41 protein-coding genes and 1 riboswitch are annotated in these 46,824 nt (G+C 43.2%); of the genes, 29 read left to right on the top strand and 12 right to left on the bottom strand.

Features of this window, described 5'->3' with window-relative positions; all coding sequences use genetic code 11:
- The 8 genes from infB to pnp all read left to right on the top strand — a co-directional run.
- Positions 1–2,508 (top strand): translation initiation factor IF-2 (infB, locus tag B2575_RS05735; protein WP_296240518.1); only part of this gene is annotated, 2,508 nt, incomplete at its 5' end.
- 203 nt (positions 2,509–2,711) lie between these two features.
- Positions 2,712–3,116 (top strand): ribosome-binding factor A, encoded by a 405-nt coding sequence (locus B2575_RS05730; RefSeq protein WP_045443024.1) that lies wholly within the window; start codon positions 2,712–2,714, stop codon positions 3,114–3,116.
- 16 nt (positions 3,117–3,132) lie between these two features.
- The gene (truB, locus tag B2575_RS05725; RefSeq protein WP_296240517.1) at positions 3,133–4,212 is read left to right on the top strand and encodes a tRNA pseudouridine(55) synthase TruB; all 1,080 of its coding nucleotides are present in this window, start codon (positions 3,133–3,135) and stop codon (positions 4,210–4,212) included.
- A gap of 376 nt (positions 4,213–4,588) precedes the next feature.
- Entirely contained in the window at positions 4,589–5,113 is a 525-nt protein-coding gene (locus B2575_RS05720; RefSeq protein WP_045454877.1) for a type 1 glutamine amidotransferase domain-containing protein, read from the top strand.
- A gap of 75 nt (positions 5,114–5,188) precedes the next feature.
- Positions 5,189–5,350 (top strand): hypothetical protein, encoded by a 162-nt coding sequence (locus B2575_RS05715; RefSeq protein ID WP_296240515.1) that lies wholly within the window; start codon positions 5,189–5,191, stop codon positions 5,348–5,350.
- Between the two features lie 135 nt (positions 5,351–5,485).
- Positions 5,486–5,662 carry a hypothetical protein gene (locus B2575_RS05710; RefSeq protein WP_167541661.1) on the top strand — a complete coding sequence of 59 codons (177 nt, stop codon included), beginning with the start codon at positions 5,486–5,488 and terminating at the stop codon, positions 5,660–5,662.
- Between the two features lie 367 nt (positions 5,663–6,029).
- The gene (gene rpsO / locus B2575_RS05705; RefSeq protein ID WP_045443035.1) at positions 6,030–6,296 is read left to right on the top strand and encodes a 30S ribosomal protein S15; all 267 of its coding nucleotides are present in this window, start codon (positions 6,030–6,032) and stop codon (positions 6,294–6,296) included.
- 747 nt (positions 6,297–7,043) lie between these two features.
- Complete coding sequence (pnp, locus tag B2575_RS05700; protein WP_296240513.1) at positions 7,044–9,146, top strand: polyribonucleotide nucleotidyltransferase; 2,103 nt, start codon at positions 7,044–7,046, stop codon at positions 9,144–9,146.
- A gap of 128 nt (positions 9,147–9,274) precedes the next feature.
- Here pnp and B2575_RS05695 read toward each other — a convergent pair whose 3' ends face one another.
- From B2575_RS05695 to B2575_RS05680, 4 genes are all read right to left on the bottom strand, one after another.
- Positions 9,275–9,865 (bottom strand): hypothetical protein, encoded by a 591-nt coding sequence (locus tag B2575_RS05695; protein ID WP_296240512.1) that lies wholly within the window; start codon positions 9,863–9,865, stop codon positions 9,275–9,277.
- A gap of 33 nt (positions 9,866–9,898) precedes the next feature.
- The gene (locus B2575_RS05690) at positions 9,899–10,423 is read right to left on the bottom strand and encodes a hypothetical protein (protein WP_193008417.1); all 525 of its coding nucleotides are present in this window, start codon (positions 10,421–10,423) and stop codon (positions 9,899–9,901) included.
- 113 nt (positions 10,424–10,536) lie between these two features.
- Positions 10,537–10,794, bottom strand: a complete 258-nt coding sequence (locus B2575_RS05685) for a YheV family putative metal-binding protein (protein ID WP_055123691.1) — start codon at positions 10,792–10,794, stop codon at positions 10,537–10,539.
- A complete protein-coding gene (locus B2575_RS05680; RefSeq protein ID WP_296240511.1) occupies positions 10,795–13,005 on the bottom strand; it encodes a M3 family metallopeptidase in 2,211 nt (736 codons plus the stop codon).
- A 456-nt stretch (positions 13,006–13,461) separates the two neighbouring features.
- On the opposite strand from B2575_RS05680, the gene B2575_RS05675 reads away from it, so the two are divergent.
- The 4 genes from B2575_RS05675 to B2575_RS05660 all read left to right on the top strand — a co-directional run bounded on the left by B2575_RS05675 (position 13,462) and on the right by B2575_RS05660 (position 17,346).
- Positions 13,462–14,574: a hypothetical protein gene (locus B2575_RS05675; protein ID WP_296240510.1), complete on the top strand. Its 1,113-nt coding sequence runs from the start codon at positions 13,462–13,464 to the stop codon at positions 14,572–14,574.
- A 164-nt stretch (positions 14,575–14,738) separates the two neighbouring features.
- Entirely contained in the window at positions 14,739–15,491 is a 753-nt protein-coding gene (locus tag B2575_RS05670; protein ID WP_296240509.1) for a M949_RS01915 family surface polysaccharide biosynthesis protein, read from the top strand.
- A 4-nt stretch (positions 15,492–15,495) separates the two neighbouring features.
- The gene (locus tag B2575_RS05665) at positions 15,496–16,254 is read left to right on the top strand and encodes an endonuclease/exonuclease/phosphatase family protein (RefSeq protein ID WP_045443058.1); all 759 of its coding nucleotides are present in this window, start codon (positions 15,496–15,498) and stop codon (positions 16,252–16,254) included.
- An 87-nt stretch (positions 16,255–16,341) separates the two neighbouring features.
- Positions 16,342–17,346 carry an NADP-dependent oxidoreductase gene (locus tag B2575_RS05660; protein WP_193008420.1) on the top strand — a complete coding sequence of 335 codons (1,005 nt, stop codon included), beginning with the start codon at positions 16,342–16,344 and terminating at the stop codon, positions 17,344–17,346.
- Between the two features lie 193 nt (positions 17,347–17,539).
- Here the strand turns inward: B2575_RS05660 and B2575_RS05655 are convergent, their stop codons facing one another.
- The 3 genes from B2575_RS05655 to B2575_RS05645 are packed head-to-tail and all read right to left on the bottom strand — an operon-like array spanning position 17,540 to position 21,039.
- Positions 17,540–18,172: an alpha-ketoglutarate-dependent dioxygenase AlkB family protein gene (locus B2575_RS05655; RefSeq protein ID WP_201501765.1), complete on the bottom strand. Its 633-nt coding sequence runs from the start codon at positions 18,170–18,172 to the stop codon at positions 17,540–17,542.
- Positions 18,173–18,189: 17 nt separating this feature from the next.
- Complete coding sequence (locus B2575_RS05650; RefSeq protein WP_201501766.1) at positions 18,190–19,080, bottom strand: alpha/beta fold hydrolase; 891 nt, start codon at positions 19,078–19,080, stop codon at positions 18,190–18,192.
- A gap of 51 nt (positions 19,081–19,131) precedes the next feature.
- A complete protein-coding gene (locus B2575_RS05645; protein ID WP_201501767.1) occupies positions 19,132–21,039 on the bottom strand; it encodes an ABC transporter ATP-binding protein in 1,908 nt (635 codons plus the stop codon).
- A gap of 318 nt (positions 21,040–21,357) precedes the next feature.
- On the opposite strand from B2575_RS05645, the gene B2575_RS05640 reads away from it, so the two are divergent.
- The 4 genes from B2575_RS05640 to B2575_RS05625 all read left to right on the top strand — a co-directional run bounded on the left by B2575_RS05640 (position 21,358) and on the right by B2575_RS05625 (position 25,627).
- Entirely contained in the window at positions 21,358–22,206 is an 849-nt protein-coding gene (locus B2575_RS05640; RefSeq protein ID WP_045454888.1) for a hypothetical protein, read from the top strand.
- 181 nt (positions 22,207–22,387) lie between these two features.
- Entirely contained in the window at positions 22,388–23,290 is a 903-nt protein-coding gene (locus B2575_RS05635; RefSeq protein WP_296240506.1) for a fructose bisphosphate aldolase, read from the top strand.
- A gap of 126 nt (positions 23,291–23,416) precedes the next feature.
- The gene (locus B2575_RS05630) at positions 23,417–24,484 is read left to right on the top strand and encodes a hypothetical protein (protein ID WP_296240505.1); all 1,068 of its coding nucleotides are present in this window, start codon (positions 23,417–23,419) and stop codon (positions 24,482–24,484) included.
- A 6-nt stretch (positions 24,485–24,490) separates the two neighbouring features.
- Positions 24,491–25,627 (top strand): hypothetical protein, encoded by a 1,137-nt coding sequence (locus tag B2575_RS05625; RefSeq protein ID WP_296240504.1) that lies wholly within the window; start codon positions 24,491–24,493, stop codon positions 25,625–25,627.
- Positions 25,628–25,691: 64 nt separating this feature from the next.
- Here the strand turns inward: B2575_RS05625 and thiC are convergent, their stop codons facing one another.
- Positions 25,692–27,686, bottom strand: coding sequence for a phosphomethylpyrimidine synthase ThiC (gene thiC / locus B2575_RS05620; protein WP_296240503.1), 1,995 nt, complete (start codon positions 27,684–27,686; stop codon positions 25,692–25,694).
- Positions 27,687–27,932: 246 nt separating this feature from the next.
- A riboswitch (TPP riboswitch) is annotated at positions 27,933–28,057 on the bottom strand.
- Between the two features lie 292 nt (positions 28,058–28,349).
- Between thiC and pstS the strand changes: the two genes are divergently transcribed.
- The 5 genes from pstS to phoU all read left to right on the top strand — a co-directional run bounded on the left by pstS (position 28,350) and on the right by phoU (position 33,620).
- A complete protein-coding gene (gene pstS, locus B2575_RS05615; RefSeq protein ID WP_296240502.1) occupies positions 28,350–29,513 on the top strand; it encodes a phosphate ABC transporter substrate-binding protein PstS in 1,164 nt (387 codons plus the stop codon).
- Positions 29,514–29,709: 196 nt separating this feature from the next.
- Positions 29,710–30,663 (top strand): phosphate ABC transporter permease subunit PstC, encoded by a 954-nt coding sequence (pstC, locus tag B2575_RS05610; protein WP_201501773.1) that lies wholly within the window; start codon positions 29,710–29,712, stop codon positions 30,661–30,663.
- Positions 30,664–30,884: 221 nt separating this feature from the next.
- Positions 30,885–31,670: a phosphate ABC transporter permease PstA gene (gene pstA / locus B2575_RS05605; RefSeq protein ID WP_349681512.1), complete on the top strand. Its 786-nt coding sequence runs from the start codon at positions 30,885–30,887 to the stop codon at positions 31,668–31,670.
- Positions 31,671–31,767: 97 nt separating this feature from the next.
- Positions 31,768–32,694, top strand: coding sequence for a phosphate ABC transporter ATP-binding protein PstB (gene pstB / locus B2575_RS05600; RefSeq protein WP_414707418.1), 927 nt, complete (start codon positions 31,768–31,770; stop codon positions 32,692–32,694).
- A gap of 119 nt (positions 32,695–32,813) precedes the next feature.
- Entirely contained in the window at positions 32,814–33,620 is an 807-nt protein-coding gene (gene phoU, locus B2575_RS05595; RefSeq protein WP_296240500.1) for a phosphate signaling complex protein PhoU, read from the top strand.
- A gap of 88 nt (positions 33,621–33,708) precedes the next feature.
- Here the strand turns inward: phoU and B2575_RS05590 are convergent, their stop codons facing one another.
- Both B2575_RS05590 and argH read right to left on the bottom strand, forming a co-directional pair.
- Positions 33,709–33,999: an oxidative damage protection protein gene (locus B2575_RS05590; protein ID WP_045443086.1), complete on the bottom strand. Its 291-nt coding sequence runs from the start codon at positions 33,997–33,999 to the stop codon at positions 33,709–33,711.
- A gap of 305 nt (positions 34,000–34,304) precedes the next feature.
- Positions 34,305–35,678 (bottom strand): argininosuccinate lyase, encoded by a 1,374-nt coding sequence (argH, locus tag B2575_RS05585; RefSeq protein WP_296240520.1) that lies wholly within the window; start codon positions 35,676–35,678, stop codon positions 34,305–34,307.
- A gap of 125 nt (positions 35,679–35,803) precedes the next feature.
- Between argH and B2575_RS05580 the strand changes: the two genes are divergently transcribed.
- The 6 genes from B2575_RS05580 to B2575_RS05555 all read left to right on the top strand — a co-directional run bounded on the left by B2575_RS05580 (position 35,804) and on the right by B2575_RS05555 (position 41,957).
- Positions 35,804–36,955 carry a sensor histidine kinase gene (locus B2575_RS05580; RefSeq protein ID WP_296240499.1) on the top strand — a complete coding sequence of 384 codons (1,152 nt, stop codon included), beginning with the start codon at positions 35,804–35,806 and terminating at the stop codon, positions 36,953–36,955.
- A gap of 304 nt (positions 36,956–37,259) precedes the next feature.
- Complete coding sequence (locus B2575_RS05575; protein ID WP_045443089.1) at positions 37,260–37,997, top strand: LytR/AlgR family response regulator transcription factor; 738 nt, start codon at positions 37,260–37,262, stop codon at positions 37,995–37,997.
- Between the two features lie 217 nt (positions 37,998–38,214).
- On the top strand, positions 38,215–39,249 hold the full coding sequence (gene hemC, locus B2575_RS05570) for a hydroxymethylbilane synthase (protein WP_296240498.1): 1,035 nt from the start codon (positions 38,215–38,217) through the stop codon (positions 39,247–39,249).
- Positions 39,250–39,347: 98 nt separating this feature from the next.
- Positions 39,348–40,331: a uroporphyrinogen-III synthase gene (locus tag B2575_RS05565; RefSeq protein ID WP_296240497.1), complete on the top strand. Its 984-nt coding sequence runs from the start codon at positions 39,348–39,350 to the stop codon at positions 40,329–40,331.
- A 101-nt stretch (positions 40,332–40,432) separates the two neighbouring features.
- A complete protein-coding gene (locus B2575_RS05560; RefSeq protein WP_045454901.1) occupies positions 40,433–41,410 on the top strand; it encodes a hypothetical protein in 978 nt (325 codons plus the stop codon).
- Positions 41,411–41,468: 58 nt separating this feature from the next.
- Positions 41,469–41,957: an acyl-CoA thioesterase gene (locus tag B2575_RS05555; protein WP_201606013.1), complete on the top strand. Its 489-nt coding sequence runs from the start codon at positions 41,469–41,471 to the stop codon at positions 41,955–41,957.
- Positions 41,958–42,050: 93 nt separating this feature from the next.
- On the opposite strand, the gene ribBA is transcribed toward B2575_RS05555, so the two are convergent.
- Together ribBA and B2575_RS05545 are read right to left on the bottom strand one after the other, a co-directional pair.
- Positions 42,051–43,163, bottom strand: a complete 1,113-nt coding sequence (ribBA, locus tag B2575_RS05550; RefSeq protein WP_055123670.1) for a bifunctional 3,4-dihydroxy-2-butanone-4-phosphate synthase/GTP cyclohydrolase II — start codon at positions 43,161–43,163, stop codon at positions 42,051–42,053.
- 325 nt (positions 43,164–43,488) lie between these two features.
- Positions 43,489–44,778 (bottom strand): replication-associated recombination protein A, encoded by a 1,290-nt coding sequence (locus B2575_RS05545; RefSeq protein WP_296240495.1) that lies wholly within the window; start codon positions 44,776–44,778, stop codon positions 43,489–43,491.
- A 442-nt stretch (positions 44,779–45,220) separates the two neighbouring features.
- On the opposite strand from B2575_RS05545, the gene B2575_RS05540 reads away from it, so the two are divergent.
- Positions 45,221–45,727: a type IV secretion protein Rhs gene (locus B2575_RS05540; protein ID WP_296240519.1), complete on the top strand. Its 507-nt coding sequence runs from the start codon at positions 45,221–45,223 to the stop codon at positions 45,725–45,727.
- 72 nt (positions 45,728–45,799) lie between these two features.
- On the top strand, positions 45,800–46,750 hold the full coding sequence (locus B2575_RS05535) for a hypothetical protein (RefSeq protein WP_296240494.1): 951 nt from the start codon (positions 45,800–45,802) through the stop codon (positions 46,748–46,750).
- Positions 46,751–46,824: the final 74 nt, after the last annotated feature.

The following is a 46,824-nucleotide window of genomic DNA, read 5'->3' as shown; positions in this document are numbered from 1 at the left end:
GTGACCGGCTCTTCAGGTAAATCTAAGAGCGTCAATGTGGAAGTGCGTAAAAAGAAAGTATTTGAAAAGCCTGATCCAGAAAAAATGGCTGAAGAGTTGGCTGCGCGTGAGCAAGCGATGATTGAGTCGCAAGAACGTGCTGCTAAAGATGCTGAAGAGCGTGCTACTACTAAGAAGAAATCTGAAGAACGTCAAGCTGCAACTTTGGCTGCAATGCGTGCAAGCTTAGGCTCTAGCAAAAAGTCAGATGATAAAAACGACGATATCTCAACCTCAGTGGTTGTGAAAAAAGGTGGCAAAACCACTGTCGAAGTCAAACCTAAAGACCAACCGAAGAAAAAAGTTGCAGCGACGAAACCGAAAGTTGAAACGGCAGTTGAGCGTAAAGCGCGCGAAATGCGTGAGAAAGAAGAAGCTCGTTTACGTGAAATCGAAACAGAAACACGCCGCGCTCAAGCTGAAGAAGCACAGAAACGTACGCTTGAACAAATGCGTAAAATGGCTGGAAAATATACAGATCAGCCTGCTTCTGAAGTTCGTAAAGACGAGCCACTAGCAGAAGGTTTGGTTGGTGATGCCTTAGAAGAATCGTTTGAAAAAGAACGTCGTGAAATCAAGCGTGGCACCAGTAGTACTAGTGCTCGTGGCCGTGGTCGTCGTAAGAATCAAGATGAGCGTGAGATCAAAAACCGTAAAAACGGTTTGCGTTCAACGCAAGCATCACAGCATAAGTTCGAAAAGCCTGTTGAAAAAATTGTTTACGATGTTGAGATTAGTGAACAAATTACCGTTGCAGATCTTGCTCAACGTATGGCAGTTAAAGCGCGCGAAGTCACCAAATTGCTTATGAAAATGGGTGAGATGGCTCGTGAGTCAGATACGATTGATCAAGCGACAGCAAGTTTGCTCGTTGAAGAGATGGGTCACAATCCAGTACTGGTTAGTGATACTAAGGTTGAAGACGATCTACAAGACGCCGTTGATGAGCGTAGCAGTAACGTTCAAACTCGTCCGCCAGTCGTCACAATCATGGGTCACGTCGATCACGGTAAGACATCATTACTTGATAAAATTCGTGAAACAAAAGTGGCAACTGGTGAAGCAGGTGGTATTACTCAGCATATCGGTGCTTATCACGTTAAAACCGATCGTGGTGTGATTACCTTCCTTGATACTCCAGGTCACGCGGCCTTTAGTGCTATGCGTTCACGCGGTGCACAGGCGACTGATATTGTTGTGTTAGTTGTGGCCGCTGATGATGGTATGATGCCGCAAACAGCAGAAGCTATTGATCATGCCCGTGCTGCTGGTACACCAATTATCGTTGCAATTAATAAAATGGATAAGCCAAGCGCTGATCCAGATCGCGTCCTTAATGAATTAACTGCTAAAGAAGTTGTTTCAGAAGAGTGGGGCGGTGATACCCCAATGGCTCGCATCTCAGCCAAAACTGGTGATGGTATTGATGAGCTGTTAGAACTTATTAGCCTACAAGCTGAACTAATGGAGCTAGAAGCACCGTTAGATGGCGCTGCTCAAGGTGTGGTCATTGAATCAAGACTTGAAAAAGGGCGCGGTCCAGTTGTTAGCGTCTTAGTTAAAAAAGGTACATTGAAGCAAGGCGACTTGGTCTTGGCCGGCGAGCATTACGGTAAAGTTCGTGCGATGACTGATGAACATGGTAAGCGTATTCAATCAGCAGGTCCTTCTATCCCTGTAGAAATTTTAGGCCTACCTGAAACGCCAGCAGCTGGCAGCGAGTTCTTAGTCTTAACCGACGAGAAAAAAGCTCGCGAAGTGGCAGAGTTTAGAAGTAACCGTGAGCGTGAGCGTCAACTTGAACGTCAGAATGCCATGCGTTTAGAAAGCATGTTTGATCAGATGGAACAAGGCGATGTGTCATTCTTGAATATCGTATTGAAAACCGATGTTCGTGGTTCGCTTGAAGCATTGCTTTCTGCATTGAATGAGCTATCAACTGATGAAGTTAAAGTCAGAGTAATCAGCTCAGGCGTCGGTCCTATCTCTGAATCTGATGTGACACTTGCAGAATCTAGCGAAGCGGTATTGTTAGGTTTCAACGTTCGTGCTGATGCGACCGCACGTCGCAAAGCGGATGCCGCCAACATGGATATCCGTTATTACAGTGTTATCTATGGTTTGATTGATGATGTGAAAGCAGCTATGAGTGGTATGCTTGCGCCAGAACATCGTGAGAAAATCCTTGGTGTGGCAGACGTTCGTGAAGTATTCCGTTCTAGTAAGTTCGGTGCTGCTGCTGGTTGTATGGTGGTTGAAGGTACAATTTATCGCAACAAACCGATCCGCGTATTGCGTGATGACCAAGTTATCTTTACTGGTCAATTGCAATCATTGCGTCGCTATAAAGAAGACGTTAATGAAGTACGTACTGGCATGGAATGTGGTATGGCTGTTCGTGGCTATGATGTCGAAGCTGGCGATAAGATCGAAGTCTTTGAAATCCAAGAGTTTGCACGTACTATCTAACGTTACAGTTCGATAGCAGGATATCCAATCATGCAATATGCTTAATCAGCTGAGCAGATTAGTATCTTCTTAATATCTAGCTGTACTTAGGCCTAACAGGTACATCCTGCTAGGCCTTTTTTACCAACTATTAGTCCTAAAATTTGTTAATAAGCCAATATATCAATCAGCGAAAATAAGCCATATTAAAGTAAGGTAAAAATATGAACCAACGTCTACAACGCTTAGCCGACCAAATTCAGCGTGAGCTTGCTGTTCTCATCCGTGATGCAGTCAATGACCCTCGTTTAACTGGTTTTGTCACTATTTCTAGTGTCAAAGTTAGTCCTGACTTAGGATATGCTGATGTCTATGTCACCATCATGGAGCCTGAGCTTAATGATTCCATGAATAAGACCAATCATGAAGAGAGTATCAAAGTACTTAATAAAGCGGCGGGCTTTTTGCGTACTGAATTGAGCCATAGTCTCAAAACACGTACCACACCACGCTTGCGTTTTCATTATGACGAAGTGACTGCTCGTGGTAATTACATGATGGATTTAATCAGTAAAGCAGTTATTAAGACTGAAGAAAATGAGTCTGACGAGCAAGAAAACGAAGAGTAGAAGGGTAAAAGTCGTTATGTCTATCGCATCTACGCAAGCGGATAAAAAGTCTAGTAATCACTTTAACAAGATTAAAGTCTCGGGTGTTATTTTAGTCGACAAGCCTCAAGGTATGACCTCTCAGCAAGTCGTATCGAAGGTGAAGTATCTTTTTAAGTCGCCAAATCATGACAGTAAAAAAGCGGGGCACACAGGGACACTTGATCCAATGGCAACCGGTCTATTGCCGATTTGTATGGGTGAAGCGACGAAATTTAGTCATTATCAGCTAGATGCAGATAAATCTTATCAAGCAACTATTCTACTTGGTGGTCAAACTGATACTGGTGATGCCGATGGTCAAATCGTTGCACAAGCACCCATTCCAAAATTTGATGATGTACTTTTAGACAAAGTCGCCCAGCAGTTTTTAGGTGTTCAGCAGCAGATACCGCCAATGTATTCTGCACTAAAAAAAGATGGCAAAAAACTCTATGAGTATGCTCGTGCGGGAATTGAGGTAGAACGAGCGCCTAGAGATATTGTAATCGAGGCCATTGATCTAAAAGCGCTTAATCATGAGAAAATTCAATTGACAGTGACCTGTACTAAAGGTACTTATGTGCGTGTACTCGGTGAAGACATCGCCAAAGCGATGGGTACATTGGGGCATTTGACTGCATTACGCCGTACGCAGGTTGGTGATTTTAAAATCAATGATGCGATTACTTTGTCAGACTTGGAAGTATTAGCGTTTGATAACAGGCAAGAGCAATTGATGCCAGTAGATGCTTGCATTAATATAGAAGCTGAGATGGTATTGACGGATGAGCAGTGTGAGCGTATACACATGGGTCAACGTTTGAATGTATTTGAGCAACTGACAGACAGTCTGCGCGACTATATTTCAACTAGTATCAGCCATCAGTCGTCTGTGTCAGAAAACAACGATATACATCTAGATAGTGATATGGTTAGTAGTAACGATGACCAACAACCCTTGATCCATGAGATTCCAGTTGATATTCGTTTGATAAATCAGCAAGGTCAGTTTCTTGGATTGGGTGCCGTAAGTCTCAACGGTAGATTGCAGCCTAAAAAATTAATCCAGCGTTAATGTTACGGTTCTTGTATAACCCTCGTTTAAACACGATTTAGCTTACTAATAGTTTACACTAATCACATATCCTCACATTTTATTGCAGGTTTCACCTATGGTGGAACCTGTTTTTTTTGTACTTTAGATCTACCGGATAGGAAGTCTGGATAGAAAAATAAATCGAACTAAGACTCTAAGAATAAGAACATAAAAAAATAATAAGATAAAAAGTCATATATCAAAAATAAAAACTAGGTTCGAAAGAGAATATTTAATAGGAACAAGATGGGTCAGAGGAAGACTATACAGCCAATAATAACAACGACTCATAAAAATAAAGTACGAATAATAAAACAACTAAAAGAAAATCACTCATAACGAGAAAAGGAATATCATGAAAACCATCGCTTTTTTACTACACAATAACTTCGAGCAAGCAGAATACGAAGAGGTTAATAATCAACTCAAAGATAAAGGTTACAAGACACTTCTTATAACCACAAATAAAGAAAAAGAAGTGCAAGCCATGCAGCAAGATGTAGACAAAGGCGACACCTTTATTGCTGATATTTTTGCAAAAGACGCAAGCATTTCTGATTATGATGCGTTGGTACTACCAGGTGGTACTGTCAATGCGGATACGATTCGTGGCAATGAAGAGGCTCATAGTATTATCAATGCTATCAATGATGCAGGCAAGCCATTAGCTGTCATTTGCCATGCTCCTTGGGCACTTATCAATACAGGTATTGCCAAAGGTAAAACGCTCACTGCTTATCATACGCTGCAGATAGATTTAGAAAACGCTGGTGCAAAATTTGTAGATCAAACAGTACAGGTAGACGGTAATTTGATTACCTCACGTAATCCAGATGATATCAGCAATTTCGTTGATGCTATTGATAAGGCATTATCTTAATTTTTCTACCCATTTACTGAATAATTAATTATTTATATTTCTTAAACGTTCACAACCGTAACTGAGGAAAATATTATGTCAAATTCTAATCCAAACGATACCAATCTTGAGCAACAACGTTCTGAGTCAGCAACTGCAGCGCTTAAAAGCCAAACTGAGAACAATCATACTGAAGATAGTGAAGCCGCAGCAGATCGTATTGCGGACAACCTAGGAAATGCTAAAGAAGACAAGTAGAGTACGTAAAGTGTCATCCATAATAAGGTGACACTGATATATTTGCTTATCATCTCAATATCAATGATGACATTTGCATCTCAATGTAAAAAGTATAAAACAGCTACTTCAAAAAATAATAATTCAGGAGCTAATATGAGTAATTCATTGAATAACATGAATGAGCAAGAAAAAGAGATTGAAAGGCTTGCAGAAGACATCAATCCTAGCGAGCATGCTACTCCTGATAGTTTAGCAGAAGTTACCACAGCTGCACCGCTTGAAGATGATGAACTAGGCGGTAACGCGACGGAAGATGACGTCAAGAAATAAGCAAATTCTATTGCCTATTGACGGATGATTTAACTATAAAAAATAAATCTGACTTTACAAGTATTATGAAAAACTGCTGCTAGTTCAGCAGTTTTTTGTTATAATCACTGCCACATTTACATTAGGTTGAGATAAGACATCGTGCTTCATAGGCTGCCCAAAACGGATAGTTATATTAAGTGCTCTCTCATCGCAACTTATCCTAAATGGTCGTTATGACTAATTAGCTTGTCGTACACTAGGTCAACTCTAGTAATGCAGGGTTGTCCTGAATGACGTGCAGGTTATTTTATTTACTATTCTACTGCTTTAGATCTTACTCAAATTCGAGAATGTCTTAAAGCTTTTAGCATTGCCGGAGATATTCATGCTAACTAATACCGATCGCGAACAAATCATTGCTCAATACCAACGTGGCGAAAATGACACTGGTTCTCCAGAAGTTCAAGTAGCTCTATTGAGTGCTCGTATCAACGATTTGCAGAACCATTTTAAAGCACATAAAGCTGATCATCATAGCCGTCGCGGTCTTATCCGTATGGTTAACACGCGTCGTAAATTGCTTGATTACCTAAAAGGTAAAGATCTTGGCCGTTACACCACGCTTATCAGCCAGTTAGGTCTACGTCGTTAATCTAACGACAATAGTACGAGTAGATGCTAAAACAAAAGAATCCATCATATGGTGCTATTCTAGAAATTTTGCTGAATCGCTTGGAACTTGCTTGTTGCTATCGATAAAATAGATTTTTCTAAAAACGGTGTGGAATAGTTTCACGCCGTTTTTTTATGCTTATTCATTTTCAAGATTGATTTTGGATAGCATTGGTTATAAAGACCAGTTCAAAGTAGGTAATAGAAGTTTTCGTAAAAACAGTAATACTAGAGCCTAGGGCTAAGTGTTTTCTATCGATAATTGCTGTGTTCCGCAATTCATTGGTCAATGGCTATAAATCACTGTAAAATAATGCCTTGTGAGTTTGATAGTATATCTACTACATATATGGTGACTATTTATAAAATACCTGTTTCTTAGCTTATAGAATAGCTAGCCGCGCTAATATTCAACTCTCAAAAGCGCAGAAAAATAGCCTGTAGGGTTTTTAGCACCGAAGTCTTTTGACTTAAGGTCTTTTTGATAGTATTTATAGTAAAGCCAAAATTGAATGACCAAATATACACAATAGTACGATGTCTAGCACCGATAGGCATATGGAATAACTAGGTAATGTTATTGGCACTGGTTGAGATGATTTCTGAGAGAAAGACTGTCAATTATTAGTCATATACACTAGTAGTCACATACACAGAATTTTAATGAAAAATATCAGCTTTTTATAATGCTGATATTACTTTCGTCAGTCAACATTAGGAAGATTATATGACAATGTTTAACACCATTAAGCGTGAATTTCAGTATGGCAACCAACAGGTTGTGATCGAGACAGGTCGTATTGCTCGTCAAGCAAACTCTATCTTAGTACATATGGGCGGCGTTACGGTACTTGTCGCAGCAGTGGTAAAGTCAGAGGCTAAAGAAGGTCAAAACTTCTTTCCGCTAACGGTCAACTATCAAGAAAAAATGTATGCAGCGGGCAAAATTCCAGGTGCCTATGGCAAACGTGAAGGTCGTGCAAGCGAGTTCGAAACCCTAACCTCGCGCTTAATCGATCGTCCGATTCGTCCGCTATTCCCTGAAGGTTACGTTAACGAAATTCAGATCACTGCGACAGTTGTTTCATCAGATAAGACTCAGTCTGCAGATATCGCAGCCTTAATCGGTGCTTCAGCAGCATTGGCCATCTCTGATGCGCCATTCAATGGTCCAGTCGCAGCTGCTCGTGTTGGCTTTATCAACGGCGAGTACATCCTGAACCCAACGATTGAGCAGCTTAAAGAGAGCGATCTTGACTTGGTTGTGGCTGGTACGAAGTCTGCGGTACTAATGGTTGAATCTGAAGCAGCAGAGCTGTCAGAAGATCAGATGCTAGGCGCGGTACTATATGGTCATCAGCAACAGCAAATCGTTATTGATAACATTGCTTCAATGGCAGAAGAAATCGGTACTGCTAAGCAGCAGTATACTGCCCCTGAGCGTGATCAAGCGCTTACCAGCAGCATGAAAGAGCAGTTTGGTGAGCAAGTTGCTGACGCTTATACGATTACTGATAAGCAAGAGCGTTACACTAAGCTTGACGAAATCAAGCAGTCAATTATCGATGCACTTGCTGGTGATGCTGAGTCAGAAAGTTATACTGATACCGTAACTGAGCTTAAAGAAATCTATAACGATCTTAAATATCGTACGGTTCGTGACAATATCTTGTCAGGTAAGCCGCGTATTGATGGTCGTGATCTTGAGACTGTTCGTGCCCTTGACGTACAAGTTGGTGTATTGCCATACACGCATGGTTCAGCATTGTTCACACGCGGTGAAACGCAAGCATTGGTTACGACCACGCTTGGTAACAGCCGTGACGTCAACATGATTGACTCACTAGGTGGCACGATTCGTGACCATTTCATGCTGCATTACAACTTCCCGCATTTCTCAGTTGGCGAAACAGGTCGTGAAGGTATTCCAAAACGTCGTGAAATCGGTCATGGTCGTCTAGCTCGCCGCGGTGTACAAGCGATGCTACCGGATAGCGAACGCTTCCCGTATGTCATCCGTGTGGTATCAGAGATTACTGAGTCAAACGGTTCATCTTCTATGGCGTCTGTTTGTGGTGCAAGTTTGGCATTGATGGATGCTGGTGTTCCACTAAAAGCACCAGTTGCTGGTATCGCCATGGGTCTGGTTAAAGAAGGTGAGCGTTTCGCTGTACTGTCAGACATCTTAGGTGATGAAGATCATCTTGGCGATATGGATTTTAAAGTTGCTGGTTCTAAAGACGGTATTACTGCGCTGCAGATGGATATCAAAATCGAAGGTATTACGCCTGACATCATGGAGCAAGCGCTTAAGCAAGCCCATGCCGGTCGTATCCATATTTTGGACGCGATGAATAAAGTATTGCCTGAGAGTCGTACTGAAATCAACGCTCATGCACCAAACTATGCGGTTATCGAAATCAATCCGGATAAAATCCGTGACGTAATCGGTAAAGGCGGCGCGATGATTCGTCAGTTAACTGAAGAGACTGGTGCAGTTATCGATATCGATGATGGCGGCACGATTCGTATCTTTGGTGAAAACAAAGCGGCAACTAAAGCAGCTATCGGTAGAATCGAAGCGTTGACTGCAGAAGTTGAAGTGGGCAAAACGTATGAAGGTACGGTTGCTCGTATCGTTGATTTTGGCGCGTTTATTAACGTCTTGCCAAACACTGATGGCTTGGTACATATCTCACAAATCGCTGAAGAGCGCGTTGAGAATGTTTCTGACTACCTAAAAGAAGGTCAAATCGTTAAAGTCTTCGTCCAAGACGTCGATAACCGTGGTCGTATTAAATTGACTATGAAAGGTATCGAACAAAGCTAATCGATATCTAATGTAGTCAACATCTAAAAACCGCTTTAAGTCTCTCGTCATGAGTGCTTAAGGCGGTTTTTTTATGGGTGTAAAATCTTATTTGCAGTAGAATATCTTATTAAAGTAACTGGTCTATATCAAAGTGATTGGTCTATATTAAAGTCTTTAGGAAGATGAATATCGATTCGAACTTTAGGCAAATCTTGTAGGTGCTGTATGAGTAACGGCAAGATATCAGCGTGCCAGTCTAACGCAAGTGAGCCTGTGTTTGCTAAATTGGCTGCGTTGCACAAGTTATCTGTATCATTTCGTGAGTGGTTATGAGTAAGAGGACGTACCATTAGGGCAATTCTGCGAATACCTTGATAACGGATGAGCGGGATAAGCTGCTCAGATAAATCATTCAACGCGGCAATTAACCATTGTGACCGTGTGGGGTGGTAAGGATGATTTGATACCACAAGATTAGCGATATAACTGGGCTGATTACCATTACTGCTGATGCTTAAACCAGCTTGCTCAAGCGCGCGTTTATGCAGTAAGCAACTACCTACACGTAAACTGCCATCACGGCATGCACGATAGTAACGTTGATAATTATCAGCAAATAAAGTCTTAGTTTTTGTGAGAACAGGATCTAAAAGAATCCCTGCAGTATTGACTGGTAGAATAAGCAGCTGCGCGCTACTATTTAAGATAGGGGCGTGGGTAAGTTGCAAAGTCGCCATTGTCAGCCCCTTGATAAAAGTCTAAATAATTAGCTACTGTTTGTCGCCGTTTGTCTCGGCTTCTAATTGCGCTATTTGTTGTTCAAGTAGGGCGATTTGCTCTGCTTTCATATCAGTTAATTGCTTGTTCATCGTCAGTTGTTCAGCAGCCAATTTTTCTTGTTCAGCTAAGCGCTTACGCTCGTCTTCTAAGCGATCTATTTCCTCTTTGGCAAGACTATCTGTTTCTGGCAAAGCCGCATTTAAGATCGCATCAGCATTAGGTATTTGATTAACTGTGGTTGTCTCATTAGTATTTGACGTTAAGTCACTATTGTTTGAATTATTGTCATTACTGCCTAAGGGCGTAGCATCTAATTGAGTAGCGCTATCTGGTTCGGTAGTCGACGGTGTACTTTCGATAGGCGTAGTATTAGTGTCTATCGAATTGTTTTTCCAGACCAAGTAGCCAATCAGTAATGCCGCTAATATAATAATTGACCACCATTTCTGGCGTGACTTAGTGGGCTTTTTTTTCAGTGATTTGGTTGACAGAGGACGCATTTTTTGGCTTTTCATACTATAGTCGATTTATGTTAGAAATATAAGTAGCCATACTATAGCAAACTCAAAATAAAAAGCCTATCTATTGCTAGATAGGCTGGTAGCTATTAAGACTTAACGCTTAATATTTAAGGTTTGAATTTTACTGTGCCGCTGGTACCAGTAGCCATAGCATCACGTATAAGCTGATCTTCAGCATGGTTTTTGGCACTGATGGCATCAGGGTCAGGGCGATGTTCGCTATGTCCACATAATGTGCATTCAATATACTCATCAGGTTCTGGGGTGACGACGTTTATTTGTACCACCGCATCCATCGCTTGACACTTAGGGCAGCGAACACCGGATAAAAACTGTCGCTTTGGTCGCGTTGATTGATAGCGCATTTAAATCATCCCATGTGTTGTTGAGGCATTAGCAGCAGCACTGCCTTTTTTAGTATCAGAAAAACCGCTATGACGTAACAAAGCATCGATACTAGCACTGCGACCACGGAAGTTTTTAAAGTTGGTCTTGGCAGGGAAACTACCACCAACGGATAAAATTGTCTCACGGAAGGCTTTACCAGTGACTGGGTTAAAAATACCTTCTTCTTCAAACTTGCTAAAGGCATCTGCCGATAGCAACTCTGCCCATTTATACGAGTAATAACCTGCCGCATAGCCGCCTGCAAAGATATGACTAAAGCCGTTGGCAAAACGGTTGTAGTCAGGTGTCTGCATGATAGCAATGTCGTCTCGAACGGTATTTAGCGTGGCTAATATACCGTCATAATCTAGCGCTGGCGTATGCGCATGAATCAATAAGTCAAACAGTGCGAATTCGATTTGACGTAGGGTTTGCATGCCACTTTGGAAATTCTTCACCGCCAATAACGCTGCAAGTTTGTCTTTTGGTAATGGCGCACCCGTTTCGACGTGGCTACTAATCAGCGCAATACCTTCGGCATCCCACGCCCAGTTTTCCATAAATTGACTGGGCAGCTCGACCGCGTCCCACTCAACGCCATTGACACCAGCGACATCACCGACCGTCACTTGGGTTAATAAATGATGCAGGCCGTGACCAAACTCATGGAATAGAGTCAATACTTCATCATGCGTCAATAAGCTTGGTTTGCCATCGAGGGCAGGGGTAAAGTTACCCACCATAAAGCAAACGGGTAGCTGCTGATGGTCTTGCTCGTCATACGTATAACGCGACTGAAAACCACTCATCCAAGCGCCGCCGCGTTTACCACTACGAGCAAATAAGTCAAAGTAAAAGCCACCAAGCACGTTATCATCAGCATCAAACAACTGATAAAAGCTGACATCGTCGTGCCAGCGTGATACGGATGTGCTTTCACTATCTGTCTTATCATTATTTTGCTCTTGTACTTTGATACCGTATAAACGCTCAACGATGGCAAATAATCCGCTAATTACTTTTGGTAAGGGAAAGTACGGGCGAATTTCTTCTTGCGATAAGCTGAACTCGCTTTGTTTGACTTTTTCAGCGATATAAGTACTGTCCCACGCCTGTAACTCCTCAATACCGTAATCCTGCGCATACTTTTGCAACTGAGCTAAGTCTTGCTTAGCCGCTGGAGTTGCTTGCGTGGCCAAACTCCGTAAAAAGGCTTCTACTTCTGCCACGTTATCTGCCATTTTAGTCGATAGTGAGACTTCTGCATAATTGCCAAAACCTAATAGCTTGGCTTTTTGCTCACGTAATTGCAGGATTTGACTCATGATATCGGCGTTGTTTAGCGACTCACCTTTGGCATTGGTATGCGCATCAAACTCAGAAGCACGGGTAACATAAGCGCGGTATAGGATCTCGCGCAGTTCGCGGTCATCCGCATGGGTCATGATGGCAAGATAAACAGGAATGTTTAAGCTTGCCACGTAATAAGGACTTGGTAACGCATCGACTTCTACTTGCGTAAGCGTACCGTTGGCAAGCGCGCGCGCTTTATACTGTTCGCCAACATCTGCGAGTAGCGCCAGTCCACTTTCGGTTAGACCTGCCAATTGCTCTTGCTGCAGCGGTAAGGCATAAGCTTGGGTGGCATCCAATACGTTATCTGAAAAGGTCGCTGATAAGGTAGAAAGCTCACTTTGAATAGCCGCAAAATTTTCTTGTTCATTTTTTGGTAATGCGACACCTGACAGCTCAAAACTGCGTAGCGCAAGCTCAATAGCCCGCGCTCGTGCAGGCTCAAGCGCAGCAAAAAATGCTGTGTCATTGACGATAGTTTGATAACGATTAAATAGCGGCTGGTGCTGTCCCACTCGTGTGCCATAAGCAGATAATGTGGGTAGTAGCTCATGATGGACATGACGAATGTCATCATTGCTCATGACGCTATTCAGGTGCGATAAAATACCCCAACTGCGATCCAATGCCAGATTAATATGATCAAAAGTCATCACATCGGCCAGTGCTTGCTCAGCACTGATATTAGCAGCGCTGTTATGGCTGTCAGTATCTGCGCTCATCTCATCTAAAAATGTATTGGCTTCATCGATGGCAGTAATGACATGGCTTTGTAAGGTACTTGGCGAAACGTTGTCAAAATCGACAAGGCGTAAATCTGCAGGAAGGGTTTTCATAAAAATATCCGATATCTGATCGTAGTGAATGAATTATTATTGAGTAAACGTCGTTTTATATAAGAGATTGGTTTGCCGTGACATTTAGAACGTTATTAGCTTTGTGTTATTTTTCTTTTTTTGCTGTCTTATCGATAAGCTATATAAAAGATGGGTTCGTTTGACGAAAATGCAACCTAATCATTGACTATATAAAAAGTGAATCGAGAAGATAGTGAATATTAAACGGGTTTAAAGTCGATCCGTCAGGCTTTTAGAACAATACAGAGTGTTCTACTTACAAAGCGCTATCATTTGCTTGCAAATTAACCCTACAGCGAGTGAGGTTTGACTGCTAGCATCAAGGCAATGGAATAGAAAGATTAAGTACTACTGATAGCAGAAACTATGAATCAGTTGATTCATAGTAAAAATCACAATGTTAAAAGTAAATGATAATAAAACAAGGAGCAATAAATGAAAGCGACTCTCAAAAGTTTACGTGAAACCAAAGCCAATCCTGCGGTTAGTATCTTTGTTAAGACTCATCGCGAGCATCCTGCTAATGATCAAGATCCCATTGCCCTGAAGAACCAATTAAAAGTGGCTGAAGAACGCTTAACCAACGAATACGATAAGCGCACAGCGACTACCATACTTGATAAGATTCATGAAAAAACCAAAGAGCTCAATCACAACTTAAATCTTGATACTTTAGCTATTTTTGCTAGTACTGAGGATGTGCAAGTTATCCGTATGCCGATTGACACCACGGAGCGTGTGGTGATTTCACATCGTTTTGCGACTCGAGATTTGGTGCGTGATATGGCAAGCGCGGTGCATTATTACACCTTGGTGCTCACTCGTGACAATGCCCGCTTGATTGAAGCGTCTAATGATCGCGTGGTGAGAGAGTTCGATAAGGACGATGACTTACAAAAAAACATGGATAATATCCCATTTCCTATTGAAAATAATGGTCTATATACGACAGGCGATGGTGGATCGGATCGCTCGTCTAATAATGAAAGCAGCTATCTAAAAGAGTTTTTTAATCAGGTTGATAAAAGTGTCCAAGAGCTGTGGGGTGAGCATAAAATGCCTCTCGTCGTTGTTGGCGATGCTAAAAATATTGGCTACTATAAAGAAGTTTGTGATCGTCCAGACAACATCATTGCCACAGTGTCAAATGCGACCAATCTAGAAGATGGTAGTGCTCAGCATATTATCAATAGTGTGCAAGAGGCGGTGGAAGGCTATCGTACATCACTGCATCAAGCTGCCATGGATGAGATTGATAAAGCACGCGGTGCCAATATGTTGCAAACAGATCTACAAGAAGTCTACCGCAGTGCCTTCCAAGGTGCAGGCGAGACGCTTTATGTCCGTCGTGGTTATATACAATCGGCCAAAATTGATGAAAAGGCACAGACTTTGAGTCTTGCAGATGATGCGGCTTCAGAAGGCGTTACTGATGATGCCATTGGCGAAATCATTGAGCATGTCATTCATAATGGTGGCGAAGCAGTATTTATGCCACAAGATATTATGGGTGAAGATCAACCAATTGCTTTGGTGACACGCTATTAATTGCTAGATAGTGCCTATTGATGACAATCCTTTGCGAATTCGCCATTGATATAAGATAGGTATAGTATGGGAGCATTGGTTCGATAAGAATCAATGCTCTTTTTACATTGATGATATATTAAGCCTTTATCTAAAACTTATACTTGATTGCCTTAGGTTGTTAAATGATGCTAAATAACATACCAAATACTCTTATGCAATTTAGCGTCACAGCAATGATAGCCTTTAGCTCCAGTCTCAGTATGGCAGAGACAGATGTGAATAATATATCTGTGAGCCATCTATCATGGGGTCAATTGCCGCCTTCTATTCAAAACTATTATCAAATAGACTCTAAAAAAAATAAAATGAGGCTAAAGACCAAAGATATTGTTGCTATTCGTTCTTGGATTGGCACAGTAGGAGAACAGTATTTGGTTCAATTACAGCGTTTCAATTCAACCAATAGCCCCGGCGAGCCAGCAGGAGAGGTCTTCACGCATTTATATGTTATAGATGAACAAGAGGCTTTACGAGTATGGCAAATATATGATTATGTACCCTGCGATGGGTTAGATGTAATCGCAGAATTCGCTAAAAATACCGCCGTAGTGACTGATATTAATAATAACGGTGTTGTCGAAGTGAGTGTGCCTTATTATCTCGGTTGCCGTGGTGACGTAAGTTACGATGAGATGAAATTAATCATGTACGAAGGGCAGCAAAAATTTGCTGTACGTGGTAACTCTGCAATTTGTAACGCCAAGACAGGTCAGCCAGTTGACGCTACTGGTTATTATGGTGGCGACTATAAGGTTGATGAAAAATTACTACAGCAATCAGCGCTATCAGCTTCTCAAAAATCAGTATTTAGGCGTCACTTGCAATCAGTGTGGCGCGATAATCAATGTTCCATTTATTTTAAGTATGATGACTAATTCTATGACTACCACGACCTCTTTTGTGCTAACCAGCTATAACATTCATAAAGGCATGTCGCCGATGAATCGCCAAGTTAAGATACAAGGTATTGCCCAAGCGCTTGATATTATTGGCTCCGATGTACTGTGTCTCCAAGAAGTGCAAGGTCAGAATCTTAAGCGCAATATGCAATACAACGAATACCCTGACCAATCGCAACATGAATGGTTTGGTGAGTATTTACAGCTGCAAAATAGCTATGGTAAAAACTCAGAGTATGAAAATGGTCATCATGGCAATGCGGTATTGAGCCGTTTTCCATTGGATCCTAAGCATAACGTCAATATCACCGTTAATAAGCTTGAGCAGCGTGGCGTCTTGCACTGCGAAGTACAACCAGTTGGATGGGATGTACCAGTCGTTGTATTGTGTGCACACCTAAATTTGTTTGAGCGTGATCGCATCAAGCAATATGAAGCCATTGCCAACTATGTTCGTAATGAGATTGCACCTGATCAACCACTAATTTTGGCAGGAGATTTTAATGATTGGAAAAAAATGTCTTGTGATAAGCTTGCTACTAGCTTGGGCATGACCGAAGCTTTCAAGCATTGTCATGGCAAACTGCTGCCAACTTTCCCAGCCAAGCTTCCTGTGCTGAGCTTAGATCGTATTTATGTGCGTAATCTAAGAGTGAAAAATGCCTGGGTGCATACGGGCAAACCATGGTCGACACTGTCTGATCATCTGCCGCTCAGTGCGGAATTGGCACATTTATAAAGGATTATTAGATAAGCTTAAGTTATTCACTAAAAATAAAATTGAATGCAAAAATAAAGCAATAGATACCTATAAGGATATATAACGATGTCTACTCTTTTTCATAACCCGCTACCAACGACCCAACACGCCGTACTCATACGTGAGTTTGGTGAACCTGAAGTGATGAGCTATCAAGAGGATGTGGCCATTCCTGTGTTAACAGACAATCAGGTATTGGTCAAAGTTGCTTACGCGGGTATCAATCCTGTCGATTACAAAACGCGTCAAGGCAAAGGCTGGGGCGCTGATATCATTCAAAAAGACAAATTTGATAAAAATGAGCCTGCAATTTTGGGCTTTGATATGTCAGGCACTGTAGTCGATAGTCGTAGTGAGCAGTTTACTATCGGTACACAGGTCGCTGCCCTGACTTTTCATGGTGGCTGTTATGCAGAGTATGTAGCAGTCGATGCTGACATGCTGGCAAAAGTACCGGATTCTGTCACGTTACAGCAAGCAGGTGCGCTGCCTTGTATTGGACAGACGGCGATACAGTTTGTAGAGTTTGCAGATATTCAAGATGGTGAGCATGTGGTGATAAACGCGCCAGCAGGCGGCGTGGGTCACTTGTTGATTCAGCTGCTCATGGATAAAGTGGCTAAAAACAATATCAAGGTGACTGTTATTTGCTCACCAGAGAAATATGCCAAGCTTGATGAAATAATAGATACCAATCAGCTTACAGGTTGGATTGATTATACCAAAGATGGTGAATTCCCTGAGTTACAGGCAGATGTGCTACTGGATTTGGTCGGTAATGAAGCAGGGGTACGAGCGCTTAGCGTGCTCAAATCTGGTGGTCGCGTCAATGTGTTACCAACGATTTGGGTGGATAAACTCAAAGAAGCGGGTAGCCAGAAACAGTTAAAGGTAGCAGGTTATAAGGCGCAGCGTAGTGGTGAAGATATGGCGCGAGTTTTACAGCTTGTTGCTGATGGCAAGCTAACGCTACGTATTCAGCAAACCTATCCATTGTCTGAAGTGGTCGCGGCTCATCATGAGCTGCAAAAAGGTGCTGCTTTTGGCAAGATCGTTTTAAAAGTGAGCTAGGACATGTCTTCAATCTGAAGGCATGCGAATAAGTGGGCTAAAAATGGTTAAATCTTTCTAGACTGCATCAAATAGCACTGTTAATATTCCGATATTAACGGTGCTATTTTCCTTGTTTGGCTACCGTTTAGCTCATTTTTATCACCATTTTCAAAACGAGGACGCGCTCTAGCTTATATTAAGTTACATTAATTTAATGCGGTAGCACTTTTCGAAACGTGAGGCTGATGCGCCCTGATGCGACAGTTTTGGTTTTTGTAATGGTATGATTCCAAAAATCCTGCGTATCGCCATGCATAACGATAAGCTGACCGGACTCAAGATATAGCTCAACTTTGACGGGCTTGTTCTTTTGTCTAATAGTTTTATGCTTAAAAACAAATTTTCGCCTAGCACCGAGCGATAAAGAAGCAATAATCGGCTGCGCGCCCAGCTCTTTTTCATCGTCAGCATGATAGCCCATACCATCCTCACCAGAGGGATAGTAATTAAGCAAGCAAGAATTAAAATCAACGTTGATACCACTGCTTGATAACTGCTGTTCAATATGTCGTTTTACGTGCAACATCTGCTTTGTCCATGGAATGGCTCGACGCGTCTGTCCAGAGTAATGATAACTGACATCGTGGTCACCCATCCAGACGATTTGGCGAGTGGTAACATGCGTTTTACCAAACAACGTCACGATGTCAGACTGCCAAGGTAGCTCATTTAGTAAATTCTCATACAGAGCGTTAGCATCATTGATAACTACCCCTAAGTCATTGACCTGACCATCGTAAGGCAACAGATTGTCAGTCGGTTTAGGGGCAAAGAGGTCAGTCATCACTTAGACGGCTCAGCTTATTTATGACTATGATAATGCTCATTGATAACTTGAGCACATAATTCAGGTGCTTCCATCGGCAGTAGATGACCGTAATCTAACAAAGATATGATGCTGTCATCAGGGACGAATTTTTGCCATTGTTGTCGCACTTTATGGTTAATAAACAACGTCGGCTTACCAGTGATAAGTGTATAAGGACAGCTTAATTGCTTGAGAGCGGTATCGATATGTGGCGCGCCGAAATAGTTGGCGAGCTCTTGCTCAGGCGCAAATATCAGCGTGTAACTGCCACTGGTATCTTTGGATAAACTTTGCTCTGCAAATACCCGCAAATGCGCATCACTCATTCGCCTATAAGCACGTTGAGCGCGTAAGTTCTCATAATAATCATCGATGCTTGCCCAAGTAGATTGTTTGGTGAGAGTGCTTTTAAACGGTTCGCGACTAAGCAGAAGCTTACGCGGCAATAGATTATAGAGTCGGGCTTGTGGTTTGGTAAACGTCACAGGCTCTATTAAATAGAGCTGTGAAAACAGATCTGGGCGCTGGGCTGCAGCGATGGCAGTGGCAGTGGCTCCTTGCGAATGACCAATACCAACGATGGGTTTGTCTTGCGTTTTTTCTAAAAATTCAATAAGTATCTCAGCATCCTGCTCGCGCGTAAGACGACGGCGCTGCGGCTTGTCATACCAATAGCCACGAAGTGCAAGCGAGCTGATTTTGAAGTCAGTTGCCAGCGCATTTAATAAGGGACTATAAGTACCAACGGTAAAACTATTGCCACCATAAAAGTGTGCTGGCACGCGAGAGGCAGTACTTGATTGTATCGATGGTGTAAGCTGGCTAAGGTTATAGTAGCGCGCTTGTTTTCCACTAATATTAATATTTTTTGCAAATGCTTTCATAATGTACACACCTCCTTGTGTCTGATTTTTAATGAAAATTAAGGGTTGTACTTAGCTGTCTTCACCTAAAAAACCACCACTTTGACGGTGCCACAAGCGAGCATAAACACCGTGTAGATTTAATAATTCATCATGGCTGCCTTGTTCGATAATTTGACCTTTATCCATGACCACCAATCGATCAAGTGCGGCAATGGTAGAGAGACGATGGGCAATCGCAATGACCGTTTTACCTGTCATAATGTCATTCAGGCTTTCGGTAATGGCAAATTCAATCTCAGAGTCAAGGGCGCTGGTCGCTTCGTCCAATAGTAAGATGGGCGCATTTTTCAGCATAACACGTGAGATGGCGATACGCTGACGTTGACCGCCAGATAGTTTGACGCCGCGCTCACCGACTTGGGTATCAAGTCCTGTATTGCCTTTATCATCATATAAGTCTTTAATAAAGTCCCATGCTTGCGCTTGCTTGGCAGCGGTAATAATTTCTTCATCGGTTGCGTCAGGACGACCGTAAGCGATATTTTCACGTACTGTCCGATGTAGCAAAGACGTATCTTGCGTCACCATACCTATCTGCTGGCGCAAAGACTCTTGGGTGACTTCATCAATTGCTTGTCCATCGATAAGGATTTTACCGCTATCAACATCAAAGAAGCGTAACAATAAATTAACTAAGGTAGATTTGCCGGCACCTGAGCGCCCAACCAAGCCTATCTTTTCGCCGGGTTTAATGTCCAAATAAAAGTTATCGAGCAGTTTAGTCTTCGTAGTAGGCGTTGCTGATGTTTTCACTGTATCTAAGATATCGCCTTCGACAGCGTCGCTATCATTCTCATAACTGAAATCAACATGATCAAAAACGATACGACCTTCGGTGACTTTCAAGGCGGGTGCATTGGGCTTATCAACGATTTTTTGCGGCGCTGATAAGGTACGCATGCCATCTTGTACGGTTCCGATACTTTCAAATAGACTGGCAGTTTGCCACATGATCCAACGAGTCAAACCGTTCAAACGTAGTGCCATGGCTGTCGCGGCAGCAATCGCACCGACACCGACCGCGCCTTGTTGCCATAAATATAAGCCAATAGCTGCAGTGCCACTAACCAAAATCACACTGATTAGATGGGTTGATACTTCTAAGTAACTGACCCAGCGCATCTGTGCATGGACGGTACCTAAAAATTGCCCCATGGCATTTTTGGCATAACTCAGCTCACGGCGTGAATGGCTAAACAGCTTGACGGTCATGATATTGGCATAAGCATCGGTAATGCGGCCAGTCATCAAGGCACGGGCATCGGCTTGCACAATGGCAGTTTGTTTGAGCTTAGGAATAAAGTACCAAATGGTCAGCGCAACCAAGACTAGCCAAACGATAAACGGGATTAATAATAGGCTGTCCAGATTAAATAAAATGACACCTGACGTAATAAAATAAACGGTGACATACATAAACATGTCGGTGACGGTCATGACTGTATCACGTACGGCCAGTGCGGTTTGCATTACTTTGGCTGAGACACGTCCAGAGAATTCATCTTGATAAAACTGCATCGATTGCCCAAGCATCCGCTGGTGAAAGCGCCAGCGCATTTGCATAGGAAAGACGCCTTGCAAGGTCTGAAAATGGATGAATGATGACAATGCAATCCATAGCGGACTCATGATCATGACGGCTAGCATGAGCAGTAGCATATCGCCTTTTTCTAACCACAGATTCTGCGGTGTATAGACGCCTAGCCAGTCAACAATATTCCCAATCCAAGCAAATAGCATCGCTTCATAGATGCCAATGCCCGCAGACAAAATCATAAATATCAATAGCCAGCCACGTAAACCGTTGGTACACGCCCACAAGAACTTTAGCATGCCCTCACGGGGTGAAGGTAGCGGCATAGGAGTTTCAGGAAAGGCAGGGAGGCGAGTTTCAAAAAATCGAAATAGAGCATTCATAGGCAGTCATAAAACATCAATAGCAGTACGCCAAAATCAACGACATTACTCGTTATTTTGAATCTTTACTTTTGTTATTAGGATTGAGTACTATTTTAGCAAACTTCCCAATCAGACCTGCATGCTAATTGTAAATTGAAGGCTAAAGAGCTACTTGTCAGCAGTCGAATAAAAGCCAATAAATAGATTGCTGTGTAAGAAATACTTTGTTACATTCTATGGCTTTATCCTAATTGGCGGTTCGCGCTTTATCTTCAGTATATGAATGATGAGCGAATAATGTCCCCATAAAGCGGCAGTTTAACAAGGTAATAGCTCATGATATATTTGACGATAGCGGTGCTTTGTAGTGTCGCCGTTTCAGTATTGCTAAAAGTGTTACGACAGAAAAATATAGACATACGGCAGACTATCGTCGCAGGCTATCCGGTGGCTTTTCTGCTGACGTGGTTTTTATTGAAGCCAGACGTCAGTGGACTCGGTACGCTTGGCAGTGCATGGGGCATTATTATCGCGCTTGGTATCCTGCTTCCCGCCGTGTTTATTGTCCTTGGAAGGGCGATTGAATCTGTGGGAATGGTAGCAACCGATGCGGCTCAGCGGCTATCGTTGATTATTCCTATCGTCGCGGCTTTTTTATTGTTTGGTGAAATACTGACCAGCACGCGAATATTTGGACTGTTATTGGGCTTTCTAGCACTCGGAGCGTTGATTTATCGTCCACAGCAGGGTCAGATTAGCAGACAATCGAAGCATACACCGCTATGGTTGTTTGGCGTCTGGGCAGGCTATGGCATTATTGATATCTTGTTCAAGCAAGTTGCCAAGCAGGGCGCTGCTTTTCCTCTTACATTATTTGTCAGTTTTGGCTTAGCAGGATTATTGCTGTTTATTTATTTGCTGATTACGCGGGTGCGCTGGCAGGGGAATGCGCTCGCAGCAGGATTGTTATTAGGTGCGCTCAATATGGGCAATATTTATGCTTATGTACGTGCGCATCAATTATTATCCGAGTCGCCTAGCATCGTCTTTACCGGTATGAATGTCGGTGTCATTGCAGTGGCAACCTTGATAGGGGTTGGTGTGTTTAAAGAGTCGCTTAACCGTATTAATGTATTGGGTTTATTATTAGCCATTTGCTGTGTGGCAGTGCTATTTTTGGCATAGGATTTCGTCTGCATTTATGACTATATTTATTATTTTATAAAAGCGTTAACTTATCAGATATAGGCACAAAGAGCGTCCTATGATAAGGTTGTCTACAAACAGTAAGGCTGATATAAGCCAATAAAAAGCGATTTACTTTGTGACACTTGAACTCAACCAATAACAATAGGACGCACTCTCAATGGAATATCAAAACCAATATAACAAACAACTACAACGTATTAAAAATAGTTCGGGATTTATCGCTGCCCTCGACCAGAGTGGCGGCAGCACGCCAAAAGCGTTAGAGAATTATGGTGTCACAGGCGATGATTATGACAACGATGAAGCCATGTTCGACCAAGTGCATGAGATGCGAGCGCGTATCATGACTTGCGAGGCTTTTGATCATGAGCGTGTACTTGGGGCGATTTTGTTCGAAGATACTATGGAACGTGAGGTCAATGGCAAACCGACGGCCAATTATCTATGGGAAGATAAAAATATCGTACCGTTTTTAAAAGTGGATAAGGGTTTGGCTGAGCAAATGAATGGCGTCCAAGTGATGCGTCCGATGCCAAATTTAGATTTGCTACTCGATAAAGCCAAAAACTATCCAGTATTTGGTACCAAAATGCGCTCAGTAATTTATGAGCCGAATGTCGATGGCATTGAGCTGGTCGTGCAACAGCAATTCGATGTGGCAAAACAGATACTCTCAAAAGGTCTGATGCCAATCGTAGAGCCTGAAGTCGATATCAACAGTAGCAAAAAACATGAATGTGAAATCATATTAAAGACCAGCATTTTGCACAATCTGGATCGTTTGACTGATGACCAGCAAGTGATGCTAAAACTGACCTTGCCAGAAGAAGCGGGTTTTTACCAAGAGCTAATCGATCATCCAAAAGTGCTAAAAGTTGTGGCGTTATCGGGCGGCTATAGCCGTGGCGATGCTTGTGCTAAGCTCAAGCAAAACCCAGGTATGATTGCTAGCTTTTCACGTGCCTTTACTGAAGGGTTGAGTAAGCAGCAAAGTGATGATGAGTTTGCTAATACTATCAACACATCTATCGAAGAGATTTATGAGGCGTCGAAAGTTTAAAGCCTTATACTTTTATAATTGATTTTGAATCCCAGCTGACTTTAGGTTTGCTGGGATTTTTTTTAATGGCATTCACAGTAGATATTTATTAAACTTGAGTTTGTTTTCATGGTTTCTGGAGAGGTTGTGTTTCGCTTTATTACTTCAGGGTTGTTTTTATTAAGTTGGAGTGTTTCTAGTCAATCTATGGAGCCTGTAGGCTATTCAGGTACTTGGGCAAGTGCTGCTTATTTTAATAATGCCATCGATGTTATATCAGAGACAGTTAATATCGATATTACAGATGATGCTAATAATGCTGGTTATACAGTGAGCTATAAGCTGTATAACAATCGTGAAGGGCTTCAATTCCCATTGGTTTTTGAAGTATTCGATGAATTTGGACAAAGTGATGAGTTCGAAATTACTGTCGATAGTCAATCAGTGCCTGTCGTAACGGTTACTGAAGATAATAACGGGCTTGAGACCTCTGACTTCTATATGCCAGCCAATACTGGTTTAGAGCAATTCAGAGCAGATTCAAAGTATATCAACCTGGATTTGTCGTCAGGGTTGCATACTGTTACAGCTACTTATGACGTCCAGCCGCATTATTATGGCAGTGATTGGACTGGGATAAGCACTTACCCTTATTCGTTAGTGCCGATGAAGGAGAGCGTCAGTGATGATAAGCAGTTTAAAGGTTCATTTATTAAGCTAAATTTCAATGGTAGTTTAGACTATATCAGTATGGATATCGATGGCACGAAGAATACTTTACCTTCTAATAACCAATGGCATTTCAACGATAATCTCGCGAAAGAGATTGATTTTATTATTCAAGCACCTCTGAATCCTGTGGCAAAAGTTTTGACGGCTGTTTCGCCATTCATAACTATAAGTTTCGCGCTATTTTTATTGGGTGGACTGCATTTACGTATGATGAAACGTAGACAGCAAGCCCAGCCCGAAACCCTTTGGACAGTCATGCTCGTGGGTGGTTTTCTAGTGCCTCTGCTTAGCCTGATAATTTATTACCTCTATCTACTGGTGACAGATATGATCATTGGTCAAGGCGCAACAGTAGAGAGTCGTGATCTGTTCTTTATATGGGTTTTGCCGTTAGGCTATATAGTAATAACACCTATTTATTTGATAATTAGTTTTGTGGTTTTTATGATGGTTAAACAGACGGTTACTAAAATAGTAAAGTAATTATAGTTGAAGGCTGTAAATAGCTTTGTGATTCGCGAACAGCTAGCTGACGAGCCATTTGAGAGAATATTAATGCGTAGGACCATTTTAGGATTGCTTTTATTAAGCCACAGTATGTTTAGCTATGCCAATATGGCGTCTCCCATTATCGACGGTACTAATGCCAGTACGGCATATTCAAGCAAAGATATCGATATATTGTCTGAAAACATAGATATCAATATTGCTGAAGGTTTTAATCAAGCTGACTATGATGTCACTTACGAAATTTATAGCGCTGAAGAAGGCGATCGAATACCTTTGGTTTTTGAGGTGTTCGATAACATAGGTAATGATGCATACAAAAGCTTTATAGTCGAAGTCGATGGGCAAGCGGTACCAGTACTCATCAATTATGATTATGAAAGTCATTCAAAATCATTGCCTGCTTATTATGATCCGGAAACGGATACGGCTGTGCCGTTCAATAATGACGCTAAATACTTTGAGATAAACTTAAGCGAAGGCAATCATGTCATTAATGTTAAATATTCTGCCTATCCTACAATAAACCGTAGTGATTGGACCAATCAATATATCTATAGCTATTCATTAAAACCTGCCAAAACTTGGAAAAGCTTTGGTAGTTTAACCGTTACTCTAAACATGGCTGATGAACCACAATACTTAAAGACTAATCTTGGTAAGCCTTTAGGTGGAGCGCTACAAGCTGATTCGAAGTGGGTCTTTGATCATCTGCCTCAAGATGTTCTTGAGATATCTTATCAACCACAACCAATGCCTCTAGCACAGTGGTTAATTAACTTAGACTCATTAATACTTCTGTTGTTTTTAATATGTTTGTTAGGGGGTGCTCACTATGGACTTATGTATTGGAGCCGGAAGAAAAGCCTTAAAAAAGCATGGATGGTCACATGGTTAGGGATTCTGATAGTTCCATTTATCGTATTGATGATAGTTTTCTATAAGATTTATCTTATAGATTGGTTACTGGGCGAGCATGCCAGCAGGTATCATGGTTATACTATTTTTATTATTATCTTTGGCTATCCACTGATTTTGCTTGTTTATTTAATCATTATGAAGTTATGCGATTCTTATTTGAAACGGGTTTTTTTAGAACCCTCACAAGTAAGTACTTAAAAAGCTTGAACCCAGTGGATGGATTCAAGCTTTTTAAGTTAGCCAGTTTTCAGTAAGTAAAGCACTACACCTCTTTAATAACATGACCTACATTGATTGAATCATCCGATTTCGGAGTTGATTTTTTATTAGCGGCATCTTTATCCAGTCCTGCTGCATAATCCCGCACGTTCTGAGTGATCTTCATTGAGCAAAACTTAGGTCCACACATCGAGCAAAAGTGCGCCGTCTTATGCGCGTCTTTGGGTAAGGTTTCATCATGAAATTCGCGTGCGGTATCTGGGTCGAGCGCCAGATTGAACTGGTCGTCCCAGCGGAATTCAAATCGGGCTTTAGATAACGCATTATCACGAGCTTGTGCGCCCGGATGTCCTTTGGCAAGGTCGGCGGCATGAGCAGCGATTTTATAGGTGATGATACCGTCTTTAACATCTTTTTTATTAGGCAGACCTAAATGCTCTTTTGGCGTGACATAGCACAGCATGGCCGTACCGAACCAGCCAATCATTGCCGCGCCAATCGCACTGGTGATGTGGTCATAACCGGGTGCGATATCAGTCGTTAATGGTCCCAAGGTATAAAAAGGCGCGTCGGCACAAACTTCTAACTGCAAGTCCATATTTTCTTTAATACGGTTCATTGCTACGTGACCGGGACCTTCAATCATGACCTGTACGTCATGCTTCCACGCCACTTGGGTCAACTCGCCAAGGGTACGCAGCTCACCAAATTGCGCCTCGTCATTGGCATCTTGCAAACAACCTGGACGTAAGCCATCGCCTAGACTAAACGCCACATCGTACTGCTTCATGATTTCACAAATGTCTTCAAAATGAGTATATAAAAAGCTCTCTTTATTATGAAACATGCACCACTGCGCCATGATAGATCCGCCACGCGAGACGATGCCCGTTAAGCGTCCAGCAGTTAGCGGCACATACCGCAGCAGCACACCGGCGTGAATTGTAAAGTAATCGACACCTTGCTCTGCTTGCTCAATCAGCGTATCACGGAATATCTCCCACGTTAAATCTTCAGCCACGCCATCGACTTTTTCTAGCGCTTGATAAATTGGCACCGTACCAATTGGTACGGGCGAGTTACGAATCAGCCATTCACGCGTTTCGTGAATATGATTGCCAGTCGACAAATCCATGATGTTATCCGCACCCCAACGCGTGGCCCACGTCATTTTAGACACCTCTTCATCGATAGAAGAACCTAACGCTGAGTTACCGATATTTGCGTTGATTTTCACCAAGAAATTGCGTCCGATAATCATCGGCTCAGATTCAGGGTGATTGATATTGTTTGGAATAATCGCGCGACCTGCAGCCACTTCACTCCGCACAAACTCAGGGGTAATAACCGTCGGCGCATTAGCGCCAAAGTTCTCACCGTCATGTTGACGCATATCGGTTAGCTCATGCTGTTTTTGCGTTTCGCGAATGGCGATGTATTCCATCTCAGGGGTAATGATGCCGCGGCGTGCATAGTACATCTGCGTGACGTTACCTGCTTTGCCATCGACATCTTTGGCACGGCGAGGTTTGTCGATATGAGCGAATCTAAGGTTAGCAGTGCTGATATCGCGGGCGCGTGCCATTCCGTAAGAGCTAGACAGTCCGCTTAATTGCTCGGTATCACCGCGCTCAGCAATCCAGCCTTCACGCAGTTTCGGCAAGCCTTTCGTCAAATCAATCTCGACGTTGGGGTCGGTATACATGCCAGAGGTGTCATACACATAAAAGGGTGGATTCTGTTCCCATTCGTTCTCAGAAACGCCTTGCACAGGAGTAGGGTCAAGGGTGATCTCACGCATTGGTACTTGAATATCAGGACGTGAGCCTTCGATATAAACTTTACGGGACGCGGGCAAAATACGGTGTAAGTCGCGAGCATCTTCTTCAAAGCGCACGTCTGTTTGATCGCGGTGAGCGGGTGTTTTTAGGGCGTTTGCTTTTTTGTCCGCTTTGCTGTCAGTGGCATTGAGTGAGGCGCTGGCTGGGATATGGGTCTGAGCGGCACGGGTATTCGAGGTGGGGTTTGAAATAGTCATATGCTGTCCTAGCGTGTTGGTTTTTGAATAAAATCAACACCGCCAGTATCTGCGGAGGTAGCATCTGTTATCTAGACAAGTTTATATTGTGAGTACAACCCTACAACCAAAAATATCGTCACAGGTATTGGTTATCAAATATCAGACGCAGCTTTGTATCGATCGTCGCTATCAGGTCATGCATTACGCATATTCAGACAGTAGTGATGATAAAAAGGTATTTCTACGCGTCCATTGTCATAAATAACAAAGTGCTTAAGACTTCCCTGCGTCGGTACTAACCGCATCAGGTTCGGCGGGTGATCTCTCAGCGAATGTATTAGAACCAACGATCAGTCAGTCAATAATACACCGCACCCCGAGTCTGTCAGTGTTGTAAATCAACTCAATACTAACAAAGTTCTGCAATGAGGGCTAATGATATTTAGATGAAAATATCAGGCGTTGATTTTGAGGTTCGATGTTTTTATGAGAACGACTCTAGAGTACCAGTGATTAAAATCACTTGATATTACTTAGCTGTAGATAGCTTATCTAAATATTATGTAAAGCGAATGAAAGATTCTGGAGGTTGTCATTAAACTGTCATAAAAATTTGGCAAGATAGCACGCATGTCACAAACAATGCTTTTTTGTATCGTTGTTAAACTTTAGGAGTCCTACATGCGTTATTCGTTATTAGCAGTGGCCGTTAGTTGTACATTAGTGCTTACGGCATGTAATAAATCGACTGAAACGACAGAGTCAGCTGCGGATAGCAGTAGCGCTGTCACCACCACTGAAGCAACTACTCAGACAGCATCTGCTTCTGCAGCAGGTTTTAAATCTGCTGAGAATATCGCTATGAATATCACGGGTGCAGGGGCATCGTTCCCGCAGCCTATCTATGCTAAATGGTCTTACGACTATAACGCTGCTACCGGTGGTCAAGTCAATTACCAGTCGATTGGCTCTTCTGGTGGTATCAAACAAATCGAATCAAAGACAGTCGATTTTGGGGCGTCTGACGCGCCGATGACGCCTGAAGAGCTAGACGCAGCAGGCTTGATTCAGTTTCCGACGGTTATCGGCGGTGTTGTACCTATCGTAAACATCGACGGTGTTGAGCCGGGCGCGTTGAAATTAGACGGTGCAATGTTGGCAGACATCTATTTGGGTAAGATTAGCAACTGGAATGACCCTGCAATCAAAGCCATGAACCCAGATTTGACCTTGCCAGATGCAGCAATCACGACGGTATTCCGCTCAGACGGTTCAGGGACAACGTTTAACTTTACGGATTATCTTGCCAAGGTTTCACCAGACTGGAAAGACAGCGTCGGGGTTGATAAAACAGTCAAATGGCCAACGTCTGCGACTGGTGCAGGTGGTAAAGGTAACGAAGGGGTTTCAAGCTACGTCAACCGTATGAAAAACTCTATCGGTTATGTGGAATATGCTTACGCTAAGCAAAACAACATGTCACATACTGCATTGAAAAACGCTGCTGGCAACGTCGTTCAGCCATCTGCTGAGACATTTGCTGCGGCAGGTGATATCGACTGGTCAAAACAAGCGGGCTTTTATAAAGTCATCACCAACTCTGAGACTGAGCAAGCATGGCCGATCGCTGCTGCGACCTTTATCTTGGTACATAAGCAGCCAGAGAATCCTCAGCAAGTGGCTGGCGTGTTGAACTTCTTTGATTGGGCTTATACCCAAGGCGACGATAATGCCATGGCACTCGATTACGTACCATTTTCTGATGCAGCCGTTGCCTTATTCAAGGAAAAATGGAATGAGGTAAAAGGCAGTGATGGACAGCCTGTTTATAAGCCTGCTCAGTAACCTGTTTCTGCTAAATATTCTTTAATACCTTGTCAGTGCCTTACTAGTCCCTTTCGAGTTATCCTCTCGAATAACTATTCTCCGGTAGTTATTTGAGAGGTTTTATCACAGCAAATTTGATGACAAGTTTGTTGTGATAAAACCGAATGAATGCTTCTACTATTTTGACTTGATTCTATTTAATGCTGAGACACTTATGAATGATTTAAGGTCCCAACTGGCTAAACAAAAGCGTTATGACTTATTGTTTGTGAATGCTACTAAGGCTTTTGCCATATTAGTACTCTTATCGTTGGGCGGCATTTTAGTCTCCTTGATCATTGGAGCGTGGCCGAGCATTCAGGCATTTGGTCTTGGATTTTATACCAGTAATAATTGGGATACGGTCGCCAATGAATACGGGGCGCTAGCACCTATCTATGGTACGTTGGTGACATCCTTTATCGCGATTTTGATTGCAGTACCAATCAGTTTTGGCATTGCCATATTTTTGACCGAGATGTGCCCAACCTTCCTCAAAAAACCACTTGGTATTGCCATTGAGTTATTAGCGGGTATCCCTTCTATCATTTACGGTATGTGGGGTTTATTTGTCTTTGCGCCTTTCTTCGGTGATCACATTCAGCCATGGTTCATTGAACACGTCGGTCCACTACCCATCATTGGTAAGCTATTTACGGGTGCACCAATGGGATTGGGCATGTTTACCGCCTCGCTAGTACTTGCCATCATGATTATTCCATTTATCGCCGCCACCATGCGCGATGTTTTTTCGGTCGTGCCAGACCTGCTCAAAGAGTCGGCCTATGGCATGGGCGCAACGACGTGGGAAGTCATGTTCAAGATCATTTTGCCGTATACCAAAGCTGGCGTGGTTGGTGGCGTGATCTTAGGACTGGGTCGGGCATTGGGTGAGACGATGGCAGTGACTTTCTTGATTGGTAATGCCTTTAACATCAGTCCGAGTTTATTTACCTCTGGTGTCACGATTACCTCAGCATTGGCTAACGAGTTTGCCGAAGCGTCGAGTGAGCTACATTTGGCTTCCTTATTACATTTAGGCTTAATCTTATTTGTCATCACCTTCATTGTGCTATCTCTAGCAAAACTCATGCTCATGCGCATGGATCACAAGGCAGGCAATCGGTAGTCGTTTGACAATCTCGATAGGTTTTTTACGGATTTATTGGACATCAATAAACATTGATAGATATTGATAGATATTGATAAAAGATATGGGAAATAAATAGTATGCCTGCTAACAATACGATCAATGCACCACTACCGACTCAGCCAAACAGCGCTAGCCACTACAATCAAAGCCTTTATAACAAGCGCCGTTTGACCAACAAGTTAGGTCTAGGCTTTGCCATGTCGGCGATGGTTTTTGGACTATTTTGGTTGTTTTGGATATTGTTGACGCTCTTTGTTGAAGGCTTTCAAGGTATTGTGCAGCTGCCTATTTTTACTGCTGATACACCGCCACCGATGAGTGCGGGCGGGCTGCGTAACGCCATTGTCGGTTCAGTAATGCTCGCGTTTTCAGGATTGTTTATCGGTGCACCTATTGGCCTCATGACGGGTATTTATTTATCCGAGTTCGCTCAAGGCAGTATGCTTGGCAAGGTAACGCGTTTCTTAAATGATATTTTGTTATCCGCACCCTCGATTGTGATTGGTCTTTTTATTTATGCATTGATGGTAAAAGGTCAAAGTTTCTCTGGTTGGGCAGGCGCGTTGGCATTGGCATTAATCGTTATTCCTGTGGTCGTGCGTACCACTGAGAATATGCTCAATCTGGTTCCTAATAGCATTCGTGAAGCGGCTTACGCACTTGGCACACCCAAGTGGAAAATGGTGACTCAAGTAACGATTAAGGCCGCGAGAGCAGGACTGACCACTGGGGTGTTACTGGCATTTGCTCGAATCACTGGTGAGACAGCACCGTTGCTATTTACGGCGCTTAACAACCAGTATTTCAGTACCGATATGGGCCAGCCTATTGCCAACTTACCCAATACCATCTATCAGTTTGCGATGAGTCCTTATGATAACTGGCATACCTTAGCGTGGGCGGCGGCGTTGCTGATCACGACCTCTGTCTTGGTATTAAATATTTTGGCGAGATTCATCGGTAGTAGAGGTCAGGCTAAATAAAGGCTGATGGTAAATTAAGGCTTGTCCTAGATTACCTCGAGCATTTACTTCCATTTATATTCATTGAGCTGGGTTGGAACATATTATGAATGACGTCATGAGCAAAATCCGTACAAAAAAGCCTGTCGATAAATTCAATGCGGCAGATAAATTTAATCCAACAACAGACAGTTTATTAAACAGACCGATGTCGACAGCAGCACAAATGGAGCAGCCAGATATTGCCAGCCTAACCAAACAAACGCTTCATGATATTCCCAAAAACATGCCTGCAGCAAAAATGCAAATTCGGGATCTGAATTTCTATTATGGTGACTTTCAGGCGCTAAAAAACATCAATATCGATATTCCTGATAAAAAAGTCACTGCTTTCATTGGTCCTTCAGGTTGCGGCAAATCGACGCTGTTGCGTACCTTTAATCGGATGTACGATTTATATCCGGGTATGCGGGCAGAAGGCAATATTAATCTTGATGGCAACAATATCTTGGGCAAAGACGTCGATGTCAATTTGCTACGCGCCCAAGTCGGCATGGTTTTTCAGAAGCCAACCCCATTCCCGATGTCAATCTATGACAATGTCGCTTTTGGGGTGAGACTGTATGAAAAACTTAGTAAAGCTGAGCTGGACAATCGCGTAGAGTGGGCGCTAAAAAAATCTGCATTGTGGCCAGAGGTGAAAGACAAGCTCAGAGCGTCAGGGCTTTCGTTATCAGGCGGACAGCAGCAACGCTTGTGTATTGCGCGTAGCGTCGCGACCAAGCCTGAAGTATTGCTGCTTGATGAGCCGACGTCTGCGTTAGATCCTATCTCGACAGGTGCTATCGAAGATTTGATTGAAGACTTAAAACAGGATTACACCATTGCTATTGTCACGCATAACATGCAACAGGCCGCGCGCGTGTCAGACTACACCGTCTATATGTACTTAGGCGATATGATTGAGATGGGCGAGACCGACCAGATATTTACCAAGCCTGCCCAAACCGCCACAGAAGACTATATTACGGGTCGTTATGGCTAACATCGCGGTCTGAGCAAGGACGACGTGCTCGATACGTTCAATAAGATATCGTGAGCCAATCTGTTCGACTCAACAGCCACACCGCGCTACCAAAATATGGATTTTAGGGAATACCTCTTATGCAAAGCGATAAGCATATCTCCAAAAGTTTTGACCAAGATCTTGATGAAGCTATCCGTCTATTTCTATACATGGGTGATAGCGCGGCCAACCAAGTGGCGAAAGCGATCCATGCGCTTATCGATAAAAATGAGACACTGGCGCAAGAGGTGATTGATATGGACTTTGATATCAATCGAATGGAAGTCGAGTTGGATGAGCATATCTTGCTATTGGTCGCCAAACGCCAGCCAGCTGCCAGTGATTTACGCTTGGTCATGTCCATCAGTAAAGGCGTGGTTGATTTAGAACGCATCGGTGATGAAGCTGTCAAAATCGCTCAGATGGCCAAAAAAATTGCGGCACAAGGTAAACTGTCATACGGTTATGCGGAGGTGCAACACCTCAGCAATCAGGTTCGTTTGATGCTGCACAATGCGCTAGAGGCATTTAGCCAATCGAATGCTGAGCAAGCGTTTGAGGTCATGCGTAACGATAGCATGGTCAATGATGAGTATCAGTCAGCCATCCGTGCTTTGATGACCTATATTATGGAAGATTCACGGCACGTTTCAAAAGTCATCAATATTATGTGGGTATTGCGCGCGCTTGAGCGGGTGGGCGATCATGCACAAAATATTGCAGAACTGGTGATTAACTATATTAGTGGGCAAGATGTGCGTCATTCCGACTATGCGCTGGTCGAAAAAGCGGTACAAGAAGCCAATGACCGTATGGCGGCGCGCCAAGTCAGTACCCTGTCTGCCACTAAACCTGTCATCAAGTCAGCCACGGATGTTGTAGACTCAAACGGTGATGAGGGCTAAAAAAAACAGTTCATCGTTAATTTTACATCCAAAAAAACGCGCTATATTAAATAGCGCATTTTTTATATTGTGGCAATAATAAAAACAATTAGCTCTCTGGCGTCCAACCTTGTGCACGCTCATAATCTTCATTATCTAAAAATTTATCTCGTTGTTCGGTGAGGAATTTTTTGGCAGCAGGATCTAACATACTTAGATGGTTTTCGTTAATCAGCATCGTTTGCTGTTCAAGCCATTCTTTCCACGCTTTGTCAGATACCGTTTCTTGTAGCTCCTGACCTTTTTTATTAGGGAAAGGCGGGTGCGGCATCTTTGGCAATTCTTGCTGATACTTACGGCAAAATACCGTATTGGCTTGTGGATTAAAAGTCTCAGTCATGAGGCGCTCCTTATTAGGGTTTGGTTATTATAAGAATATATTATTGAATCACTCATGAGAATAGTTATACCAAACCCAAAAAGTAAGATTGGCTGTGTCAAACTCGCTTAGCCTACAAGGCGTAGTACTTTCACTCGTTTTCCTTGCTACTCTAATTTCTGTGAATGGTATTAGTTAGCACTTATTCAGCATAAGTGACTTAAATATTATTAGCTGAATTTACTTTACCTCATCATGGTATCAAAAACACCCGCAGCAGGGGCGGGTGTTTTTATGGTAAAAGCTGTCAGGTCAACAATGCGCTTTTACGCAAATACCTCTAAACGGCTACGACCGCGAGCAACGGCTTGCTTAACTTGATTTGGCGCTGTACCACCTAAGTGGTCACGGGCTGCTAGTGAGCCTTCTAGCGTTAGATAGTCAAAGACATCATCACCGATTGCATCGCTAAATTGCTGTAGCTGCGCCAATGACAAATCGCTCAAATCAACACCTTCTTTGATACCCAAAGCAACGGCATTACCCACCACTTCATGGGCATCACGGAACGCTACGCCTTGGCGTACCAAATAATCTGCAAGGTCAGTAGCGGTAGCATAGCCTTTCATTGTGGCAGCGCGCATGTTTTCTTTATTTGGGGTGATATTCGGTAGCATATCAGCAAAAGCCAATAAACAGCCGGTAAGCGTATCGACGCAATCAAACAACGGCTCTTTGTCTTCTTGGTTGTCTTTGTTATAAGCCAGTGGCTGACTCTTCATTAGACTTAATAGCGTCATTAATTGCCCAAAGACACGTGCTGCTTTACCGCGAACCAACTCCGGCACATCAGGATTTTTCTTTTGCGGCATGATAGATGAGCCAGTACAGAAGCGATCTGGAATCTGTACAAAGTTAAATTGCGCTGACATCCATAGGATAATCTCTTCGCTCATCCGTGACATATGCATCATTAAAATAGACGCGGCTGAGGTGAATTCAATCGCAAAATCACGGTCTGATACGGCATCCAGCGAGTTTTGGCAAATACCTTCGAAACCTAACAGCTCAGCAGTAATGGTACGATCGATTGGGAATGTCGTGCCAGCAAGGGCAGCACTACCAAGTGGCATCTGATTGATACGGCGGCGCGCATCGACCAGACGTTCGGTATCGCGATATAACATCTCAAACCACGCCATGACGTGATGACCAAAGCTCACTGGCTGCGCCGTTTGTAAATGCGTAAAGCCGGGCATAATAGTGTCAGTATGCTGCTCAGCCAAATCAAGCAAACCACTTTGGAAGCGTACTAACAAGGCAATGATATTATCTGTCTCTTCGCGTAGCCAAAGACGAATATCGGTGGCAACCTGATCATTACGGCTACGACCCGTATGCAGTTTTTTACCAACAGCGCCGATGATGTCAGTCAAGCGCGACTCAACATTCATGTGCACGTCTTCTAGCGCGATTGACCAGTTAAACTCGCCAGCCTCAATCTCGCGCAGTACCTGATGCAGACCATCAATAATGGTGGCTACTTCGTCAGCGGTCAAAATGTCACATTCTTTAAGCATGGTCGCGTGGGCGATTGAGCCTTGAATATCGTGACGCGCAAAGCGTTGGTCAAAGCCAACAGAGGCGGTGAAGGCAGCGACAAAGCTGTCCGTCGCTTCACTGAAGCGTCCGCCCCACATCTGTTGGCCTTGGCTGTTTGAAGGACTGCTTACAGGGTTGTTTTGTGCAGCGTTATTTGTTATCGGAGCATCTGTGCTAGAATCAGAGACAGATGGGTTTACATTTGATTCGGGACTACTAGGTTTTGAAGAATTGGCGTTCATATCGGTACAAGACAAGTCAGCAGAATAAGAGCTCAAGTATAGCAAAGGATGAGGTTGCCTTACTAGCGGAGCGCTTAGAGTTTTTTATTCCCAAGCTCATGGAAGTCATGAAGCCTTGGCAGTGGTTCATTTATATCTTTTTTTGGTCACTATTCGTTACGGTAATAAATCGCTATGATATTGCCACGTGGTCAGATTTTTTGATTCAGCTGTTTAGCCGAGTCCTGCAAAACACCTTGAGTATTATTCCTTCCTTATACCTCATTGATTATTTGCGCCCTATTTTTAAGAGCATGAGCATACCTAAAGCCAGCATGTATGTGCTTGCCTTACTCATGGTGGCATCTACCATATCCATGATTTTAGTCATGCTGGTAATGATTAATGTTGGTTGGTTTGAATATGATCGTCAAACTTTTATTCTAAATATATTATTTGATGCGGTGATTAGTGGTGGCTTTACCTTAGTGTTCTTACTGTATTTTTTACGCCGTTATCGTGAGACGAATGCGCTCAAACAATCGTTTGAGCAGAAATTGAGTGCACAAAATGATGTGATCAAAGCACGAATCGCTCCGCATTTTTTCTTTAATACCATTAATACCCTTGTGTCACTGATAGAGTCCAATCCAGCAAGAGCTTCTGCTTTATTACAGCACGTTTCTGCCTTATTCCGTGCCAGTTTCAATGGGGCACGAGAGATTAGTTTTGAAGAAGAAATTGCTCTTTGTGAGCACTATCTAGCGATTGAGTCTAGCCGCTTAGCGGATAAGCTTGAAGTGAGTTGGCAATTGCCTGACGAAGATGTCATGTATGACATGGTGATTACCGCCTTGACCTTACAGAGCGTGCTAGAAAAAATGCTGCTGAATGTGGTGGAGATGACCACTGAAACCATTTATATCAATATTAGAGTCACTTGGCAGCAGCATCGGGTTGTGATTACGATTGGTGTCGCGCTGCCGAAAAAAACCATGATTATTAACCATGATTTACGTCAGCACATGAACTTTTATATTCAAGCGGAACGTTTACGGGCTTATTTCGGTCAAAGTGCGGATATTAAAAGTAGCGTTACCAGTAGTCGAATTATTACCGTCATCGACTATCCGCTGCAAGATGTTAGTTTATGACCGTTTCTTTTGGGCTTAATTTTGTATTTTATTTCTCAAGAAATAGGTATGGCATAGTTATTGCACCATCTTTATAGCTAATGGGTCGTTTTACTTTATATTTAGCCATGATTACCCATAAAAATTATTATCGATAAATGCATCGCAATAAAACTCAATGCACAAGGCTATCAACGTCAATATAGCCAGTTATTGTTTTATGAAATAATTAAAGGTTTTTATGCTAAGTGATTGGTAATGAGTGCTAATATGTTGGTAAGGCCATTGAAAAAAATACTAAGTTTATCCTGGGATTGGAGTTTGCATGCGTATCGTAGTTTGTGATGATGAGCCACTAGCACGTGAGCGTTTGGTTAGAATTGTACAGGAGTCAGGTCATCAAGTCGTTGCTCAAGCAACCACGGGTGCAGAAGCCATTATCGCTGTCAAAACTCAGCAGCCAGACATCATATTATTAGATATTCGTATGCCTGAGATGGATGGGGTGCGCTGTGCTCAAGAGCTTGCCAAACTTGAGCATCCGCCAGCTATTATATTTGTCACCGCTTATGATCATTATGCCATTGCCGCGCTAAAAGCCAATGCGATTGGTTATTTATTAAAGCCTGCCAATAAAGACGAGTTACTAGAAGCACTAGATAAAGCGAAAAATTTGAACGCGGCGCAGTTAAATGAGATTCGTAAACTTGAAGACCCAACAGCGCGTCCAGTACGTGAGCATATCGCTGCTCGTACTCACCGAGGCGTTGAGCTCATCAAGCTCAAAGATATCTATTATTTTACCGCCGATCAAAAGTACGTCAAAGTCCGTCACAAAGATGGCATTGTCCTGATTGATGAGACGCTAAAAGAGCTTGAACAAGAATTTGAGGATCGGCTGTTTCGGGTGCACCGTAATGCCATCATCAACCTTAGTTTTTTGGACTTTTTAGAAACGTTGGATGCAGGACAATATCAAATACGCTTTAAAGGCATTGATGAGACACTTGCGGTTAGCCGCCGTCACTTACCTGCATTACGTGACAAGATTCAAAGCATGTAAGCTGCAGTTTGCATAGTGAAATAACAGCAAAATAACCGTGAAATAATCATCCCATATCATCAAACCCTTATTTATGCTTAAATAGGGGTATTTTTTTGCGTCAGCATTGACTATATATGGTTTATATCGCCCATTTTTTGTGGAAAATTTGCAGTATTGTCTAATACTGACATGCATAGTACTGACGTGAACAGTATCGAATTTATTGAGGCCCTTTATGAGCAATCCGCAGCAAACTGCTTTGACTACCTTGAATATCGCCACGCGTCAGAGCCCTTTAGCACTATGGCAAGCTGAGCATATCCGTGCTCGTCTACTAGATTTGTATCCTGAATTGACGATTAACTTGCTAAAAATTGTCACTAAGGGTGACAAGATTTTGGACACACCTTTGGCTAAAATTGGTGGTAAAGGTTTGTTTGTCAAAGAGCTTGAGCAAGCGCTATATGACAAACAAGCGGACATCGCGGTACATTCATTAAAAGACGTACCGATGCAGCTTCCTGAAGGCTTGATGCTGGGCGTCTATTGCAAACGCGCCTCACCGACTGATGCTTTTGTGTCTAACACCTATAATAGTATTGATGAATTGCCGCAAGAGGCAGTCGTTGGCACGTCAAGTTTGCGTCGTCAGTGTCAGCTTAAAGCCTATCGCCCAGACCTACAAATCAAAACCTTGCGCGGTAACGTTGGTACACGTTTGGGCAAGCTGGATGCTGGCGAGTATGATGCGATTATTTTAGCGACCAGTGGTTTGCAGCGTATCGAGCTGGATGAGCGCATACGCGGCGAGCTTGATATCAATGCCTGCCTGCCTGCGGTTGGTCAGGGCGCCTTAGCGATCGAATGCCGTGAAGGTGATGACGAGGTGTTAAAATTACTGGCACCACTGAATGATGATAAAGCTCGTATCCGTCTCATTGCTGAGCGCGCGCTAAACCGTCACTTAGAGGGTGGCTGCCAAGTGCCCATTGCTGCTTATGCTGTGTTACAAATGGCGGATGAAACAAGCAGCAACAATGATGATAACGGTGACAATGGCAATAACGACAACGGGAATGTGTTATGGCTACGTGGCCGCGTCGGTCAAGCGGATGGCAGTGAGCTGCTAAAAGCAGAGAAACGCGTCACCTTGATCGGCACACAAGCCGAGCAAGAAGTACAAGCTAATCAGCTTGGTATTGATGTTGCCAATATACTGCTTGCCGATGGCGCCGGTGATATCTTATCTGCGATTTATCATCCTGAATAACAGGCCAGTATTTTAATTATCTTAGTCATAGCCCCAGTATTATTGATGCTAGGGCTATCGTTAAGCCAATTCTATCAGTCTTTTGTCATGGTACGTCTATGTCATCAACATTAAATCACGCCCAGCTTATTGCTAACAGTCAATCAAATAATGAGTCATCACTCACGCAAGTGGTTATCAATACTCGCCCAGTGGAGCGTGCCGCTGCATTGACGGATCATCTACAAGCAGCAGGGCTGACGGTGGTAGAGATACCAATGTTGACGTTACAACCGCGCCCAACGACTGAGCAAGACATGACGCTGATGCGCCAGTGGCTAGCAGGCGATTATAAGGCGCTTGTGATTGTTAGCCCAACGGCGGCTGCTTCAGGACTGGCTGTTTGGCAAGCGCTTGAAGATGAGCGTCAAGCTCAAAACCATGACGATGATAATAATAATGAGCGAAAAGATATAGCAATTAATGCTCTGCAAGCTCCGAGCTACTTGATTGCCGTGGGTGAAGCGACCGCGTCGGTATTAAATAATACCAAAATCGAGGCATCGAATTACCAAGTGCTTCAGCCTCACATTGCTAATAACGAAGGTATGCTAGCGATGCCTGAGATTGAGCGTTTGCAAGCAGGTGACAAGTTGCTCGTTTGGCGCGGATTGGGTGGTAGGCGACTATTGGTCGATACGTTGCTGGCACGCGGTGTGCATATCGATAGCATTGCTTGGTATGAGCGCATAATGCCAGTCGAGGCAATGACTCAATACGAGCAATGGCTACAAGGGTTTTTAGCTCGCCAAGATGTGCAAGATACATCAGCTAGTCAGCCAAAGCCAATCGTTGTCATCAGTAGCGGTACAGCCTTTGAGCATTGGGAAAGCATCGTTCGGGCTGTAGCAGAAAAGGCATTAAAGCAAGAAACAGCCAGAGAAACCCCCGCTATTTTGCCCTATAAATTGTCAGACTTTGCTTATGTGGTGCTGGGTGAGCGTTTAGCCAATATGGTCGCTGAGCAGCAGTTAAGTTATTGGCGTGTGGAAGATTTGGCGCCAGAAACCATTCTTGCTGCTATCCATGCTAAAGCCTGTTAAATGTATAAATGTACCAACCGATGATCTGTCCTTATCTATTATGTTTCACTTTTTATTTATTCGCTTTAAACCTGTTTTGGCCAAAATAACGGTGCTGCCTTATGTCAATCAATTCTGAATCGTTATCTCAGGAACCTTCTGCTACTCAGCAGCGCCGACAAGCAAATGTGTTTTTGTTGCGCCTGCAGTGGCTGGTTATCTTGTTGCTTATCGCCGCCCTATTGTGGCTCTACATCAGCCAGCAGCGTTTCCAGCATAGTGTTAATGAGCGTTTGCAAAGCAACGAGCAAGTCGTCAGCCGTCTGAATGAGATGGATGACCGTCTATTTGCGATGAGTCAGCAGACGCTGCCAGAGCCTCGATCTGCCGCCAGTAGCCAAGCGCAAAACCAGTTAGATTTATTGCGTATTCAGATACAAGCCGCTGATAGATTATTGGCAGACAATAACGACAGTGCAGCGATTGATTTGTTGCGTGGTCTACATTGGCAGCTTTCGCAAGGTAGCAATGAGATTGCTCCAGCGCTAACGGTTGTGATCAAACAAAGCTTGATGAAAGACATCGAACGTTTGCAGGCAAGCAGCACTCAGCCCAGTCCTTGGCAGCTACAAAACCTCGCCATCCAAAATATTCAAGAGTTTTTGCACAGCTATGAGCGTGTGAGTAGCGAGGCGACACCGCACAATAGCACCGATAGTAATATGAGCCTCTCGCGCAAACAACTGACCATTCACGAAGTGATTATGACCTTGAATCTAGCCAGTCAAGCCAGTAATATGCGCGAACAAGAGCAGCTGGTTGGTTATCTGCGTCAAGCACGAAATCAACTACAAACCTTGGTGCCGAAGTCTGCTATTCCGCAACAGTCAGCGCCAAAGGCAGCCATGACTAATACTGAAAACGCTTCTAATGCTGCGTCCGCAGGCAAAAAACAAACCTCTATCGACAAGAACCTACAAACCAGATCCTCTCCGACAAATATCGCAGAAGTCATAGATTGGTTAGATAAATTGATTGCCAATGCACCGAAACCAACGCCATTGTTGACCACTCAGATTTTGGATAAATCTCAGCGTTAGTGGTTCAGTGGATGTTGATTGATAGATTTATGAATATAAAAATAAGAGAAGTGACGTTATGGAAAGTTTGAATCAAGCAGCACATGCAGCCTCTAATACCGCAGATAATCATCCTGACGAATTGTCTCATTATCCCATTATTCATCATCAGCCCATTCACTGGGGCGAGATGGATGCGTTTAACCATTTAAATAATGTGATTTATTACCGTTATGCTGAATCAGCGCGAATTGGCTATTTGCAGGCGCTAGGTATGTTTGATGGCAGTATGGTGACGGTATTGGCACAATCAAGTTGCCAGTATTTACGCCCAGTGACTTATCCTGATACTTTGCTATTAGGAGTGCGCTGTCAGGGCTTGGGCAATACGAGTATCGTGATGGAATATAGCTACTATAGCACCGCGCAAGCGGCTATCGTCGCGACAGCTGAGGCAGTCGTGGTACGTCTCGATAGTGAGGGAAAGTGTAAGTTAGCTTGGACAGAGGAAGAGCGCGCTCGGCTATTGGCATTAGAAGCGAAAGTTGGTCATATACTGAAGCTTTAGTACTAAATATTAAATAAATGAAAAAAAGGCACGCTAACGTTATGTTAGCGTGCCTTTTGCTATGTGGCTGATATCGAATCAATCAGTCAAATATTAATCTTGCTTTGGGGCATGTACGAAATCGATGACGTTCAAGTCAAAGCCTGATAATGCGTAAAACTTCATGGGTGATGATAATAAACGCATATCACGAACGCCTAAATGACGCAAAATCTGTGCGCCAACACCAATGCTGCGATACGGCTGCTGAGTAATGGTCGATTGCGATTCATTGTCTGCCGCTTTGTCTAACGCCTCTCCTAAATCTATTGGCTGGTTGCTGCCAATCCAAACTAATACGCCGCGATCTGAATTACTGATTTCCTCCAGTGCTGAGCGCACGCTCCAGCCACTACGACCCGTCATATCATTTTTGGCAGCAAACAAGTCGCGTAGTGGGTGAAAACCATGGACACGGACGGTGCTGACGCCTTCGCTCACATCGCCTTTTACCAAAGCCAAATGCGTTTCATCAGCGCCAAATTCGCGGAAGCGATGTAGCGTAAAGGTGCCGTATTCCGTTTCAAAAGGACGCGACTCAATTTCTTCTACCGTTTGCTCGTTCGCGATGCGGTAGTTGATGAGGTCAGCAATTGTACCCATCTTGATGCCATGCTCTTCGGCAAATATCTCAAGGTCATCACGGCGCGCCATCGTACCATCAGCATTGATGATTTCGACAATCACTGCTGCGGGCTCAAGCCCTGCTAGGCGTGCTAAATCACAACCAGCTTCGGTATGTCCAGCGCGGTGCAAGACGCCACCATTTTGAGCCATGATTGGGAAGATATGTCCAGGCTGGACGATGTCTTCAGGTTTTGCCGAAGAAGAAACCGCGGCTTGAATTGTACGAGCGCGATCAGCAGCAGAGATACCCGTGGTAACGCCTTCAGCGGCTTCGATAGAAACCGTAAAGTTGGTGCTAAATTTTGCTTCGTTACGATCAGACATCAGCGGCAATGCCAACTGTTGGCAGCGTGCTTGTGACAAGGTCAAGCAGACCAAACCACGTGCATGAGTAATCATAAAGTTAATATCTTCAGGGCGCACATGGGTCGCTGCCATGATGATATCACCTTCATTTTCACGGTCTTCATCATCCATTAAGATGACCATCTTGCCAGCACGAATGTCTTCGATAATCTCAGGAATCGTATTTAAACTCATAGTAAGTCTCAATATTTTATTATTTATAGATAGGTGTGATGTGGAATATAAAGCATTGTCTGTCTATTGTAACAGTAGATGCTACATAGCGCTGTTGCGGTTAGGCAAAGTGCATGGAATCAAATTGATCCCCCGTAGACATTATCTAATCATTGCTTATATATCAATATGAGGACATTTTAACGCTTTTCAGCCCACTGTGCTGCTTCATCTCGAAACTATATGGGCCAGTCTGTCAAAAATAGCGATAAGTATTACTAATGGTCACGACGATTCATGTATTCAATGACATATTAAGCAATGGGCTCAACTATATTGCGAGCCATTAGTCGTTACTGGCAGCTTGGCTTTTTAGCCAATCCATAAACTGTTTACTATGTTGCTCGCGCTGGTTGTCAGCAAATTCATAAAAGCTAGTACCAACCAAACTGTCTGGCAAGTAGCTTTGCGGATAATAGTGATTGGGATAATCGTGTGGATAAGCATAACCTTGACCATAGCCTTGATTGCGCATCAGTTTGGTCACGCCATTACGCAGGTGTAGCGGCACAGGCGAGGCATCTTTTTCTGCCAAAGCCATGGCAGCGTTAATGGCTTTATAAGTGCTGTTACTTTTGGCGCTGGTTGCCAAATAAACCACCACTTGTCCCAAGATAATACGCGCTTCTGGCATACCAATTGATTGCACACTACGTAATGCTGCATCGGCAAGCAGTAAAGCATTAGGGTTGGCATTACCAATATCTTCACTGGCCAAGATGACCAAACGCCGCGCGATAAAATCAGCAGGCTCACCGCCAACTAACATCCGCGCCATCCAATAAAGCGCAGCATCAGGGTCTGATCCACGTACGGACTTTATCATCGCCGAGATAATATCGTAATGCTGCTCGCCATCTTTGTCATAGCGAACTAGAGCTGTTTGGGCGACACGGGCGACCAATTCATCGTTAATGACGAGCGGTGATTGCTTAGTGTCCGCCGTTTGAATAGCCAGCTCTAATAAATTTAGCGCCTTCCTCGCATCACCATGCGCCAGTTGGCTGATAGTGTCTTGTGCTTGTAAATCAACCGTCAAATTCCTCAGCACTGAATCTTCTGAAATTGCCCTTTGCAATACCGCACTGATTTGCTCAGGCGTCAGAGGCTCTAAACGATACACTTGGCAACGTGATAGCAGCGCATTATTGACACTAAAAGAAGGGTTTTCAGTTGTCGCACCAATCAAGGTAATATCACCAGATTCGACCGCGCCCAGTAAGGCATCCTGCTGAGCCTTGTTAAAGCGGTGTATCTCATCGATAAAAACCACTGGCGATTCAAATGCCAATGAGTCCTTATTGTCTAACACTTCTCGCAGCTGTTTGACCCCAGTATTCAAGGCAGACAAGGCATGAAAAGGTCTGCCAACAGCATCAGCCAACAGCATGGCAATAGTCGTTTTGCCGATGCCAGCTTCACCATGCAAAATAATCGATGGCAGATGTCCTTGTTCGACCAAACGCCGCAAGGGCGCACCTGCCGCTAGTAGATGTTCTTGACCAATGATTGCATCAAGTGTCGTTGGGCGCATACGCTGGGCAAGGGGTGTATCGGCATGAAAATTAGGCGGCATAGAAATCTCTATTATCAATTTAAACAGCTATCAATTAGTTCATAACGACAGTGATTAATGGGTTTTTATTGCTGCATCTAAATGACTACATCCTAGATTACATTCATCATTGCTATGGAAAAAGACCATATCTGTCTGTTTGGCATGATTTTCGCACTAATGAATATTAGACATGAGTAGTAAAAGTAGGCTAATTTATAAAGATGCTATTTAGTATGTGTCTTGGTATGTGTCTTGGTATGTGGCATACACAATAGGCTAACGCAGATTTACGTTAATAAAAGTCAATCAAGTGTACAGCTTATGTCCCAAATACTTTGATTTTTATGCTTTTATCCCTATTAACGGTTCAACAGCATTGATAGATCGCAGATATCAAGCGCGATTTACGACCTATCATTTGTGATCATCCATTCATTAGGCATAAGGTATTACCGTCATGATGTCTCCGCCGATATTACAGCGCTTGTTTGCTCGCTATTTATATCGCAGTGCCAAGCAGCAATCACGTTTGCTTACTACAGGTGAGATAGCGCTGGCACAGTCAGTATTTGGCGACAGCATCAATCTCGATGAGGTTCAGCTCAAGACTGCTTGGTGGGTGTTGAAACATTATGCCGTTAGTCCTAATGGCAATATTTATTTTAACCCAGCAGATTGGATAATAGATTTTAGCGATGCTTCATTGAGTAAAAAAAGCTGGTTGATACATGAATTAACCCATGTATGGCAATTACAGCAAGGCTTAAAAGTGGTGCGCGGTGCACTTATTGATCGCCGTTATGATTATGTGCTCAAGACAGGAAAATCCTTCTTTCACTACGGTATCGAACAGCAGGCGCGTATGGTTCAGGATTATTTTATTCGTCGTCAGCGTGGACAAGACTGTCAAGCATTAGAAGCTTGTATTCCATTTTTAATCGTAAAGTCTGACGACAATATGAAGTGATATCCATTGGCAATGGATTGCCATGACGACTTTGGTTTTTATTATTTTGCCTTAACAAGGACACGTACCCTTATGTTTAAATTTTTGCCAAAAAAGCCCAATTATAAAATGAGTAAAGGTGTGGTTGATAATTCTATCAATCAAAACAACACCCTTTTACAGCACTCGTCAACCTTGCTTGCGGCAACACTCAGCGGCGTATTGCTGTTAAGTGGTTGTCAGCAGCAAGCAGAGACTCAACCTGCGCCAGAAGACAGTCAGAGCGTTGAAAAAACGAGCACTGAAGACAGTCAGCCTATGCGCCCAAGTGATTCTGCTGCTACCCGTATAAAGCAGTTTCAGCCTATCTATGTCGCGCAAGCACAAAGGCTACAGCGTCGTTTACAAGCAGAGTATGAATCCCTGCAAGCCGCTGATAGCTCAGATAGTGAGGATTCATTGCTGCTGAATGATGATACTGCTGCTAGCGATACTAATACTAATAACGTGATGAAGAATAACAGCGATACAACTGATAGCAGCTCACTATCTGCTGACACCACAGATGATGAAGTGGATATCCCCGCTGAGGCTGATATCAATACCAGTACAGAAGTTGGCGAGCGTGATTTAACGGTGTTAAAGCGCATTAGCCTTGAGCCGCGTAAGCCCGTCATGCTAACAGAAGATCAAATCATCGAAAGCTACCAGCAAGCGATGGAATCGCTTTATCAGCCTGTGACGACGCCTCTTAGCGCAGAAGATGTTGATACGTTAATCAATATCGCGACATTGGCTCCGCAGTTATTTGAGCATGCAGAAATTGCTGGTAGGCTCAGTGCCAAAAGCCCAGCATTAGCGCGTTTGATTATTCAGCATCAGGTTTGGGAGCAGATAGAAGCTCAGCAAGTGATTGATATGCAGCAGATGAAACTGAATCAACAAAAAGAGTTTGAGACGCTTATGACTAAGTTTAATGACACCATTAAAGGTTATGATGAGCAAATTGCCAAATATGAGCAGACACTAAAAGAATTCCAGTAGCCGCAATTCTGTCACTCACTCAGTTATTCATTCAGTAACGGATAGGGTTTCTTTGACTTCCTCCCCGCCCTCAA

Origin of the sequence: Psychrobacter sp. UBA6739 (genome assembly GCF_002453835.1) — a bacterium.
GTDB lineage: Bacteria > Pseudomonadota > Gammaproteobacteria > Pseudomonadales > Moraxellaceae > Psychrobacter > Psychrobacter immobilis_A.
The sequence above is the reverse complement of the archived record's forward strand: the minus strand, read 5'-3'. Positions and strand labels throughout refer to the sequence as shown.

Coding starts and splice junctions, on each gene's coding strand:
- B2575_RS05730 (WP_045443024.1), top strand. CDS start 2,712: ATGAACCAACGTCTACAACGCTTAGCCGACCAAATTCAGCGTGAGCTT.
- truB (WP_296240517.1), top strand. CDS start 3,133: ATGTCTATCGCATCTACGCAAGCGGATAAAAAGTCTAGTAATCACTTT.
- B2575_RS05720 (WP_045454877.1), top strand. CDS start 4,589: ATGAAAACCATCGCTTTTTTACTACACAATAACTTCGAGCAAGCAGAA.
- B2575_RS05715 (WP_296240515.1), top strand. CDS start 5,189: ATGTCAAATTCTAATCCAAACGATACCAATCTTGAGCAACAACGTTCT.
- B2575_RS05710 (WP_167541661.1), top strand. CDS start 5,486: ATGAGTAATTCATTGAATAACATGAATGAGCAAGAAAAAGAGATTGAA.
- rpsO (WP_045443035.1), top strand. CDS start 6,030: ATGCTAACTAATACCGATCGCGAACAAATCATTGCTCAATACCAACGT.
- pnp (WP_296240513.1), top strand. CDS start 7,044: ATGACAATGTTTAACACCATTAAGCGTGAATTTCAGTATGGCAACCAA.
- B2575_RS05695 (WP_296240512.1), bottom strand. CDS start 9,865: ATGGCGACTTTGCAACTTACCCACGCCCCTATCTTAAATAGTAGCGCG.
- B2575_RS05690 (WP_193008417.1), bottom strand. CDS start 10,423: ATGAAAAGCCAAAAAATGCGTCCTCTGTCAACCAAATCACTGAAAAAA.
- B2575_RS05685 (WP_055123691.1), bottom strand. CDS start 10,794: ATGCGCTATCAATCAACGCGACCAAAGCGACAGTTTTTATCCGGTGTT.
- B2575_RS05680 (WP_296240511.1), bottom strand. CDS start 13,005: ATGAAAACCCTTCCTGCAGATTTACGCCTTGTCGATTTTGACAACGTT.
- B2575_RS05675 (WP_296240510.1), top strand. CDS start 13,462: ATGAAAGCGACTCTCAAAAGTTTACGTGAAACCAAAGCCAATCCTGCG.
- B2575_RS05670 (WP_296240509.1), top strand. CDS start 14,739: ATGATGCTAAATAACATACCAAATACTCTTATGCAATTTAGCGTCACA.
- B2575_RS05665 (WP_045443058.1), top strand. CDS start 15,496: ATGACTACCACGACCTCTTTTGTGCTAACCAGCTATAACATTCATAAA.
- B2575_RS05660 (WP_193008420.1), top strand. CDS start 16,342: ATGTCTACTCTTTTTCATAACCCGCTACCAACGACCCAACACGCCGTA.
- B2575_RS05655 (WP_201501765.1), bottom strand. CDS start 18,172: ATGACTGACCTCTTTGCCCCTAAACCGACTGACAATCTGTTGCCTTAC.
- B2575_RS05650 (WP_201501766.1), bottom strand. CDS start 19,080: ATGAAAGCATTTGCAAAAAATATTAATATTAGTGGAAAACAAGCGCGC.
- B2575_RS05645 (WP_201501767.1), bottom strand. CDS start 21,039: ATGAATGCTCTATTTCGATTTTTTGAAACTCGCCTCCCTGCCTTTCCT.
- B2575_RS05640 (WP_045454888.1), top strand. CDS start 21,358: ATGATATATTTGACGATAGCGGTGCTTTGTAGTGTCGCCGTTTCAGTA.
- B2575_RS05635 (WP_296240506.1), top strand. CDS start 22,388: ATGGAATATCAAAACCAATATAACAAACAACTACAACGTATTAAAAAT.
- thiC (WP_296240503.1), bottom strand. CDS start 27,686: ATGACTATTTCAAACCCCACCTCGAATACCCGTGCCGCTCAGACCCAT.
- pstS (WP_296240502.1), top strand. CDS start 28,350: ATGCGTTATTCGTTATTAGCAGTGGCCGTTAGTTGTACATTAGTGCTT.
- pstC (WP_201501773.1), top strand. CDS start 29,710: ATGAATGATTTAAGGTCCCAACTGGCTAAACAAAAGCGTTATGACTTA.
- pstA (WP_349681512.1), top strand. CDS start 30,885: ATGTCGGCGATGGTTTTTGGACTATTTTGGTTGTTTTGGATATTGTTG.
- pstB (WP_414707418.1), top strand. CDS start 31,768: ATGAGCAAAATCCGTACAAAAAAGCCTGTCGATAAATTCAATGCGGCA.
- phoU (WP_296240500.1), top strand. CDS start 32,814: ATGCAAAGCGATAAGCATATCTCCAAAAGTTTTGACCAAGATCTTGAT.
- B2575_RS05590 (WP_045443086.1), bottom strand. CDS start 33,999: ATGACTGAGACTTTTAATCCACAAGCCAATACGGTATTTTGCCGTAAG.
- argH (WP_296240520.1), bottom strand. CDS start 35,678: ATGTGGGGCGGACGCTTCAGTGAAGCGACGGACAGCTTTGTCGCTGCC.
- B2575_RS05575 (WP_045443089.1), top strand. CDS start 37,260: ATGCGTATCGTAGTTTGTGATGATGAGCCACTAGCACGTGAGCGTTTG.
- hemC (WP_296240498.1), top strand. CDS start 38,215: ATGAGCAATCCGCAGCAAACTGCTTTGACTACCTTGAATATCGCCACG.
- B2575_RS05565 (WP_296240497.1), top strand. CDS start 39,348: ATGTCATCAACATTAAATCACGCCCAGCTTATTGCTAACAGTCAATCA.
- B2575_RS05560 (WP_045454901.1), top strand. CDS start 40,433: ATGTCAATCAATTCTGAATCGTTATCTCAGGAACCTTCTGCTACTCAG.
- B2575_RS05555 (WP_201606013.1), top strand. CDS start 41,469: ATGGAAAGTTTGAATCAAGCAGCACATGCAGCCTCTAATACCGCAGAT.
- ribBA (WP_055123670.1), bottom strand. CDS start 43,163: ATGAGTTTAAATACGATTCCTGAGATTATCGAAGACATTCGTGCTGGC.
- B2575_RS05545 (WP_296240495.1), bottom strand. CDS start 44,778: ATGCCGCCTAATTTTCATGCCGATACACCCCTTGCCCAGCGTATGCGC.
- B2575_RS05540 (WP_296240519.1), top strand. CDS start 45,221: ATGTCTCCGCCGATATTACAGCGCTTGTTTGCTCGCTATTTATATCGC.
- B2575_RS05535 (WP_296240494.1), top strand. CDS start 45,800: ATGTTTAAATTTTTGCCAAAAAAGCCCAATTATAAAATGAGTAAAGGT.